Annotated in this window: 50 protein-coding genes (1 of these 50 cut by a window edge); 19 read left to right on the forward strand and 31 right to left on the reverse strand. The window is 64.8% G+C overall.

Features of this window, described 5'->3' with window-relative positions; all coding sequences use genetic code 11:
* Positions 1-368: 368 nt before the first annotated feature.
* The 7 genes from FNA67_RS16935 to FNA67_RS16965 all read right to left on the reverse strand — a co-directional run bounded on the left by FNA67_RS16935 (position 369) and on the right by FNA67_RS16965 (position 8,293).
* Positions 369-1,160 carry a sugar isomerase domain-containing protein gene (locus FNA67_RS16935; RefSeq protein WP_147657124.1) on the reverse strand — a complete coding sequence of 264 codons (792 nt, stop codon included), beginning with the start codon at positions 1,158-1,160 and terminating at the stop codon, positions 369-371.
* A gap of 23 nt (positions 1,161-1,183) precedes the next feature.
* Entirely contained in the window at positions 1,184-1,930 is a 747-nt protein-coding gene (locus tag FNA67_RS16940; protein WP_049706261.1) for a GntR family transcriptional regulator, read from the reverse strand.
* Positions 1,923-2,801 (reverse strand): ROK family protein, encoded by an 879-nt coding sequence (locus FNA67_RS16945; RefSeq protein ID WP_147657126.1) that lies wholly within the window; start codon positions 2,799-2,801, stop codon positions 1,923-1,925. The genes FNA67_RS16940 and FNA67_RS16945 overlap by 8 nt, the downstream gene beginning before the upstream one ends.
* Entirely contained in the window at positions 2,798-3,682 is an 885-nt protein-coding gene (locus FNA67_RS16950) for a carbohydrate ABC transporter permease (protein WP_147657128.1), read from the reverse strand. Before FNA67_RS16950 ends, FNA67_RS16945 begins: the two co-directional genes overlap by 4 nt.
* Positions 3,679-4,572: a carbohydrate ABC transporter permease gene (locus tag FNA67_RS16955; protein WP_147657130.1), complete on the reverse strand. Its 894-nt coding sequence runs from the start codon at positions 4,570-4,572 to the stop codon at positions 3,679-3,681. Before FNA67_RS16955 ends, FNA67_RS16950 begins: the two co-directional genes overlap by 4 nt.
* Positions 4,573-4,777: 205 nt before the next feature.
* Complete coding sequence (locus FNA67_RS16960) at positions 4,778-6,064, reverse strand: ABC transporter substrate-binding protein (protein ID WP_147657132.1); 1,287 nt, start codon at positions 6,062-6,064, stop codon at positions 4,778-4,780.
* A gap of 417 nt (positions 6,065-6,481) precedes the next feature.
* Positions 6,482-8,293, reverse strand: coding sequence for an ABC transporter ATP-binding protein (locus FNA67_RS16965; protein WP_049706266.1), 1,812 nt, complete (start codon positions 8,291-8,293; stop codon positions 6,482-6,484).
* A 515-nt stretch (positions 8,294-8,808) separates the two neighbouring features.
* Between FNA67_RS16965 and FNA67_RS16970 the strand changes: the two genes are divergently transcribed.
* From FNA67_RS16970 to FNA67_RS17025, 12 genes are all read left to right on the forward strand, one after another.
* Positions 8,809-9,753: a DMT family transporter gene (locus tag FNA67_RS16970; RefSeq protein WP_147657134.1), complete on the forward strand. Its 945-nt coding sequence runs from the start codon at positions 8,809-8,811 to the stop codon at positions 9,751-9,753.
* Positions 9,754-9,765: 12 nt separating this feature from the next.
* Entirely contained in the window at positions 9,766-10,998 is a 1,233-nt protein-coding gene (locus FNA67_RS16975; protein WP_147657136.1) for an AGE family epimerase/isomerase, read from the forward strand.
* A 238-nt stretch (positions 10,999-11,236) separates the two neighbouring features.
* On the forward strand, positions 11,237-11,380 hold the full coding sequence (locus FNA67_RS16980; RefSeq protein WP_082202210.1) for a DUF1127 domain-containing protein: 144 nt from the start codon (positions 11,237-11,239) through the stop codon (positions 11,378-11,380).
* Positions 11,381-11,517: 137 nt separating this feature from the next.
* Positions 11,518-12,831, forward strand: coding sequence for an O-antigen ligase family protein (locus tag FNA67_RS16985; RefSeq protein ID WP_147657138.1), 1,314 nt, complete (start codon positions 11,518-11,520; stop codon positions 12,829-12,831).
* A gap of 97 nt (positions 12,832-12,928) precedes the next feature.
* The gene (locus FNA67_RS16990) at positions 12,929-13,909 is read left to right on the forward strand and encodes an ABC transporter ATP-binding protein (protein ID WP_049706270.1); all 981 of its coding nucleotides are present in this window, start codon (positions 12,929-12,931) and stop codon (positions 13,907-13,909) included.
* Between the two features lie 11 nt (positions 13,910-13,920).
* Positions 13,921-14,721 (forward strand): ABC transporter permease, encoded by an 801-nt coding sequence (locus tag FNA67_RS16995; protein ID WP_049706271.1) that lies wholly within the window; start codon positions 13,921-13,923, stop codon positions 14,719-14,721.
* 3 nt (positions 14,722-14,724) lie between these two features.
* A complete protein-coding gene (locus tag FNA67_RS17000) occupies positions 14,725-15,597 on the forward strand; it encodes a substrate-binding periplasmic protein (RefSeq protein ID WP_147657140.1) in 873 nt (290 codons plus the stop codon).
* The gene (locus FNA67_RS17005) at positions 15,594-16,211 is read left to right on the forward strand and encodes a zinc metalloprotease (protein ID WP_147657142.1); all 618 of its coding nucleotides are present in this window, start codon (positions 15,594-15,596) and stop codon (positions 16,209-16,211) included. Before FNA67_RS17000 ends, FNA67_RS17005 begins: the two co-directional genes overlap by 4 nt.
* Positions 16,212-16,361: 150 nt before the next feature.
* Positions 16,362-16,931, forward strand: coding sequence for a c-type cytochrome (locus FNA67_RS17010; protein ID WP_170267348.1), 570 nt, complete (start codon positions 16,362-16,364; stop codon positions 16,929-16,931).
* Between the two features lie 82 nt (positions 16,932-17,013).
* Positions 17,014-18,801, forward strand: a complete 1,788-nt coding sequence (locus tag FNA67_RS17015) for a pyrroloquinoline quinone-dependent dehydrogenase (RefSeq protein WP_244616375.1) — start codon at positions 17,014-17,016, stop codon at positions 18,799-18,801.
* Positions 18,802-18,874: 73 nt separating this feature from the next.
* On the forward strand, positions 18,875-19,705 hold the full coding sequence (locus FNA67_RS17020) for a substrate-binding periplasmic protein (protein ID WP_049706276.1): 831 nt from the start codon (positions 18,875-18,877) through the stop codon (positions 19,703-19,705).
* Positions 19,706-19,760: 55 nt separating this feature from the next.
* Complete coding sequence (locus FNA67_RS17025) at positions 19,761-20,855, forward strand: calcium:cation antiporter (protein ID WP_147657148.1); 1,095 nt, start codon at positions 19,761-19,763, stop codon at positions 20,853-20,855.
* Here the strand turns inward: FNA67_RS17025 and FNA67_RS17030 are convergent.
* A complete protein-coding gene (locus FNA67_RS17030) occupies positions 20,852-21,262 on the reverse strand; it encodes a VOC family protein (RefSeq protein ID WP_147657150.1) in 411 nt (136 codons plus the stop codon). The two genes, FNA67_RS17025 and FNA67_RS17030, sit on opposite strands and share 4 nt — an antisense overlap.
* Before the next feature lie 229 nt (positions 21,263-21,491).
* Between FNA67_RS17030 and FNA67_RS17035 the strand changes: the two genes are divergently transcribed.
* Positions 21,492-21,689, forward strand: coding sequence for a DUF2934 domain-containing protein (locus FNA67_RS17035; RefSeq protein ID WP_049706279.1), 198 nt, complete (start codon positions 21,492-21,494; stop codon positions 21,687-21,689).
* 78 nt (positions 21,690-21,767) lie between these two features.
* Positions 21,768-22,694 (forward strand): glycosyltransferase family 8 protein, encoded by a 927-nt coding sequence (locus FNA67_RS17040; RefSeq protein WP_170267349.1) that lies wholly within the window; start codon positions 21,768-21,770, stop codon positions 22,692-22,694.
* 35 nt (positions 22,695-22,729) lie between these two features.
* Here FNA67_RS17040 and FNA67_RS17045 read toward each other — a convergent pair whose 3' ends face one another.
* Both FNA67_RS17045 and FNA67_RS17050 read right to left on the reverse strand, forming a co-directional pair.
* Positions 22,730-23,497: an ABC transporter permease gene (locus tag FNA67_RS17045; RefSeq protein ID WP_049706281.1), complete on the reverse strand. Its 768-nt coding sequence runs from the start codon at positions 23,495-23,497 to the stop codon at positions 22,730-22,732.
* Between the two features lie 2 nt (positions 23,498-23,499).
* Positions 23,500-24,264: an ABC transporter ATP-binding protein gene (locus FNA67_RS17050; RefSeq protein WP_147657154.1), complete on the reverse strand. Its 765-nt coding sequence runs from the start codon at positions 24,262-24,264 to the stop codon at positions 23,500-23,502.
* Positions 24,265-24,432: 168 nt separating this feature from the next.
* Here FNA67_RS17050 and FNA67_RS17055 point away from each other — a divergent pair, with 168 nt between their 5' ends.
* Positions 24,433-25,440, forward strand: coding sequence for an ABC transporter substrate-binding protein (locus tag FNA67_RS17055; RefSeq protein ID WP_049706283.1), 1,008 nt, complete (start codon positions 24,433-24,435; stop codon positions 25,438-25,440).
* Positions 25,441-25,835: 395 nt separating this feature from the next.
* On the opposite strand, the gene FNA67_RS17060 is transcribed toward FNA67_RS17055, so the two are convergent.
* The 9 genes from FNA67_RS17060 to FNA67_RS17100 all read right to left on the reverse strand — a co-directional run bounded on the left by FNA67_RS17060 (position 25,836) and on the right by FNA67_RS17100 (position 33,218).
* Positions 25,836-26,168, reverse strand: a complete 333-nt coding sequence (locus FNA67_RS17060; protein ID WP_147657156.1) for a cupin domain-containing protein — start codon at positions 26,166-26,168, stop codon at positions 25,836-25,838.
* A 2-nt stretch (positions 26,169-26,170) separates the two neighbouring features.
* Positions 26,171-27,142, reverse strand: a complete 972-nt coding sequence (locus FNA67_RS17065; RefSeq protein ID WP_147657158.1) for an amidohydrolase family protein — start codon at positions 27,140-27,142, stop codon at positions 26,171-26,173.
* Positions 27,142-28,695 (reverse strand): FAD-dependent monooxygenase, encoded by a 1,554-nt coding sequence (locus tag FNA67_RS17070; RefSeq protein WP_147657160.1) that lies wholly within the window; start codon positions 28,693-28,695, stop codon positions 27,142-27,144. Before FNA67_RS17070 ends, FNA67_RS17065 begins: the two co-directional genes overlap by 1 nt.
* A gap of 19 nt (positions 28,696-28,714) precedes the next feature.
* Positions 28,715-29,455: an SDR family NAD(P)-dependent oxidoreductase gene (locus FNA67_RS17075; RefSeq protein WP_147657162.1), complete on the reverse strand. Its 741-nt coding sequence runs from the start codon at positions 29,453-29,455 to the stop codon at positions 28,715-28,717.
* Entirely contained in the window at positions 29,452-30,360 is a 909-nt protein-coding gene (locus FNA67_RS17080; protein WP_147657164.1) for a fumarylacetoacetate hydrolase family protein, read from the reverse strand. The genes FNA67_RS17075 and FNA67_RS17080 overlap by 4 nt, the downstream gene beginning before the upstream one ends.
* Before the next feature lie 7 nt (positions 30,361-30,367).
* Positions 30,368-30,766: a RidA family protein gene (locus FNA67_RS17085; protein WP_035034526.1), complete on the reverse strand. Its 399-nt coding sequence runs from the start codon at positions 30,764-30,766 to the stop codon at positions 30,368-30,370.
* Positions 30,767-30,777: 11 nt separating this feature from the next.
* Entirely contained in the window at positions 30,778-31,839 is a 1,062-nt protein-coding gene (locus FNA67_RS17090; protein WP_147657166.1) for an Ldh family oxidoreductase, read from the reverse strand.
* Positions 31,839-32,255, reverse strand: a complete 417-nt coding sequence (locus FNA67_RS17095) for a cupin domain-containing protein (protein ID WP_244616376.1) — start codon at positions 32,253-32,255, stop codon at positions 31,839-31,841. The genes FNA67_RS17090 and FNA67_RS17095 overlap by 1 nt, the downstream gene beginning before the upstream one ends.
* Before the next feature lie 228 nt (positions 32,256-32,483).
* Entirely contained in the window at positions 32,484-33,218 is a 735-nt protein-coding gene (locus tag FNA67_RS17100) for a GntR family transcriptional regulator (protein WP_049706290.1), read from the reverse strand.
* Between the two features lie 181 nt (positions 33,219-33,399).
* Here FNA67_RS17100 and FNA67_RS17105 point away from each other — a divergent pair, with 181 nt between their 5' ends.
* Positions 33,400-34,950, forward strand: coding sequence for an alpha/beta hydrolase (locus FNA67_RS17105; protein ID WP_147657170.1), 1,551 nt, complete (start codon positions 33,400-33,402; stop codon positions 34,948-34,950).
* Here the strand turns inward: FNA67_RS17105 and FNA67_RS17110 are convergent, their stop codons facing one another.
* The 7 genes from FNA67_RS17110 to FNA67_RS17140 all read right to left on the reverse strand — a co-directional run bounded on the left by FNA67_RS17110 (position 34,951) and on the right by FNA67_RS17140 (position 43,360).
* Positions 34,951-35,955, reverse strand: a complete 1,005-nt coding sequence (locus tag FNA67_RS17110) for an ABC transporter ATP-binding protein (protein ID WP_371874387.1) — start codon at positions 35,953-35,955, stop codon at positions 34,951-34,953.
* Positions 35,937-36,902 (reverse strand): ABC transporter ATP-binding protein, encoded by a 966-nt coding sequence (locus FNA67_RS17115; RefSeq protein WP_049706293.1) that lies wholly within the window; start codon positions 36,900-36,902, stop codon positions 35,937-35,939. Before FNA67_RS17115 ends, FNA67_RS17110 begins: the two co-directional genes overlap by 19 nt.
* On the reverse strand, positions 36,892-37,932 hold the full coding sequence (locus tag FNA67_RS17120) for an ABC transporter permease (RefSeq protein ID WP_244616377.1): 1,041 nt from the start codon (positions 37,930-37,932) through the stop codon (positions 36,892-36,894). Before FNA67_RS17120 ends, FNA67_RS17115 begins: the two co-directional genes overlap by 11 nt.
* 9 nt (positions 37,933-37,941) lie before the next feature.
* Positions 37,942-38,925 (reverse strand): ABC transporter permease, encoded by a 984-nt coding sequence (locus FNA67_RS17125; protein WP_049706294.1) that lies wholly within the window; start codon positions 38,923-38,925, stop codon positions 37,942-37,944.
* 47 nt (positions 38,926-38,972) lie between these two features.
* The gene (locus tag FNA67_RS17130; RefSeq protein WP_147657172.1) at positions 38,973-40,643 is read right to left on the reverse strand and encodes an ABC transporter substrate-binding protein; all 1,671 of its coding nucleotides are present in this window, start codon (positions 40,641-40,643) and stop codon (positions 38,973-38,975) included.
* Positions 40,644-40,723: 80 nt separating this feature from the next.
* Positions 40,724-41,758: a LacI family DNA-binding transcriptional regulator gene (locus FNA67_RS17135; RefSeq protein WP_147657174.1), complete on the reverse strand. Its 1,035-nt coding sequence runs from the start codon at positions 41,756-41,758 to the stop codon at positions 40,724-40,726.
* Positions 41,759-41,830: 72 nt separating this feature from the next.
* A complete protein-coding gene (locus FNA67_RS17140) occupies positions 41,831-43,360 on the reverse strand; it encodes an O-antigen translocase (RefSeq protein ID WP_147657176.1) in 1,530 nt (509 codons plus the stop codon).
* Positions 43,361-43,565: 205 nt separating this feature from the next.
* On the opposite strand from FNA67_RS17140, the gene FNA67_RS17145 reads away from it, so the two are divergent.
* The 3 genes from FNA67_RS17145 (at position 43,566) to hpt (ending at position 48,490) form a co-directional block, all read left to right on the forward strand.
* Positions 43,566-44,714, forward strand: a complete 1,149-nt coding sequence (locus FNA67_RS17145) for an efflux RND transporter periplasmic adaptor subunit (RefSeq protein WP_147657178.1) — start codon at positions 43,566-43,568, stop codon at positions 44,712-44,714.
* 4 nt (positions 44,715-44,718) lie between these two features.
* Positions 44,719-47,850, forward strand: a complete 3,132-nt coding sequence (locus tag FNA67_RS17150) for an efflux RND transporter permease subunit (RefSeq protein ID WP_147657180.1) — start codon at positions 44,719-44,721, stop codon at positions 47,848-47,850.
* Between the two features lie 94 nt (positions 47,851-47,944).
* Positions 47,945-48,490, forward strand: coding sequence for a hypoxanthine phosphoribosyltransferase (gene hpt, locus FNA67_RS17155; protein ID WP_049706299.1), 546 nt, complete (start codon positions 47,945-47,947; stop codon positions 48,488-48,490).
* Positions 48,491-48,497: 7 nt separating this feature from the next.
* Here hpt and FNA67_RS17160 read toward each other — a convergent pair whose 3' ends face one another.
* The 5 genes in view from FNA67_RS17160 to FNA67_RS17180 are tightly spaced (at most 39 nt apart) and all read right to left on the reverse strand, a layout consistent with a single transcriptional unit that may run on beyond the window.
* Complete coding sequence (locus tag FNA67_RS17160; RefSeq protein WP_082202215.1) at positions 48,498-49,949, reverse strand: HlyD family type I secretion periplasmic adaptor subunit; 1,452 nt, start codon at positions 49,947-49,949, stop codon at positions 48,498-48,500.
* Entirely contained in the window at positions 49,946-52,099 is a 2,154-nt protein-coding gene (locus tag FNA67_RS17165; protein WP_147657182.1) for a peptidase domain-containing ABC transporter, read from the reverse strand. Before FNA67_RS17165 ends, FNA67_RS17160 begins: the two co-directional genes overlap by 4 nt.
* A gap of 39 nt (positions 52,100-52,138) precedes the next feature.
* Positions 52,139-52,459 carry a hypothetical protein gene (locus tag FNA67_RS17170; protein ID WP_049706301.1) on the reverse strand — a complete coding sequence of 107 codons (321 nt, stop codon included), beginning with the start codon at positions 52,457-52,459 and terminating at the stop codon, positions 52,139-52,141.
* Complete coding sequence (locus tag FNA67_RS17175) at positions 52,449-53,711, reverse strand: GTP-binding protein (RefSeq protein WP_244616378.1); 1,263 nt, start codon at positions 53,709-53,711, stop codon at positions 52,449-52,451. The genes FNA67_RS17170 and FNA67_RS17175 overlap by 11 nt, the downstream gene beginning before the upstream one ends.
* 9 nt (positions 53,712-53,720) lie before the next feature.
* Positions 53,721-57,671, reverse strand: the 3' portion of a protein-coding gene (locus FNA67_RS17180) for a DUF4082 domain-containing protein (protein ID WP_147657184.1). 1,215 nt of this gene lie beyond the right edge of the window; only the last 3,951 of its 5,166 coding nucleotides appear in the window; the start codon falls outside the window, past its right edge — the gene reads right to left on this strand; it ends in the stop codon at positions 53,721-53,723.

The following is a 57,671-nucleotide window of genomic DNA, read 5'->3' on the forward strand; positions in this document are numbered from 1 at the left end:
GGGAGTGATTAACTCACTCGCGTCGTTCGTGCTAAACCGTCGCTTTCGCTCCGGTCAGTGCTTCGTTCGCCGCCGCGTTTCGCAGCGCCGCCTCAGCGATGTCGGGGTTATATGGGCGACCCGATTTGCTGTCAACGGCCATTTTGCGAAAAACGAAAAAATCCGTCATCTCGACCTGTGGAAAGTCGTTTTCGCGTTTTAGATCAAAGCGTTACTCCGTCATCACGCCGTCGTGGTGTTTTCCCACAGCCGGTTTCGTGACGATTCCGCGACGGTTTGCGGCCCTCTCTCCCGCACCTTGCCTGCAAAACAAAAGGGAGGACCGTGCGGCCCTCCCCTTCCCGTCCCCAGCGAGGCCGGTTTTGCCCCTACTCGGCGGCCATGGTCTTCTTGAAGGTGTCCAGGTGCTTGGCCTGTGCCTCGATCATGCGCTCGCGATAGACGCCATAGATGATGTCGGTATCGTGCAGCGTCACGCCCGCAATGGTCGGCGAAGCGAAGACCGGCAGCTCGATGCCGCGATCGGCCAGGTTCTGCGCCGTTTCCGCGATGAGCTCGTGCATCATGATCATGGCCAGCACCGTCGAGGAACCCGAGACCGGACGGCTCCAGCCTTTCACGTCCACGATGGCATCCTCGATGGGTGCGCCGGTATCGATGACGATATCGGCGGCATCGGCCAGGCGCTTGCCCGAAGAGTGGGTCGCCGGCTTGTCCAGGTTCGCCTTGGCGGTAATGGCAATGACGGTCATGCCGCGCTTCTTGGCATAGAGCGCCGTATCGATACCCGAGGCATTGCGGCCCGAGTGACCGAAGATGACGATGGTGTCGCCTTCATTGAGCGGCTGATGGTCGAGGAACTTCTCGGCGTACTTCTCGGTGCGCTCGAGCCAGAGCAACTCGCGCACGCCACCGGCGCCCAGCACGTTGTGCCACATCACGCGCGGGTCGGTCAGCGGATTGAAGCCAACATAGGAACCGTAACGCGGAAACGTTTCCTGGACGGGCAGCACCGAGTGGCCCGAACCGTAAAGGTGCACGAGGCCCTTGTTGGCGAGGGTATCGGCCATGGCGGCGGACGCCTTGGCGAACGCGTCCTGGTTGGCAGCGCCGGCCTGCTCGGCGAGCTTGGCCAGCTTGCTGATGTAAAGGAGGGACATGGGGAGGACCTTTCAGGGAGTGGTTAGATGTAAAGCGTTGATCGGATCTCGTAGCGGTCGGCCCGCATGGTCGAGACGGTGAATTCGAATGGCCCCTTGGCGTCGTAGGCGATGCGCTCGACGACGAAGGCGGGCGTGCCGGCGGGGAGCCGGATGAGGTCGGCGTCGATCTCGGAGACCGCCCCGACGCGATAGACTTCCTTGGCCTTGACCGGGATCACCCCATAGCGGGCGCGCAGCAGGTCATAGAGCGACTGCATTTCCCTGGCGTCTTGGGCCAGCTCGGCGAAACGACTCTGCGGCAGATGCGCGGTCTGGATGCCGATGGGTTCGCTATTGCCCAGCCGCAGGCGGCGCAGGCGCACCACCGGATCGCCGAGCGAAAGATCGAGCGCATCGGCGACGTCCTCGCTGGCGGGGACGACTTCGGCGTCGAGCAGTTGCGTGCCCACGGTCAGGCCGAGCGAGGCCATTTCCTCGGTGAAGCTGGTGAGGCCGCGCACGCCGGCGACGACCGTGGCGCTGCGCACGAAGGTGCCTCGGCCATGCTCGCGGCGAAGCAGCCCCGCTTCCTCGAGATTGCGCAGGGCGTGGCGCACGGTGATGCGCGAGATGCCGAGCAGGTCGCAGAGCTTGTCCTCGTTGGGGATCTGCGATCCGGACGCCCACTCGCCGTTTTCGATCAGCGCCCGCAGGGCCATCTCGGCCTGGTGCCAGAGCGGCTCGGCGCGGCGGCGATCGGGTTTTTGAAACATCTTCACGTCAGTCATGGCGTTGTCCCCATTCCCTGCCCATGCTGCCGGCAACAGCCGCGCCGACAAGGCCGGCGCGCGGCCCGAAATGGCCCGCACGGATTTCGATTGCCCGCAGATGCGGGGGAAGTTGCCGGCGCAAGGCCGCCAGCATCGGCGGCACGATGACGTCGGTGGATGATGCCACCCCACCCGCCAGGATCACCGCCTGCGGATCGAGCAATGCCACGGCTCCGGAAAGCGCGGTGCCGAGGGCCTGCATCGGTTTGCCCAGGGCCGCGATGGCTTCGGGCTCGCCGGCGCGGGCAGAAGCGATGAGCGCCGAGCCATCCTTGAGGCCGATCGCCTGCCCGGCGGCATCGAGGGCGCGGCCCGAAGCATGGCGCTCAAGCCAGCCGGAGCGGTCCTCGCCCGGATCGGAAAGATCGGCACTCGCCCAGCCGAAGGAGCAGGCGCCCCCGCCGCTGCCGCGAATGATGCGCCCGCCCGCCAGCACGGCCGAGCCGATGCCCGTGCCGATGGCAAGAAGAATGGCGTCCGAGAGTCCTCGGGCCGAGCCGGCGGCGACTTCGGCGAGAAGCGCGAACTGCGCGTCGTTGCCGAGGCCGATTTCGATGCCCGGGAAAAGGGTCTTGAGATCGTTGCCGTCGAGATAGCCGAGATTGGGCACCCACACGCAGGTGGTGTCGCGGGCAAGGCCGGGAATGCCGAGCCCGAGATGGGTGGCGTTGTACTCGGCGATGAGACCGCCGACCCTGGCGGTGAACTCACCGAGGCTCTGCGGCGCCGGCCACTCGCCGACCGGCTGGACGCCCTCGGGGTTGGCGGCATCGGCGATCCCCGCCCGCAGGCGGGTGCCGCCCAGATCGATAGCGATAACGCGGCTCATCCCTTCACCCCCGTGGCGACGATGGAATCCACAAAGAAGCGCTGCAGGAAGACGAAGAGGATCAGCGGCGGCAATACCGCCAGCGTTGCGCCGGCCATGACGAGGCCCGTATTCATCGCGCCGCGGTTATAGGAGAGCAGGCGCGAGAGCGAGATGACGATGGGGTACTGGTCGGTATTGCCCTGCAGCACCGTGAGCGGCCACAGATAGCTGTTCCAGTGGTAGACGAAGGCGAAGAGCGCCAGGGCCGCGATTGCCGGCATCACCGAGGGGGCGACGATCTGGAAGACGATCTTGAGCTCGGAGGCGCCATCCATGCGGGCGGCGTCGATCAGCTCGTCCGGCACGCCCTTGATGAACTGGCGCATGAGGAAGATGCCGAAGGCATTGGCGAGGTTCGGCACGATGACGCCGGCCAGGCTGGCGTTGAGCCCGAGATAGCCCACGATCCGGTAGAGCGGGATCAGCGTCACGATGGGCGGCAGGAACATGGTGGCGATCAGCACCGAGAACAGCACGTTCCGGCCCTTGAACTGATATTTGGCGAAGGCATAGCCGGCCATCAGCGAGGTCACGAGGATCGCGCCCGTCGTGAAGACCGCGATGATCGCCGAATTGATGAACGAGCGCCCGACGCTGATGACGTCGGCCACCTGGCGATAGGCATCCAGGTTCGGCGTCGCCGGGAACCAGACCGGCGGCACCGCCATGGTTTCCTGCGGGGTCTTGAGGCTGGTCAGCACCATCCACACCAGCGGGAAGGCGGCGACCACCGAAGCCAGGATGATGAGCGTGAAGATGATCGCCTTGGACAGGCTGATGCCGTTCCAGCGCGGACGCTCGTTGCTGCGCGGTTCGGTTGTGGCAAGGGTCGTGGTCATGCGCGGTCTCCCTTGCGTCCGAAGAAGGCAAAAAGGGCGACGATGGCCACGATCAGCGAGAGCATCAGCGTCACCGCCATGGCCGAGCCCAGCCCGCCCTGCGCGCGTTCGATGCCGACGCGCCGGATATGATAGGTGAGGACATTGGTGGAATTGACCGGCCCGCCCTGCGTGATGAGCGCCACCGGCTCGAACACCTGCACCGCGTTGATGATGGCGATGACCGAGGCGAAGAGCATGGTGTTGGCGAGAAGCGGCAGCGTGATGGTGCGGAACTTCTGGTCCGCCCGCGCGCCATCGATTTCGGCCGCTTCATAAAGAGAGACGGGGATCTGCGTCAGCCCTGCCACCACCAGCACGGTGAAGTAGCCGATCTGCTGCCAGACATTGAGGATGACGATCGAGAAGAGCGCCGTATTGGGCGAAGATAGCCAGGTCTGCGGCCCGATGCCGAACCAGCCCAGGATCTGGTTGAGCGGCCCCTCGGTCGGCGAATAGAGCTTCGAGAACACCAGGGCCACCGCGATCATCGGCACCATGTAGGTGGAAAACAGCACCGTGCGCAGGAACACCCCGCCCTTGACGTGCTTCTGGTGCACCAGCAGGCCCAGCCCCACCGAGAGCGGCAGGATGATGATGACCGAGAGCGCCGTGTAGATCGCGGTGTTGACCAGCGCGCCCTTGAAGTCGCGGCCGATCGAGGTGTTCGAGAAGATATCGAAGAAATTCTTGAGGCCGATGAACTGGGCCGTCTCGAAACCGGTCTGCGTCGACCAGTTCTGGAACGACAGCCAGATGGTGAGCAGCATCGGCACAAAGATGAAGACGCCGATCACAGCGACGGCCGGGCCCAGCATGACGGCCAGCGATCCTATAGTCTGTCGTTGCATCGGCTATTCCTGAAAGTCGTCGTGTAGGTGGTAGTCAGCCCACCACCCTCGATCCATCCCCGCCACCGCACTTCCCCCGCTTCAAGCCGGGGCCCACGGATTTCTCCACGCGGGTGGAGGGTTGGAATGGGCCCCGGGTCTTCGCCCGGGGAAGTTCCGTGGTTGGGGGGAGTTGGTGGCGTGGCTGTCCACGCCACCTTGAGCCTTACTGCGCGTTGCGCGTCAGGATTTCCTCGGCGTCAGCCTGCGCGTTCGCCTGGGCATCGGCGGCATTAAGCTGACCGAACTGCATGGCTTCGAGCGTCTTCTGCAGGGCTTCCGAGAATTCCTGGCCGCCGAGCACGGTCGGGAACGGCTTGGCGTCGGCGAGCGTGGCGGTGTAGCCGGCGAGGAACGGGTCGGAGAGCTTGCCCGAAAGCGCGGTCACGTCGGAATTGCGCGAGGGCAGGATACCCATCGAGATGAGGATATCGGCCATGGCCGAAGCGCCTTCCGGCCCGGATTCGGGTCCGTTGAGCCAGGTGAGGAAGTCCCAGGCGGCGGCCTGTTCTTCCGGCGAGGCCTTGGAATTGACCACGGTCATCCACGAATAGGAGATCGAGCGGGCCTTGTCGCCCGACGGCCCCACGGGAATGGGCGCGGTGGCGATATCGGCAAAGGCATCGCCCATGCCGGCCTTGAGGGCGGATTCCCACCAATTGGCCATGATGATCATGCCGGTCTTGCCCGAGACGAAATTGTCCAGGAACGGCCCGGTGGTGTTGGCGTCGGCCGTAGCCATCGCCGGATCGGAATAGCCTTCCTTGATCAGCGTCTCGTAGAGCTCGAAGGTCTGCTTGGCCTGCTCGGTATCGAGCGTCGGCTTGCCGTCGACCACGAGGTCGCCGCCATTGGAGACGAGCAGCGAAGCGAAGGGATGCAGCACGCCCGCGGCCCAGGAATTGATGAGCCCGAAACCCTGCTGGCCCTTGTCCTTGTTGGTGAGCGCCTTGGCGGCGGCCAGGAACTCGTCCCAGGTCTTGGGCGGCCCGGCGATGCCGGCTTCCTCGAAGAGCTTCTTGTTGTAGTTGAGCGCGTAGACGTCGATTTCGTTCGGCACGCCATAGAGGGTGCCCTTCTGGCTGGCCGCCGAGACGATACCGGCCGGCCAGTTGGCGGTGACGTCGGCAGCAACGGCTTCGGGAGCCGGAGCGACGAGCGCGTCCTTGGCGAGGTCCGGCAGCCAGGCGTCATAGATGCCGGCAATGGTGGCGCCACCAGCGCCGCCGCCCGAAGTGCGCAGCGTCGTCAGCAGGTCGCCGAACGGCACGGCGCGCACGGTGATCGCCACATCCGGATGCGCTTCCGAATAGGTCTTGGCGGCAGCTTCGAGCTTGGCAACGGTATCGGGCGCCCAGTGCGTCAGGAACGACACGTCGACGGCCCAGGCAGTACCCGGCGTCATCGCGACGATGGCGATGGCGGCGCAAGAAATGCTCCGGTTAAGCTTCATTGAAATTCCCTCCTTTGACCGGGGATGGGTGGCCCGGCCCTGTTTGACAGAAGGAGAGGTTATAACGTCATAATGGGAGTGGCAAGAGGTTATAACGAGTTGTGGATCGGGGTGCCGCACCCCCACCCATGTTCCCTCCCCACAAGGGGGAGGGAGACCTGCGGGCTCGATCGCGCCCCAACGCATCCCTCCCCCTTGTGGGGAGGGAACGAGGGTGGGGGTAAAGCAAGAGCCACAGTGCTCCTTGCTCCCCCTCCCAGCCTCCCCCGCAAGGGGGGAGGTGTTTCGAATCGAGTTGCTGGTGAACGACGCGTGCCAAAACCGCGATAGGCACCTCCCCCCTTGCGGGGGAGGTTGGGAGGGGGGTAGCCACACACCCCAAACAAAAAGGGGCGACCCACCGGCCGCCCCTCTCAATCACTCCGCCAGCACCAACCCCTTGGTCAGCTCCAGCGCCTGCCGTTCGAACAGCCGGCGATAGATCCCGCCCTGAAGCTGGATCAGCTGAGCGTGATCCCCCTCCTCGACGATCTTGCCCTTGTCGAACACCAGGAGGCGATCGAGCGACTTCACCGTTGAGAGCCGGTGCGCGATGACGAGCGTGGTCCGCCCCACCATCAGCCGCTCCATGGCCCGCTGGATCAGCACTTCGCTTTCCGAGTCGAGGCTCGAGGTGGCCTCATCGAGGATGAGGATCGGTGCGTCGGCGAGGAAGGCCCGGGCGATGGCGACGCGCTGCCGCTCGCCGCCCGAGAGTTTCACGCCGCGTTCACCCACCAGCGTCTCGTAGCCCTTGGGCAGAGCCATGATGAACTCGTGGGCGCTGGCGAGGCGGGCTGCCTGCTCGATCTCGGCGCGGGTGGCGCCGGGGCGGGCATAGGCGATGTTCTCGGCCAGCGAGCGGTGGAAGAGGATCGGCTCCTGCTGCACGATGGCGATCTGCTGGCGCAGCGAGGATTGCTGCACCCTCGAGATATCCTGCCCGTCGATCACGATCTTGCCGCCCGTCACGTCGTAGAGACGCTGGATGAGCTTGACGAACGTGGTCTTGCCCGAGCCCGAGTGCCCCACGAGGCCCACCTTCTCGCCCGGCGCGATCTGCACCGAGAAGTCCGAATAGAGCGGACGAGCATGCGAGCCGTAACGGAAGTCGACATGGTCGAAATCGATCCGACCTTCCTCGATGACGATCGGCTTGGCGCCGGGCTTGTCGTCGATCCCCAGCTTCTGGTGATGGATGTCGACTAGCTCCTCCATGTCGTTGATCGACTTCTGGAGGTTGCGGATGTGCATGCCCACGTCGCGCAGGTACCCCTGGAGGATGAAGAACGTCGTCAGCACGAAGGTGATGTCGCCGGCCGAAGCCACGCCCGTCTGCCAGAGCCAGAGGCCGGCAGCCAGGATCGCGCCGCGCATGGCCAGCAGCATCACGCCCTGCACCGAGCCGTTGAGGGTGCCGCGGTTCCAGGTGCGGTCGGTACGGTGGCTCCACTTGTCGACCACCTTGGAGAGACGCGATTCCTCGCGCGTCTCGGCGCCGAAGGCCTTGACCACGGTGTTGCACGAGATCGCATCGGCCAGCGCCCCACCCAGCTTGGTGTCCCAGGCATTGGAGAGCGTGGCGGCCGGGGCGACATAGCCCACCGAGAGGAAGAAGGTGAGGCCGATATAAAGGAGCGAACCCACGCCAACGATCAGGCCCATGATCGGCCAGTAAAGGCCGAGCAGGATCGTCGAGCCCACCAGCATCACCAGCGAGGGGAAGAGCGCCACCAGAATGGTGTCGTTGAGGAGATCGAGCGCCCACATGCCGCGCGTGACCTTGCGCACGGTCGAGCCGGCAAAGCTGTTGGCGTGCCAGTCGGTCGAGAAGCGCTGCAGGCGATGGAAGGAATCGGCGACGATGTCGCTCATCATCCGCAGCGTCAGCTTGATGATGCCCATGAAGGTGAGCTGGCGCAGCACCACCGAACCGAGGCCGAGCGCCATCAGCGCCCAGAACGCGGCGATGGCGGCATTCCAGGCGATCTCATCGCCCGCCGCGCCGCTGGCGACGGCATCCACGAGCTTGCCCGAATAGAGCGGGGTCAGCACGTCGGCGATGGTCGCGACCATGATGAAGCCGACGATGGACGCGATCCGCATCGGCTGCCTGGCCCAATGTTGGGCAGTAAATCCGAGCACGTTCTTGAAGGCGTGCGCACGGATGTCGAGCTTGAAACGAGCCATTGTTTTCGATCCGGACTCGCCCGCACGCGGCACGAGTATCCGGTCCCATAAAGCAGAGAAAAGGAAATACATCCGGCGGGGCGGGCTGCTTGGCGGCCCCGAACTTACGCAGCGCGGATGGTGGTGACCTTGCGTGAGCGACCTAACGGTGCTGCTTGGCCATAATCCCGAAACAAGGGAATGCTCCGGCCGGGAAAACGCGCATATCTGTCATAAGACGCCTCCCTGTGGCGTGAGCGAAGAAGAAGCTTGTAGCCGAGGGATTCGGGTTTGGGAAGAGGGAAAGAGGGGGGCCCCATGCGCGCGGCCTCCCCCTCATCCGGCGCTTCGCGACACCTTCTCACCGACGAGGCGAAGGTTGGCGCTTGCCTCTCCGTCCGTGCCCCAGCGAAACCCTCGCCCCGTCGGGGAGAGGGTGCCCGGCAGGGCGGTGAGGGGAGCCGCACACACCGCACCCCCTACCCCCACATCCCGTCGCCTGCTATCTCTCCCCTCCTCACCATCGCAGCACCACCATGTCACCTCGTCCTCACAACCTTCCGCTCGGCATTCTTGCCGGTATCGGCGCCGGCGCCTTCTGGGGCGGGGTGTTCCTGTTGCCCAAGGTATTGCCCGAGTTCTCGCCGTTCGAGCTGACGGTCGGGCGTTACCTCGTCTACGGGCTGGTGTCGCTGATGCTCCTCGCCCCGCAATGGCGGCGGATCGTCCGGGTGGTCCGGGCCGCCGACTGGGTGGCGCTCGTCCGCCTCTCCATGCTCGGCAACATCGTCTATTACGTCTTCCTGGTCGAAGCGATCCACCTGGGCGGCATCGCCATCGCCTCGCTGATCGTGGGCCTCATCCCGGTCGTCGTCACCCTTGTCGGCTCGCGCGACCACGGCGCCATCGCGCTCAAGAGCCTCGCCGGCCCGCTGCTGGTCATTGCGGTGGGCATGGTGCTCATCAACTACGATCTCTTCGCCATCGATCCGGGCGGAGCCGACCCCTGGCTCAAGCTCGTCGGCGTCATCTGCGCCGTGGTGGCGCTAGGCTGCTGGTCGGCCTATGCCGTGGGCAATGCCCGCTGGCTGGGCAAGATCCACGCCATCTCGAGCCAGGACTGGTCGCTGCTGACGGGCCTCGTCACCGGCGGCCTGGCCGTGATCCTGGCAATCCCGGTCTTTGCGCTCTCGACCGGGCACGAAGCCTCCGCCTGGATGAACTTCTGGATCGGCAACGCCGTCATCGCCATCGGCGCCTCGGTCATCGCCAACAGCCTCTGGAACGCCGCCAGCCGCTTGCTGCCGCTCACGCTTTCCGGCCAGATGATCATCTTTGAAACCCTCTTTGCGCTGCTATACGGATTCCTCTTCGAACAGCGCTTCCCCCGGCCGCTCGAAATGCTGGCGATCGCGGCCCTCATCATCGGCGTCACCTGGTCGGCCCGGCTGCACCAGAGCCACGCCGTTCAGCATCAATAAGGCGAGGAGACCATGCCCCAAAACCCGAACTGGACCGACCGGCCCTATCACCGGCACTGGCTGATCCAACAGGCCGACGCGCTGTTCGATTTCTTCCAGCAGCCCTCGATCAACCCGGCCGGGGGCTTTTACGAGCTCACCGACGACGGCAAGCCGCAGACCTGGCTCAACGGGTTGCGCCAGATCCACGTCACCACGCGCATGGTGCACTGCTTCTCGATCGGGAGCCTACTCGGCCGGCCCGGCTCGGACGAGATCGTCGACCACGGCCTCTCCTATATCTGGGAGAAGCACCGCGACGCCGAGCATGGCGGCTACATCTGGAGCCTGGACAATACCGGCCTCAAGGACACCAGCAAACAGGCCTATGGCAACGCCTTCGTGCTGCTGGCCGCCTCGAGCGCCAAGGTCGCCGGGCGCCCTATGGCCGACCAGATCCTTGCCGACATCACCGAAGTCATCAACACGCGCTTCTGGGAAGAAGCCAATGGCGCGGTGACCGAGGAATTCAACCGCGACTGGTCCCCGATCAGCAATTATCGCGGCCAGAATTCCAACATGCACCTGACCGAGGCGCTGATGGCCGCCTTCGAGGCTACGGGCGACCGCTCATACCTCGACAAGGCCGAGCGCATCGCCGACCTCATCATCAACCGCAATGCCCGCAAGCTCGGCTGGCGCGTGGCCGAGCACTTCGACTCCAACTGGGTGCTCGATGAAGGTTATCGCGGCGCCGACATGTTCCGCCCCGCCGGCACCACGCCCGGCCACTGGCTCGAATGGGCGCGCCTGTGCCTGCAGCTCTGGGTCCTGGGCGGCAAGAAGATCGATTGGCTCAGGGAAGCGGCGCAGGGCCTTTTCAAGGCATCGATCGAGCTGGGCTGGGACTCTTCGCGCGGCGGCTTCTATTACACCCTCGACTGGCAGAACCAGCCGGCGCTCAAGCAGAAGCTCTGGTGGCCGGTCAGCGAAGCCATCGGCGCCGCCACCTTCCTCAAGGCCCATGTCGGCGGGGACTATTACGAAGACTGGTACCGCCGCCTCTGGGACTTCGCCGCCAACCACCTGATCGACATCGACAACGGCGGCTGGCACCCCGAGCTCACCGAAGACCTCAAGGTCGGCTCGAGCCTCTTCGAGGGCAAGCCCGACATCTACCACGCCCTCCAGGCCTGCCTCATCCCGCTCTTCCCCGCCGAAGGCAGCCTCACCAGGTCCATTGTCGAGAGCGGCGGTCGGATCTAGCGCTGGGACCATTCGCCCCTCAACCTCTCCCCACAAAGGGGAGGGAAGCCGTGGAGCGAGATCGAGCCGGCAGGTCTCCCTCCCCCTTGTGGGGAGGGAACAGGGGTGGGGGGAAGCACGCAACCCGATCCCGGTTAACCCAACATGCGATTCTCGCATGCCTCCTCTACGCTTTGAGCCCTACCGCTTCGGTGCGGTCTGCGCCATTTAAGCAGCGTACAAGGAAGGACCGAAACAGATGAACATCCGCCAGAAACTCGCCCAGTTCGCCCAGTATCAGCAGACCGTCCGTGAGCTCTCCGCTCTCGACAACCGTCAGCTCAAGGACCTCGGCATCACCCGGGCAGACATCAAGACCATCGCTCGCGGCGCAGCGCTCTAACCAGCAGCTACCGAAACAGCGATACCGAACGAAGGCGCCCGCAAGGCGCCTTTTGTTTTTGGGGCCGGCAAACACGGTTCACGTCCGCTTAACCCTAGCCCCGCAATTCTCCCCATCGCGCCCCGCCGCAAGGCAGAATGCCCGCTGGAATCCATCCCTCGGGCAAGCCCATGTCTCTGGTCCACACAACCGACTCCGCGGCCCTCGCCGGCCGCGCCGCCGGCGCGGAATATATCCAGGCACGCGCGCGCGCCTGGTTGCCCCTCATGGTGGCCGCATGGATCTTCTCGGGCGGCATCATTCTCTTCGAGCCCTCGTTCTACGAGTTCCTGTTCCTGCCCGTGCTCGGTCTCGCCATCCTGGCGGGGATGCGCCTCTATCGCTCGACCCTGCCGCTCCTGGTGCTGACCATCGCCTTCGTGCCCTTCTCGCTGATCGCCGCCTTCCAGGTGGTCAACATCGAGATGTCCCAGGCCTTCATCTTCGCCATCGTCACCATCTTCCTGCTGCTCACCACCTATTTCGCCGCCAACTACGTGGCCGTCGACACTCACCGGCGCATGCGGGCGATCATCATCGCCTATGCCGCTATCGCGGTGATCTCGAGCGTGATCGGGGTGCTGGGCTACCTGCACCTGGTGCCCAATGGCGACCTGTTCCTGCTCTATGGCCGCGTCAAGGCCATGTTCAAGGACCCCAACGTCTTCGGCCCGTTCCTCATACTGCCGGCCATCTACGCCCTGCAGCGCATCCTCATGACCCGCGACTTGAAGCGCATGCTCGTCGCAGGCGCCATCTTCATGATCATCCTCGTCGGCGTCTTCGCCAGCTTCTCGCGCGCCGCCTGGGGCAATTTCGCCGCCGCCTCGCTCCTCTGCTTCCTCATGGTGTTCCTGCTCGAAGCCGGCGTTCGCGACAAGGTGCGCCAGATCATGCTCGCCCTGGCGGGCGGCGCCGCGCTCATCGTGCTGCTCGCCGGCATCATCAGCACCCCGGCCTTCAATTCCCTCTTCGAGACCCGCGCCAGCGTCACCCAGGACTACGACACCGGCGAAACCGGCCGTCTCGGACGCCAGGGTTACGCCTTCGATCTGGCGCTCCAGCACCCCTGGGGCCTGGGGCCGATGGAGTTCGGCACGCTCGAAATCGCCGAGGCGCCCCACAACAGCTACGTGACGGTCCTGCACCATTACGGCTGGGGCGGCGGCCTGGCCTATTACCTGCTGATCATCCTCACGCTCTGGCGCGGCTTCTGGGGCCTGCGCTTCAAGGCCAACCGCCTGCTGCTGATCCCGCTGCTGGCGACCTATGTCCCCCTCGTGGTCGAGGCGGCCATCATCGACATCGACCACTGGCGCCACTATTTCCTCATTGTCGGGCTCATCTGGGGCGTCACCACCTTCAACGCCGCCGACCAGCCGCGGCGCGACCGCGAGGCGGCCCTCATCTAGCCGCTGCCCTTGCACGGCGCAAAAACTGCTGATCCAATATGGCCCTGGAAGCGTTGTACTTTCCCACGCTGCTTTTGGACCGGCCCAGGATCTCGCAATGCCAGGCTCGCCGATCATCGAACTGCGCAATCTCGGCAAGCACTACGGCAACACCGTCGCGCTCGACGACATCAACCTGGATATCCTCGACAACGAAGCCTTCGCCCTGCTCGGGCCGAACGGAGCGGGCAAGACCACCCTGCTTCATATCCTCTGCTCGATCCTCACCCCGGATTCGGGCACCGCCACCATCGCCGGGTTCGACGTCGTCCGGCAGCCGCTGCGCGCCCGCAAGAATCTCGGCGTCGTCTTCCAGGAGCCGAGCCTGGACGACCGACTGACCGTCTACGAAAACCTCGATTTCCACTGCCTGATCTACCAGGTGCCCGCCCGCGAGCGGAAACGGCGCATCGCCGAAGTGCTCGAACTGGTCGAGCTTTCCGACTGGCGCGACAAGCTCGTCCGTACCCTCTCTTCGGGCATGAAGCGGCGCCTCGAGATCGCGCGCGCCCTCGTCCACGATTCCCGCATCGTCTTCCTCGACGAACCCACCGTCGGGCTCGACGTGCAGTCGCGCGCCCGCATCTGGGGCTACCTCGATGAACTGCGCAAACGCCGCCAGCTCACCCTCGTGGTCACCACCCACTACATCGAGGAAGTGGAGAATTGCGACCGGGTCTGCATCATCGACCAGGGCCGCATCATGGCCATCGGCACCCCGGCGGGTCTCAAGAGCGACTATGGCCACCAATCCCTGCGCGTGGTCCCCATCGACGCCGATGCCCTGGGCGAGATCCGCGCCGCCTATCCCGAGGCGGGCCAGCAGGACGACGAACTCGTCATGCCCGTTCCCGATGATCGCTTCGCCGGCGCGTTCCTGGCGCGCTACGGCAACCGGGTGAAGGAATTCGTCCTCGATACGCCAAGCCTCGAACAGGTGTTCCTGGCGCTGACCGGCCGCGCCCTGCGCGACAAGGAGGCCTCGGGCCGCGAGCGCACCTATGCCTTCGGCCGCCGCGGCGGTGAACACACCCGATAAAGGAGATCGCCTTGCATCTGCTCGGAGGGGTCTATGCCATCTGGCTGCGCGAGGTGAAGCGCGCCCTGCGCGATCGCGGCCAGCTCATCGGCGGCATCAGCCGCCCCCTGCTCTGGGTGCTCATCATGGGCATAGGCCTCAACCCCTATTTCCGCGGCGAGATCTACGGCGAAGTCCGCTTCGTCGTGCCCTATACCTACCTCCAGTTCATCTTCCCTGCCGTCATCGTCCTCAACATCATGTACACCTCCGTGCAATCGGCGGTGTCGGTGATCTGGGATCGCGAATTCGGTTTCCTGCGCGAAGTGCTGGTCTCGCCCATGCCGCGCAGCCTCATCCTCTTCGGCAAGATCCTGGGCGGCACCACCGTTGCCGTGCTCCACGGCTGCCTCGTCCTCATCCTCGCGCGCTTCGCCGACGTCACCTTCGGCCTCGACCAGTTGCTCAAGGGCCTGGGCCTGATGGCGCTCCTCGCCTTCGGGCTCACCTCGCTCGGGGTCATCATCGCCAATCGCGTGCGCAGCTTTGAGGGCTTCGGCGTCTTTTCGAACGCCATCATCCTGCCCCTCTACTTCACCTCGAGCTCGATCTTCCCGCTCGATCCGGCGCTCTCGCGCGCCCAGATGACGGTGATCTATCCCGAGTGGCTCATCGTGCTGGTTACCTGGAACCCCATCACTTACGCGGTCGATGCCCTGCGTGGCGTCTTCCTCAACTTCAACCAGTTCGACCCCATGCTCGGGCCCACCATCATCCTCGCCATGGCCGTTGGGTTCTTCCTCATCGCCCTCTGGGAATTCCAGAGGAACTGACCCGTGTCCGGACCCGACGACATCGACCGACCGACGGGCCTCCAGCGCGTTTTTGGCTCGCGCCTCTGGCGCGACCTGTTGATCGTCGCCGTCATCGTCGCGCCGCTGAGCCTGGTCTACCTGTTGCCGACCGACACTTCGCTCGCCGAGGTCCAGCGTCGCGGCGTCCTGACCGCCTGCGTGCCCACGTCCTATCCGCCCCTCGTCATGGAAGGGAACGACCCGGGCTTCGATATCCGCATGCTCGAGGAAATAGCCAGGCGGCTCGGCGTTGCCCTGCAGCTCAACGTCAACCCCGCCATCGGGCAGGACTTCAACCCGCGCAACTGGCGCGTCAACCGCGCCCAGTGCGAAATCCTGGGCGGCGGCGTGGTCGTCTCCGCCCAGACGCGCTCGTTCCTCGAGACGATCAGCACCGACGTCCAGACCGGCTGGGCCCTGGTTTCCCGCAATGGTCCGGACCTGCCCAGAGGCGCCAGGGTCGGCATCTTCCCGGGCACCGGGGGGCTCGACCGCGTCGCCCTCTCCGCCCTCATGCGCCAGAACGGCATTGCCGTTTCCCTGCTGCCCTCCGCCGCCGCCCTCGAGGCCGCCATCGCCTCGGGCGCGGTCGACGCGGGAATCACCGAGAGCCTGGGCGCGCGCGGCATCGCCAGGACCCATCCCGACTGGACCGTCGCCTGGCTCCCGGCGCCCTCGGCGCGCTACGCCCTCGGCTACGGCTTGTGGAAAGGCGATCTCATGCTCAAGCGGCGCCTCGCCGCCATATTGGGCGACCTCGAGCGGGAGGGCTTCGTAAGCGACCTCGAGACGCAATATGGCATCCTGCCCATCGAGACGACCGCAGCGCTGGGCGGGGAGGCCAAGGCCCCATGAACTTTCTCAACGACCTCTCGCTGTCCCAGATCGTGACGCGCCTTGCCGGCTACCTGATCGTGGTCACCATTCACGGGCTGACCGTTGCCGGCCTCGCCACGTTCCTTGGCGACCGCGACCCCGCCCAGGCGGGGCGGCTCACCATCAATCCCATCCCGCACGTCTCCTTTCCGGGCCTCATCGCGGCGATCCTCTTCCAGCCGAGCTGGATGCGCCCGCTGGCGCTCGAACCCGGCGTCATGCGCGGCGGGCGGCTGGCGCTCGTCCTCGTCTACGCGGTCGGCCTCGCCGTGATCCTTGCCGTCGTCCCCCTGCTGATGCCGCTGCGGGTCTGGCTCTCGACGCTTCTTACCGGCACCGCGGCCGTCTCGGTGCTCGGCGTCATCGACGCCGCCCAGCGGCTCGGCATCTGGTTCGTGCTGCTCAACGCCCTGCCGCTTCCCGCCCTCACCGGCTCGCTGCTGCTTCAGGCCGCCTATCCCGCCAGCATCGACCGCATCCGCCGGGCGGAGCTGCCGGCCATGCTGATTTTCCTCGTGGTTCTGGGAACCGGTTGGTTCGAGAACGCGTTAAGCCCACTGCAACTGGGCTTGGGTCGTCTGCTGATGAACTGAGCGCGTTGCCATAGTGGCGGGCCCATGAATGGGTTTGAGGGGCCTAGTGTTCTCTGCTCCACCAGAGTTCCAGTCCAATATCTGCGGGTACGAGCCTTTCCATCGCGGCGCCGAGTGCGGGGCCGTTCCACCATGGTGTAGGAGGAAATCTTGCCACTCCCCAACAGACTGATCGCAGGCCTGGCGGCGCTGATTGCCGGAACGGCCCTGCAAGGAAGCGCCATCGCAGCCGATGGCCATTTCACGGCCGAGCAGGCGGCGCGCGGCCAGACCCAGTACAACTCCAATTGCGGTTCCTGCCATGGCATGCAGCTGGAAGGCGGCGTGGGACCGACGCTCAAGGGCGTCGACTTCCTGGGCAACTGGGGCACCGCCGGCGGCATCTACGACTACTTCTCGGTCGCCATGCCTCCGACCGCCCCCGGCAAGCTCGGGGAAGACGTCTATGTCGATATCCTCGCCTACATCCTGAGCGTCAACGGCCTGGCCGCCGGCAGCGAGGAGATGACCGCCGACGCCTCGGTGATGAACGCCATCAACCTGACTGAAGCGGCGGCAGCCAACGCCGGTGCAGCGTCCGCTCAGACCGCCACGACCGCCGAAGTCCAGTTCGAGGGTCCGGTTCCACAGGCCTTCACCTTCGGCAAGTCGCTGCCCACCAAGCAGCCCGACGGGTCCGTCCAGGACGTCGTTTCCGGCAGCGCCGCTGCCAATCCGTGACCGTTTCGCCGGCGGATAACCGCCGGCTCGATCGACGGCCTGTTTCGGACCGCCGTGGCTAAATCATACCGGGAGATCCCTGATGACACTGCGTCTAACCACCTTATTGGCGTTCACCGCACTGTCCGCGATGAGCCTGCCTGCCTATGCGCAGGACGCCGCTACGCCAGCCGCCCCCGCAGCACGCTCCTACAAGCCCGTCACCAACGACATGATCCTCAACCCACCCCCCGAGGAGTGGATCAGTTGGCGACGCACCGTCGACAACCAGGGCTATAGCCCGCTCGACCTGATCAACAAGGATACGGTCAAGAACCTCGAACTTGCCTGGGCCTGGCCGATGGCGGCCGACGGTCAGCAGGAATCGGCTCCCCTTGTCCATGACGGCATGATGTTCCTCTCCACCAACCAGAACATCATCCAGGCGCTCGACGCCAAGACCGGCGACCTCATCTGGGAATACCGCCACGTCCTGCCCCAGCTTCCCTCCTCCTGGGGCTATCAGCTCAACCAGGCGCGGCGCCAGAAGAACTCCATCGCCCTTTACGACGACAAGGTGATCGTGGCGACCGCCGACGCCAAGCTCGTCGCCCTCGACGCGGCGACCGGCAAGGTCGACTGGGAGACCCAGGCTTTCGATACCAGCAAGGGCTATAGCTATACCGTCGGGCCGCTGATCGTGAATGACAAGGTCATCTCGGCCATTTCGGGCTGCTCGATCGCCGGCACCGCCGGCGGCTGCTTCATCGCCGCCCATGACGCCAAGACCGGCAAGGAACTCTGGCGCTTCAACACGATCGATGACCCCAAGAACCCCGAGCAGGAAGCCTCCTGGGGCGACGTGCCGCCGGAAAACCGCTGGGGCGGCACGCCCTGGACCACCGGCTCCTATGATCCGCGCACCAACACCACCTTCTGGGGTATCGGCATGCCCGGCCCCTATTCCCAGCTGATCCGCGGCTCGGGCGAGGGTGCGGTGCTCTACACCAACAACACCGTGGCCCTCGATGCCGATACCGGCGAGCGCAAGTGGAACTTCTCGCACCTGCCGGCCGACAACTGGGACCTGGACAGCCCCTTCGAGCGCATCCTGGTCGATGAAGGCGAGGGCGACGCCGCCAAGCACCTTCTGGTCACGGTCCCCGGCAAGGACGGCATCGCCTTCGCGCTCGATCGCGATACTGGCAAGTATCTCTGGTCGCGCGAAACGGTCTACCAGAACGTGGTCAAGAGCATCGACGCCGAAGGCAAGGTCACCCTCAACAGCGACCTCGTCCCCACGGCGGTCAACCAGGAAGTGTTCGTGTGCACGTCCGTCTCGGGTGGCAAGCTCTGGATGGCCGGGGCCTACAGCCCGCGCACCCAGACCTATTACGTGCCGCTCGCTGAAGCCTGCAACACCGTGACCCCGACCGTGACCGAGTTCACCGCAGGTAACGCGGTGGGCGCCACCAAGTTCGGGCCGCGCGTGCTGCCGCCCAACATCACCGATGGCGGCGTGGTGGAGGCCATCAACGTGGCCGACGGCTCCCAGAAGTGGCGTCTCAACCAGCGCCCGACCTTCACCTCCTCGCTTCTGGCGACCGGTGGCGGGCTCGTCTTCGGCGGCGACGCCGGCCGCTTCCTGATGGCCATGGACGAGGAAACCGGAGACGTCCTCTGGAAGACCCGTCTCAACGCCCCGATCGGCGGCTATCCGATGACCTACGAGATCGACGGCGAACAATATCTCGCCGTGCCGACGGGCTTCTCCGCCCAGGCCGGCAGCTCGGCCTCGATGTTCCCGGAAATCCCGGTGCCGAGCGGTTCGGGCAACTCACTGTTCGTGTTCAAGCTGCGTTCGGACAACGCCAAGACCGCGAGCAACTGAGCCCTGGCTCATGCCGATTGGAAGCGGGGGGCGATGCCCCCCGCTTCAGTCTGATCCGACCGGAAGGCGCCCCATGTTCAAATCCCTGTTCCTCGCCGCACTCATGACCCTCGGCACGGTCACCGGCGCCCTCGCGCAGGGCGGCGGCCTGCCTCAGGAACTGCAGCACAACACCCGGCGCATGCAGGGTGACCAGATCACCTTCTGCCTTGACGAACAGAGCGTGGGCGCGCCCTTCGATCACCGCGTGGGGGAAGCCATTGCCTCCGCGCTCCTCCTCAAGGCCAAGTTCACCCGCGCCCCGTCCGGCTTCGGGCTCGACGCCCAGGGCTATCTCGACGAACTCCAGATCGTGATGGCCAACGAATGCGACGTGCTGCTCGGCATCTCGCTCCAGCCCAACTTCCCCTACCCCGAATGGGCCTCGCCCACGCGGGCCTACGCCCAGGTGCCCTTCGTGCTGGCCGTGACCGACCCGAGCTACAACAGCCTCGCCGACATCCCCAAGACCAGGAAGCTTGGCACGGCGCTGGGCAGCATCGGGGAATACGCCTTCATCACCTACAACCAGCAATTGCCCGAGGCCGATCGCTGGAAGCGCCTGCCCTACGCGGACGCCAAGCTGATGGTCAAACGCCTCAAGGATGGCACGCTGGGCGGCATAATCCTCTGGGGGCCCTCGCTGAGCCGCGCCGTTGGCGGCGACCCGGCCAAGGCCGGGCTGCGCGTCATCGACACCTCCCCGGTCGCCCAGTCCTTCGTGCTGGTGGGCGCCCTCGTCTCCAGCCGCGACACTTTCCTGCGCTCCCAGATCGACGATGCGATCGCCTCGCTCATTTCCGATGGTTCCATGCAGGCCATGCTCGACGAATTCGGCTATCAGGGCAAACCTGGCCCACAATGACGCATTGCCGATAGTCTCGCGCCATCGCATGATTCTCACCTGAACCGGAGTCGACATGGCCAAGGCGTTTTCGCTGACCGATCTACGCCAGGAATGGCCTTCCCTTGCCGCTGCCGTCGTCGGACTGGTGGCATTCACCTTCGAGCACCAGCTTCTTGAAGCCGGTCATTTCGTCTCGCTGCTCGTCGCCGCCGTGCTCATCGTCACCATCGTGATGGCCTCGGTGCGCGTCGCCCACCATGCCGAGGTCCTCGCCGCCAAGGTCGGCGACCCCTACGGCACTATGATCCTGACGCTCTCGGCCGTGGCCGTCGAGGTGCTGGTCCTGGGCATCCTCATGCTCAACGTCGCTTCGCCCACGCTGGTGCGCGACACCATCTATTCGGCCGTGATGCTCGATATGAACGGCATCCTCGGCCTTGCCGCCCTCATCGGCGGGGCGCGTTTCGGCGAACAGCCCTACAACGACGATTCCGGGCGCACCTATGTGGTGATGATCCTCACCGCCATGGCCATTTCCATGATCGTCCCCGAGTTCATCCCGGACGAGAAGTGGCACTATTATTCCATCTTCACCATCTTCGCGATGGGCGCCCTCTACGTCCTCTTCCTGCGCCAGCAGGTGGGGGTGCATTCCTATTTCTTCAGCTACAGCTACCCCAAGTCGCGTGGCGGCGAGAGCGAGCATGGCGACAGTCCGACCGCGCCTTCGGTCGCACTGCTGATCGGCGGCGTCGTCCTGATCGGCCTCCTCGCCGAGGTGATGTCGGGCTTCTTCAACCGGGGGCTCGAGGGTTCGGGCGCTCCGCCGGCCCTGGCCGCCGTCGTCGTCGCCTCCATCTCGGCAGCCCCTGAAATCCTCACGGCCCTGCGCGCCGCTCTCGCCAACCGCATGCAGGCCGTGATCAACATCGCACTGGGCGCGTCCCTCTCCACCGTCATCCTCACCGTGCCGGTCATGGAAGCCATCGCGCTCTTTTCCGGCCAGCCTTTCGTCATGGCCATGACCCCGGTCCAGACCACCATGGTGCTGGTGACACTCATCGTGGCCGCCATCAATCTCTCCGACGGGGAGACCAACGCCATCGAAGGCATGACGCACTTCGTGCTTTTCGCCACCTTCGTGATGCTGACCTTCCTGGGCCTTTAGGCGATCGTTTCGACCGGGGGCCGCTGGTTGACGGCGGCGGGCGTTGCCAGTTCGATGACCACGCCATTGGGATCGCGGATGACCGCGTGGGCGAGATAGGCATCGCCCCGCGGTTCCTCGACGATCTCGACGCCTTCGTCAAAGGCTGCCTGCACGGCCGCCGAAACGTTGTCGACCAGCAGTGTCAGATAGGCGCCTTCGGCGATGCCCCGGGCGGCACGCGGCACGAACTCGCTCACTTCGTCGATGAGCCCGAGCTCGAAATGCGTATCGCCGGGCAGGGTCAGCACCCGTAGCCATGTATGGGTTTCGACCTCGATCATGCCGGCGATGCGCTGGTAGAAGCGCACGCTCTCCTCGACGTCCTTGGCCAGAATGTTGAACCTGATGCGATGGGTGATCGTCATTGCGCTCCTCCTCGAATGGGCAATGGTCGCAAAGCGCGGCGCGGGCGGGTCAGAGGCTCGTCTGCCTATTCGTTGGCCAGGACAGGAAACCGGCAAAATTGTCCTGTTCCTCTTCTCCGCCGCGGCCGGTTGACGCGCGCCGCCTTCCTAGACAACCGCCAGCTGTCGGTGATGGTTCCTGGAACCAGAGGCCCGGCACTTTGGTTGTTCGCGCGACGTGGAGACGACGATGGCAAACGACAAGGACAGTGACGAATCCGTCTGGCATGACGCCGCATTCGAGCAGGCGGTGCGCGACACCGCATACTTTCTATGGGAACAGGACGGTCGCCCGGCCGGCCGGGAGAAGGAATATTGGTTCCGGGCCATGGAGCAGCACCTGCGCGCTCGCCAGAACGAGAAGGAACTACGCGACGGCATGGAATAGCGCCGCCTGCCGCCCAAGGGTTGGCAATCGTCCCGCTTGCCCGTAATGGTTCGCGGGACTTCCGGCTCAGAGAATTCCATGCCCCAGGACACGACGCGCAACGACGCCATTCACGTCGCTCTCACTTTTGACGACAAATATTGGGCACCAGCCTATGCAACGATGCGATCCATCGCCATCGTTAGTCAGCGACGCGCAAGCATCGTCTTTCACCTGCTTCATTTTGGCCTCTCGGACGACCACCGCAAAGATCTCGAGTACATTACCGATGAATTTGGCTCAAAGATCGTTTTCTACGATCTTCTAAAAAATCAAGACATTCTGGATCGAATAGCGCAGCTTCCAACTGTTAAGTACAAACATCTGCACGCTATCGTCTATATTCGACTTTTCCTCGACAAGATCATCGACCAAGAGGCAAAGAGGCTCATATACCTGGACTGCGATATGATGGTCCGGGAACCCATTGAGCAGCTGGCGTACATGGATCTGGAAGGTCATCCTATTGCGGCCGCCGTAGATCCGTATCGTACTGGATTTCAAACAGGGCGGGATTTCCTGCCCAAGTCGTACTTCGACACGACAGACTATTACTTCAATGCTGGACTGATGGTGATCGACCGGGATGCATTCGCCGCGACGGATGTCGTGCCGACCGTTCTGCGCAAAGTCACTGAAGCCGAGTTCCAGGGGCTCTATTACGATCAGGACATGCTGAACATCGCTTTCAGAAACAACTGGAAGCAACTTAGCCCGATGTGGAACCTGCAAAATCCTTCGTGGCCTCATGAGGCCCTGGATCCGCATTTGATCCACTACACGGGGACTAACAAACCCTGGTATCTTTTTTCGCGTACGGCCTTCAAGCGCAACTATCGCCACATAATGCGAAACGAGTATTTCTACCGCTTCCTGCGCGAACGGTTGGTGCGCCGATACGCTTTCCTCAAACCGTTCATCAGCACCAGGCGCCCCGAGACTGAGCCTCCTGCGCGCTGGTCTTGAGAGAGGGAGCGAGCACGCTCGCTCCCCCAGTGCTCCTAATGGCCGGCGGGCTTGGGTGGTAGCCAGCGCGAGAGCATCAGCTCGATCACTTCGATGACCGCATAAACGCCCAGGCCCAGGAACGAGAGGGCGAAGAGGGCGGCGAAGGCCAGGGGCGTGTTGAGCTGGGACGTCGCCGAGAGCAGCAGATACCCCAGCCCGCTCGATGAGCCCATGAATTCCCCGATCACCGCGCCGATGACGGCGAGCGTGATCGCGACCTTGGCGCCGGTCAGCACGAACGGCAGCGCCGCCGGGAACTGCACCTTGTAGAACACCTGCCAGTGCGAGGCCTTCAGGCTCCGCGCCAGCTCGATCAGCTCGCGCGGGGTCGAGCGCAGGCCCGCCGCCGTATCGATGATGATGGGGAAGAACGCCACCAGCCACACGATGGCCAGCTTGGATTCCAGCCCCGTGCCCAGCCACACCAGCACGATCGGCGCCAGCGCCACCTTGGGCACCGACTGCAGGGCGACCAGCAGCGGGTAGAACATGAGGTTGAGCGCGCGCGAATTGGCGATGGCAACCGCAAGCGGAATGCCCACGACCAATGCCAGGAGGAAGCCCAGCACGGTTTCCTGGAGCGTCACCCAGCCTTCCTTGAGCAGAAGCGGGAACCATTGCACGAAAGCCATGAGCACGGCTTCGGGCGCCGGCAGCACGGCCGGCGACACCTTGAGCAGGTGCACGGCACCCGACCAGATGGCGATGAGGATGACGACGCCGGCCAGCGGATAGGCGATGCGCGAAATAGTGTCGGTCATGGTCAGTGCGCTCCCAGAAGCCCGAGCGCTTCGCTGGCGCGGCGTTCGGCTTCCGTGAATTCGGGGGTGAAGCGGGTGGCCTGGCTGCGCGGTCCGGGCAGCGCCACGTTGAATTCGAGATGGACCCGCGCCGGCCGGCGGGAGAACACCACGACCTTGTCGGAAAGATAGATCGCCTCGGAAATCGAGTGGGTGACGAAGAGCACCGAGGCTTTGGTCTCGTCCTTCACCTTGAGCAGGAGGTCGTTCATCTCGAGGCGGGTGAATTCGTCGAGCGCCCCGAACGGCTCGTCCATGAGCAGGAGCCTGGGCTTGTGGATCAGGGCGCGGCAGAGCGAGACGCGCTGCTGCATGCCGCCCGACAGTTCATGCGGGCGCGAATTGGCGAATGAGGAGAGCCCGGTGAGCGCCAGCAGCTCGTCGGCGCGCTTGGCAGCGGCGGCATCCTTGCGCTTGAGGATTTCCATGGGGAAGAGCACGTTTTCGCGCACCGTCCGCCAGGGCATCAGGCTCGGCTGCTGGAAGACGAACCCGTAGTCGGAATAGGGCCCGGTCACTTCCTGGCCCGCCACCGTGACCGAACCGGAGGTCTTTGAGATCAGTCCGGAGACGATTTTGAGCAAGGTCGTCTTGCCGCACCCGCTCGGCCCGAGCAGGGCCACGAACTCGCCTTCCCCGAAGGAAAGGTTGGCTTCGTCCAGAGCGACGACTTCGCGGCCGCCGCCGCTGAAGACCTTCCGGACGTTTGAAATTTCAACAAAGGCCATCATACCCCTTTCGATCTGAACCGCGGCAAACTGCCCGCGAAAGGGGCGAACTCGTGTGCCAGATCAGCTTGCATGTCTCCTGAAATATCTTATGATGTTCTTATGGTCAACAAGACCTCAGAGACCTTTCCACCCGGCTCGCACCCGTGAGGAAAAAGGGAGAAACACATGCTGCGCAAATTCGTAGGGGTGCTTGCGGCACTCTCCGGCCTGGCGGCCACGCCGGTCCTCGCCGACAACACCAAAGTTACTTTCATGCTCGACTTCATCAGCCTGGGTCGCCACGCGCCCTGGTATGTCGCGCTGGACAAGGGTTATTTCGCCGAGGAAGGCCTGGATGTCGAAATCCTGCCGTCCAAGGGCACTGCTGACGCCATTCGCGGCGTGGTGACGGGTCTGGCCCCGATCGGTCTCATCGACGTGCCGAGCCTGGTCGCTTCGGGCGCCGCCGGCGGCGACGTCAAGATCGTGGCCGGCGCCTATGTCGAGGCACCTTACTGCGTCTACTCGCTCAATCCCGGCGCCAATGTGACGCAGCCCTCCCAGCTCGAAGGGCTCAAGTTCGGCTCGTCCTCGGCCTCGTTCCTGCCCCAGATCTGGCGCGCCATCATGAACATGAACGGCCTTGACGCCTCCAAGCTCGAGATCGTCAACGTCGACGCTTCGGCCCGCGTGCCCATGCTCGCCGCCGGCCAGATCGAAGGCGTCGACCAGTTCCTGATGTCCGGCCCCGCCATCAAGCGCGCCGCTCCCGACAAGGAGCCGGTGTGCCTCTTCGCCCCTGACCTCGGCCTCGACATCTACTCGAACTCGATCGGCGTGAACAAAACCTTCCTCGAGTCCAACCCCGACGCCGTCAAGGGCTTCGTCCGCGCCGCCATGAAGGGCTGGCAGTACACGATGGCCCACCGCGACGAGGCTCGCGACATCATGGTCAAGGCCGTGCCCTCGCTCGACCCCGGCATCGTCCGCGAGGAAATCGACCTCCTCGAAAAGATCGCCATCAACGACGACGTCAAGGCCAACGGCTTCGGCCACATCCTCCCCGAGAAGATGGCCGCCACGTTCGATTTCATGAACAACAACGTCGAGATCTACGGCGACAAGCTCAAGGCCGAAGACACCTACGTCCCGGGCTTCCTCCCCGAACCGGGCATCCTGCCGGAAGCCAACTAAGCGCTTCCAGCCGTCACATGAACGCCGCCCTTCGGGGCGGCGTTTTTGTTTGGGGGGCAGCGTCTTTGGCACCCCCCTCCCTGCCTCCCCCGCAAGGGGGGAGGTGTTTCGATCCAGTGGCTGGTGAACAAAGCATTCCCCAACCCCGATGAGCACCTCCCCCCTTGCGGGGGAGGTTGGGAGGGGGCGGAGACACAAACCAGGTTAAGCCGGCAGGTCTCCCTCCCCCCTGTGGGGAGGGAACAAGGGTGGGGGTAACCCCATGCCCGATGTTTGCTGCTTCCCCCACCCTCAATCCCTCCCCACAAGGGGGAGGGAAGCCGACCGGCGCTCCCCCAAAACAAAAATGCCGCCCCCTTTCGGGGACGGCACATCTCCTCCGCGGCGTTCCCGCCTCAGGCGGGTTTCACCACGCTCTTGAACTCGACCAGGATGTTGGCGTAGCGCGCCGTCCCGACATTCTCCAGTTCGTGCGGCATGCCCGGCTCGCGCCAGAGCGCTTCGCCCGGCTTTTCCGCCGTCGGCTTCACGCGCCCGTCGGCGAACCGCATGACGTTGTCGCCATCTGTCAGCGGTACGACGAGGTAGGGCAGGTCGTGCTGGTGCCAGGCCTGGATCTCGCCCGGCTGCAGCTCCAGCTTCCACACGCGGATTGTCTCGTTCTCGAAGACGACTTCGTCACCGATCGTACCGAGCCTGGTGCCTTCCGGCATTCCCGTTTCGGACATGCTCACTCCTTGGAATTGAGGCGCGCCTTGAGCGCTGCCGGGTTGGTCTGGAAATAGTTCTGTCGGCGCTCCGGCGCGTAGTCGGCAAGCTGGGTATGCGGCTCGACCAGCCCCATGGGGAAGGGCCAGTCCGAGCCGAACACCACGTGCCCGCCCCCGAACGTCGCCTCGGCATGGATAGCCGCGGCTTCGCTGTGACAGATGCAATCGACATAGATGCCGGGGATGACCTTGGACGGCGCCGCCCTGGAGACATCCACCCCCGGCCGCGCCGTGTCGAATCCGCGCTCGAACCGCCCCGCCACCATCGGCAGCAGGCCCCCGCCATGGGCGAAGCACGGCACGATGTTGGGATGGCGCTCGAGGACGCCGGCAAAGATCAGGTGACCGAGCGCCACCGCGCTTTCATAGGGATTGCCCAGGAGGTTGGTGAGGTAGAACGACTTGAGCCGCCCGTCCCCGCATTCCCCCGGATGGAAGAAGACGAAGGCCCCCGCCGCGTCGAGCGCGGCCCAGAGCGGCTCGAACTCGGCCATGCCCAGCGTGCGCTCGTCCCCCGTGCCGGCCGGCATGGCAAAGAGCGTGTGCCCCTCGCTCGTGCAATCGCGGGCAATGGCGGCGGCCACGTCGGGAGCCTCGGTCGGCAGATGGATGAGCACGCTCATCTTACCCGGATAGCGCTCGGCGATCTCGAGCAGGCCCTCGTTCACATAGTCGGCCCACGCCCGTGCCTCAGCGCCCCGCAGGTGCTGGCGATAGAGCGGAGGCGGCGCCGAGATGAAGGCATGCTCCACCCGGTTGTCATCCATCCATTTGGCGAACGCCTCGGGCTTGAAGATCGGCTTCATGCCCACCTTGTGCCCGTCGATAATCATGGCCTCGCCATCCCAGCTCACGCCCTCGATGGCCGCGAGCCGGTCTTCCACCACGGGGATCAGATGCGCATGAACGTCCAGCAGAATACCTTCGGTCATCACTTCCGCCCGATAATGGTCTTGTAGAGGCCTTCGATGTCGGCGCTGGCCATGGGCAGGATCGCCGCCACATGGTCGTCCGGGCGCAGCAGCACCACGACGTCTTCGCCCAGGCCCAGCTTGTCGCGGACCTTGTTGCCGATATCGAGCAGCGCACGGTCGCGCAGCCCCGAATCCAGCGGCGCGTCCCAGCGCGAAACCACGTAGCTCCGGAGCCCCGGCAGCGTGTCGGCCGGAATATCGGGGCGACGGCGCACGTCGGTGAAATAGAGCGCCGCAAAGCTGTCGTCGCACAGGTCGTGGAGATATTTCCGCCCGCCCTGCCCGTCGAACACCGGTATGTCGGCGATGCGGTCGCCGACGCGCAGCGCCGTGCGCTCGGTCTTGACGATCGACCAGTCCCCGGCGCCCTCGGCATCGACCTTCACGCCCAGCAGCGAGCGGGTCATGGCGTTGGCCCAGTCGGTGCCCGACATGGCCTTGGCCTCGCCGGTCTCTCCGCCCATGAGCTTGCGCGCCGCTTCCGCCATTTCGCCCGAGCCGTGCGCGGCCAGCGGCTGCTGCTCGCGCTCGTAGCCGTTGAGCAGGCTGTCATCGGCCCAGCCGCGCAGCACCCATGCCAGGCGCCACGGCAGGTTGATGGCGTCGAGCACGCCGGTATTGAGTCCCAGCGCCCACATCGGGGTGATGAGGTGTGCGGCATCGCCCATCAGGAACACGCGGTCGTTGCGCCACTTGGAAGCGATGCGGTGATGGACGCGATAGATGACGGTATTGAGCACTTCGAGCGAGGTCACGTCGCCCACGAAGTGGCGCACCTTGGCCTCCAGCTCCTCGCGCGTGGCCTCCTCGGCCCCCGGCGCCAGCGGGAACAGGAACCGCCAGCAATGCGGCTGGCGCACCAGGATCATCCACTCGGCCGGATCGGCGAAATAGGCCAGGTACGGGTAGTCGCGCGGATTGGCCTTGTCGAGGTCGACCTTGATGTCGACCAGCATGTAGCGCACGTCGAGCGACACGCCCTCGACCTCGATCCCGAGCTGCGTGCGCACCGTCGAGCGGCCGCCGTCGCAGGCGAGAAGATAAGAGCCCTCGACTTCCTCGATGCCCTCGGGCGTCTCGAAGCGGGCGACGACGCCATCTTCGTTCTGGGTGAAGTCGATCAGCTTGTGCTTTAGGTTGACCCAGCCTTCCGGCAGGTCTTCCAGCCCCTCGGCCAGGATCGGCTCCAGGTGGTGCTGGGGAATGTTGAGGACGAACGGAAACCGCGTCTCGTCAAAGAGGTTCTCGGTCATGACCGAAGCGCGACGCTTGTTGGTGGCGCGCTCGATCTCGCCGATCTCGTCCAGGCGCAGGGCCTTGGAGAGCACTGCCTTGTCCACGCCATAGCGGCGGAAGGCTTCCACCGTGCGCGTCAGGATCGTACCGGCCTTGGTGTCGGACGAGAAGGCATTGTCTTCCTCGAACGAGCGGAATTCGATGCCGTAGAATTTGAGCGCCAGCGCGGTCATCAGACCCACCGGACCCGCCCCGACAACCAGAACTGGCTTCATGGCTTTCCTCTAGAGAGTTTTATTCTTCATCACGGGTGTAGGCCATGTCGCGGCTCAGGACTGACGCGCTCATCGTCGCGGCGTCCGAGAGCAGGAACATCAGCGGCCCCACCACGTCCTCGGGAGAACCGACGCCAAGCGTGTTCTTCCAGCTGTCGCCTTCCGCGCCCGGATTGGCGTTGCGGTATTGCGGGGTGTCGATGACGCCCGGCCAGATCACGTTGACCTTGACCCGGTGCTCGGCCACTTCCTTGCCGGCGCTCTTGAGGAAGGCGATCAGCCCCGCCTTGGTCGCCGCATAGGCCGAGGCCTTGGCCCAGCCCTGATGGGCGAGACCGGAAGAGAACGCCACGATCGACCCGCGCCGCCGCTTGATCATGCCGCCGATGGCCGCCTGGTAGCACCAGACCACGCCATTGAGGTTGACCGCGATGACCTTCTCCCATTCGGAAGGGTCCATTTCGTGGATCTGCGTGCGCGGCTGGATGGCTGCGCCGCAGACGAGCCCATCGATCGAGCCGAACTCGGCTTCGATGCCGGCAAACGTCGCCGAAACTGCCGCGCGGTCCGAAACGTCGAGCTTGCGGGTGGCAATGGCGGGCGCTTCTGCCCGAAGGCTCGCCATCGCGTCTTCATTCATGTCGCAGACCACGACCTGCGCGCCGGCCCTGGAGGCCGTCAGCGCCAGCGCGCGTCCGATGCCGTTGGCCCCGCCGGTAATGACGATCACATCGCCAGTGGCATCGAACGTTGCTTTCATTTGGTCTCGCTCATCGAAGGAATGTCGGTCGTGCCGTGGAGATCGGCCTCGACCACGCGGTTGCGCAACTGCCCCAGGCCCGTGGCCGAAACCACCATCTCGTCGCCCGGCTTCAAAAAGATCGCCGGCTCGCGCGCATTGCCGATGCCCGAAGGCGTGCCGGTGATGATGACATCGCCGGGCTCCAGCGTCATCCCGAACGACAGTTCGGCCACGAGCTCGGCAATCGGGAACGCCATCTGCTTGAGCTTGGCGCTCTGCATGGTCTCCCCGTTAAGCGTCAGCTCCAGCGTGATCTCGGGCACGTCCAGTTCGTCGCCGGTGACGAGGAATGGCCCGAGCGGCATCGTCTTGTCGATGCTCTTGCCCTTGAGCCACTGCCCGCCATGGCGACGCTGCAGGTCGCGCTGCGACACGTCGTTGGCCAGCGTGTAGCCAAACACATAGTCCAGCGCCTCGGCCTTGGAGACCGAACGGCAGCGTTTGCCGATGACGATGGCGACTTCCGCCTCGTAGTCCCACTTGGCCGAGATATGCGGGTCCAGCCCGATCTCGTCGCAGGGGCCGATCACCGTGTTCGGGCCCTTGGTGAAGAACGTCGGAGCCTTGGGCTTGTCGACGTCCTGCCCCTCGCGCTTGCCGCGGCTTTCCTCGAAATGGTCCCAATAGTTCCAGCCGGTGCACAGGATATCGCGGCCGAAGCGCTGGATCGGCGCCATCAGCTTGGCGTCGGCCAGGGGGATGGTATCGAGCGGCGCGGCTTCGACCAGCCGCTCGATTTCGGCCTTGCCCCGCCCGATGAGGGTGACCATGTCACCCTCCTGGGCCGGCAGCAGCCGGATCAGTTCGCCTTCGATCACGCCGACACGCGGCGCACCCGAGTCATTGACGGTAGCAAGACGCATTTTCTATTTAGCCGTTCGGAAGGACAGCGATGGCGCTGATTTCGATGAGGTATTCGTGGCTGACCATCTTGGCGACCTCGACCATGGTCGAAGCCGGCACCGGAGCCTTGAAGTACTCGGCGCGCACCTTGTGGATGATCGGGAAGTGCTCGATGTTGCGCACATAGACGTCCACGCGCACGATGTCCTCGAGCCCGCCGCCGGCAGCCTCTGCGGCCGCCTTGAGGTTCTCGCAGACCTGACGGGTCTGGGCTTCCACATCGCCGATGCCGGCAATGGTGCCATCGGCCTTGCGGGCCGTCATACCCGAGATGAAGACCAGCTTGCCCTTCGCCTCGATGGTGGTCGCCTGCGAGAAGTGACCATTCGGCTTCGCGAGCTTGTCGCTGGTGATCTGCTCTTTCATTTTTTCCTCTTTCAGAAATAACTCTGGACGTCGACGCCCAGGGATGCACCCGTTTCGACCAGGCTTTTCCAGGCGGCGGGTGAAACTTTGGCGCGACCATTGGCGCCAGTGCGGGCGGCATAGGCGAGCTCGCCCGGCGCGAACACGCGTTCGACACCCGGCGCGCGGCGCGAAGCCGAAACACGATCGAGTTCTGACTTGGCCCGGCCCTCGAACTGCCCCTCGGGCGCGAAGTGCCCCACGTCGATGGCGATGAAGAGGTTCGAGCAGCGATAGGGCGTGGCCATGTTGCCGTAAAGGCCGTTGACCTCGGCCCCGATATTGCCTCCCGAAAGCCCGCCGGTCAGCAGGTCGACCATGAAGGCGAGACCGAAGCCCTTGGGGCCGGCGGCCGGCAGCAGCATGCCGTCGATGGCCTTCTGCGGATCGGTGGTCGGCGCGCCGTCCTTGTCGGCAGCCCAGCCCTCGGGGATGGACTGCCCCGCAGCGGCGGCATTGCGGATCTTGCCCATGGCCACGGCGGAAAGCGCCATGTCCACTTCCGGCCGATATTCGCCGGCGCTCGGCACGGCGATGGCCAGGGGATTGTTCCCCGTCAGCGGCTGCGCGCCGCCGGTGGCCGGCATCAGCGGGCGCGTATTGGACATCACGATGCCAACGGCGCCTGCATCGGCCATCATGCGCGCATAGCGCCCGGCGGTGCCGAAATGAAAGGCATTCCGCACCGCGACGGTTGCCATGCCGAACTTCTTTGCGCGCTCAATGGCGATGGCCACGGCCTGGCGGGCCGTCAGCTGGCCCAGGACGTCGCCGGCATCGATCACGACCGCCGCGTCATTGTCCGAAACCACCTGCCCCTGCGAGCCCTTGGCCACCGAGCCGGCCTTGAGGCGCTCGACATACATCGGCACCAGCATCACGCCATGGGAGGCGACGCCCTCGATATCGGCGGCCACCAGGTCCTCGGCAACGATCGCAGCGGCATCGGCCTCGACGCCGCAGCCTTCGAAGATCGCGGCGACGGCCCTGGCCAGCGCCTCGGCCGAAACCGCCTCGTTGGGAGCGGCGGTCATCAGCGGGCATCCTCGTCATTGTCGTACCAATCCGGGCGCACCGGGTAGTGCGGGCCGTCATAGATCTCGACGACGACGGTATCTTCATGCGCAAGGGTCGGCCCGTGCACATTGCCCTTGGGGTTGCAGTAGAACGAGCCGGCTTTGAGCGTTACGCCGGTCTTGGTGTATTCGTAATGGCCCGAAAGGCAGAACATCATCTGGTTGGACGCATGCAGGTGCGGCGTCGGAATGCTGGCGCCCTTCTCGAACTTGATCAGCGCCACCGAAGCGCCGGTCGCCTCGTCGCGCCACAACATCTTCTCATGCACGCCCTTGAGCGACTTTGCCCGCCAGGGCATGTCGTTCGACTGGATCAGAATTTCCTCGAGGGAGGGCATGCCCGGGGGCGTCACTGGAAGTCCGTCGTTGGCCACGAGTCACCTAAATATCAACTTTCGCTTTAGATGATATTTCACGTGATGCGAAAAGCCAAGGGCTAAGTGGCGCCGGTGTGGAAACCCGCGTCACGAATGCGTCGCGCCTGGCGCAAGCAAGCCTCGCGCCAATGCCCGCCGCCGCGCAGGCTAGCCCATACTTGCTTCAAATTTTATCGATTGGAGGTCACCGACATTCAGTCAAAGCTTTGAAAGATAAGCGAAAAACTACTCCGCCGGGAACCGGCCGGGTGTCGGCGTCGACCTTTGCAGTTTTTCGAGCCTGTCGCGCAGCGCCCGGATATGGGCGAGCATATAGGCCCCCGCCTCTTCCTCCTTGCCCGCCACCACCGCGTCCGCGATATAGGCATGCTGCCTGTTGGTCGCCGCCACGTCGATGGTTTGCCAGAGGTTGAGATACCAGAACCGCGTCGAGCGCTCGTGCAGCATGCGCGAGAAGTCGCCCATCATCGGGTTGCCCGACAGGGCGGCGATCTCGCGATGGAACCAGCGGTCATTGCTGGTGAAGGCCGCGATGTCGGGCGGCTCGACATTGGCGTCGGTCGCCGTGGCGATCGCCTTGAGCCTGCTCAGTTCGTCCTCGTCGATCTCCCCGGCCGCGACGCGCCGCGCTGCCGAACGCGCCAGTTCGGGTTCCACCGTCAGGCGCGAATCCAGGATCTTGAGGATTTCTGCCAGGCTGTCCGGCTGCACGATGATGCCCTTGCGCGGCAACACCTCGACCAGCCCCTCCAGATGCAGGCGCTGCAGCGCCTGATGCACGGGCGTGCGCCCGAGATCGAGCTGCGCGCAGATCGCCGCCTCGTTGAGATATTGCCCGGGAAGGAAGTGCAGCGTGATCACCTTCTCCTTGATCCGCTCGTAGGCCTGTTCGACCAGTGATTGCTTCTCCCCCGCCGGTGCTCCGGTCTTGGTCTTCTTGGTCTTGGAAGTCTCCGCCATTACGGCTCCTGTCCCGGGTGGGCTGCTCTCGACAAAGCACATATGGCTACTGAAATATCTGAATTCCACGCCCGTTACCAGCATAACGGCTTCCCGCCCGCTTAGCCCCGGTTTCAACAGCGTTATTCCTAGTTCGCATTTCCCATGCCTATACTCGGCCGCGTCATCAGGGAGTCCAGCCATGACCAGCGCCCCCGCCGAGCCTGCTCCGCCTCCGCGTTACATGCTCTGGACCCTGGGAGCCGGCCTCGCCTTCGCCCTGGCGGGCCTCGTCGTCACCCCGCTCGTCGGCCTGCAGGTCAGCGACATCTTCGGGGTCAACGAAGGCGAGATAACCTGGGCGACGCTCTTTGCCGGCGTCTTCCTGACCGGTTGCCTGGTCTGGTGGCGCCTGATGTCGCGCCCGCAGATGTTCACGGCCTGGCGCGGCGCCGTCGCCGGCACCTATGTCGCGGTCTTCTCCTACCCTGTCGTCATCGCCCTGTCGGAGATCTTCCAGCGCAACTGGGAGGAAGGCTCGGACCCCGGCACCTTCATCGACCGCATCCAGCACGTCCTGCTGATCTCCGGCCTCACCATCCTCACCACCGGCTTTGCCGCCATCATCGCGCTCTCGGTCGTGGGCGCCGCACTCGGCTGGGCCGAGGGCCGCCAGTTCCCCGATGCCGTCGAGCGGGCACGTCACGCCCCGCGCCATCGCCGCGGCTTCTTCCGCACGCTCCTGCGCGTCACCGGCACGGTCGCCGTGGTCCTGCTGATCGTTCTCGCCGGCACCTTTTCAATCTCCTCGATCTGGCCGCTCGATACCGCCCCTCTCACCTTCGATCCCGCCAGGAGCCATCCGGCGGCAAGCTACGAGGAGGCGATCGCCGCCTTCGAGCAGGTCAAGGCGCGCGAAGCCCAGCTCGACCTCCACCCCCGCTGCCACTCGACGCTTCTCACCCACGGCCAGAAGGTCAAGCGCGTCGTCATCTTCTACCACGGGCTCACCAACTGCCCGGCCCAGGCCGATGTCCTGGGCGCCCAGCTCTTCGACCTGGGCTACAACGTCCTCATCCCGCGCCTCCCCGGCCACGGCATGGCCGATCCGCTGACCCTCGCCCTTGCCGACATGACCGCCGAGCAGCTCGTCGAAACCACCATGGAATCGGTCGACATCGCCCAGGGACTGGGCGACGAGGTGGTCGTAACCGGGCTTTCGGCCGGCGGCGTCATGTCGGCCTGGGCCTCCCAGTATCGGGCCGATGCCGGCAACACCATTTCGGTTGCCCCCTTCTTCAGCCCGCATGTGATCCCGACCTGGGCCGCCCACTCGGCCGCGAGCCTCCTGCTCGCCCTGCCCAACATCATGGTGTGGTGGAACCCGCTCGAGCCCTTCCCTTCCCAGACCATGGATTACGCCTATCCGCGCTACGCCACCCACGCCCTCGGCCAGATCATGCGGCTCGGCCAGGCCATCGACGAGAGCGCCCAGAGCACTGCCCCCAAGGCCCAGGGCCTGGCCATGCTCATCAACGATGCGGACCTGGCCGTCAGCAACGCCTTCGCCAACCGGATCACCGAAGCGTGGCGCGCCAAGGGTCGCGAGGTCGAGGTCGAGAACCTGCCCGCCGACAGGCGCCTGCCCCACGACATCATCGACCCGCGCCAGGAAGAGCAGGATATCGCCTTCGTCTATCCCATCTTCATCGACATGATCAGCGGCACCGAGCCGCCTCCATCGAGCCCCTAGCTAGAGGTTGTGACACCGCACCACGTGCCCGGCCCCCAACTCGGTCGGCTCCGGCATGGCCTCGCGGCAGATCCCGGTCGCGCGCGGACACCGCGCCACGAACGGGCAGCCTCGGCTCTCCGGCGTCCACATCGGGATATCGGTCGCCCGCCGGCTGGCTCTCGGCACGATCTTGCGCTCCGGGTTCGGCACCGCTTCGATGAGCAGCTGCGTATAGGGATGGGCCGGCGTCGAGGTGATGACCTCGCTCGGCCCCTGCTCGACCAGGTGCCCGGCATAGAGCACCGCCGTCTCCTCGGCGAAATAGCGCGCCGTGGCGATGTCGTGGGTGATGTAGAGCGCGGCCAGGTTACGCTGGGTCTTGAGGTCCTCGAGCAGGTTGAGGATGCCCAGCCGCACCGAGACGTCGAGCATCGATGTCGGCTCGTCCGCCAGCAGCACTGCCGGCTCGACCGAGAGCGCCCGGGCGATGGCGACGCGCTGCCGCTGCCCGCCCGAAAGTTCGTGCGGACGCCGCACCGCGAAATCGGCGGGCGGCGTCAGGCCGACGCGGGCCAGCAGCGCCTCGATCTCCTCGCCGATCGCCTTGCCCCGCAGGTCCGGCCGGTGCAGCCGCAACGGGCGTTCGAGGTGATAGCCGATCGTCTGGGTCGGATTGAGCGAGCCGAACGGATCCTGGAAGATCATCTGCACGTCAGCGCGATAGGCATCGAGCGCACGCCCCTCGAAGCCATCGATGTCGTTGCCCTTGAAGGTCACCTGCCCTTTGGCCGGCTTGTAGACCCGGGCCAGGATACGCGCGCACGTGCTCTTGCCGGACCCCGATTCCCCCACCAGCGCCAGCGCCCTGCCGGCCCGCAGGCTGAACGAGACGCCCGAGAGCGCCCGCAGAACATGGCGGTTGACCAGCGCGCCGCCCAGCACGAACTCCATGTCGACATCGCGCATCTCGACCAGCACCTCACCGTCCGCCTGTGGAGCCATCGTCATTTCAGCAAGTGACATGCGGCCTCGCTCTCCCGCTCGGGATAGATCTTGAGTTCGGGCGGTACCAGCGAACAGACGGGCATTGCCTGCGCGCAACGCGGCGCGAACCGGCAACCCTGCGGCATGGCCCGCGGCGCCGGCGGCGTCCCCGCGATGCCCTCGAGCCGTTGGCGCGGTCCGGTGAGTGGCGGGAACGAATTCCCCAGCGCCCGGGTATAGGGATGCTGGGGCGAGTTGAGGATCGCGGCGCTGGGCGCCACCTCCACCAGTTCCCCGGCATACATGATGCCGATGCGGTCGCAGAACTCGATCATCAGGCCCAGGTCATGGGTGATGAACAGCACCGAGAAGCCCAGCCGCGACTTGAGCTCGACGATCTGCTCGATGATGTCGCGCTGCACGACCACGTCGAGCGCCGTCGTCGGCTCGTCCATGATGATGAGACGCGGGTTGAGGCAGAGCGCGATCGCAATGCAGATGCGCTGCCGCATCCCGCCCGAGAACTGGTGCGGATAATCATCGAGCCGTCGCGGCGGAATGCCGACGAGTTCGAACATTTCCACCGCCCGCGCCCGCACCTCTTCGGCACTGGCCTTGGGGTTGTGCGTCCAGATCGTATCGCAGATCTGCTCGGAGACCGGGATCACCGGGTTGAGCGCGTTCATGGCGCTCTGGAAGACGAAGCTGACTTCGCGCCAGCGATACTTGCGCAGACGCTCCTTTTCGAACCCGAGCACCTCCTCGCCCTTGAAGCGGATCGAGCCGCCCGTCACCAGCCCCGGCAGGCGCGTCAGCCGCGCCAGCGCGAAGGCCACCGTGCTCTTGCCGCACCCGCTCTCGCCCGCCAGCCCGAAGGCCTCGCCCTCGCGGATCTCGAAGTCTATGCCGTTGACGGCCCGGGCAACGGAATCCTCCCCGACATAGTCGACCGTGAGGTTGCGCACTTCCATCAGGTTAGAAGACATCCACGGACCTCCCCCGGCGCTTGAGGAACCTGCGGATGCGCCCGCCCAGGCGCGCTGCGCGCAGCTGCGGACTGGTAATCTCGTCGACCGCGAAGTTGACCAGCACCAGCGCAGCGCCCGTAATCATGATGGCGAAGGCCGGCGGCCACACCTCCCACCAGGCGCCCGTCTGCAGCGCCTGGGCGCGCTGGGCCCAATAGAGCATCGTCCCCCAGGTGACCGAACTGGGCGAGCCCAGCCCGATGAACTCGAGCCCGGCTTCGGCAAGGATCGCATAGATGGTCGCCAGCACGAACCCGCCCACCACGAACGAGGACATGTTGGGCAGGATCTCGCGCAGCACGATGCGCCACTTGCGTTCGCCCATCAGTTCGGCCGCCAGCACGAACTCCCGGTTCTTGATGGCCAGGGTCTGGGTGCGGATGGTGCGCGCACTCCAGCCCCAGCCCGTAAAGGCAAGCACAAGCCCGATCACGGTCGGGCTCGCCTCCTCTACGAACGAGGCGAAGACGATGATGAGCGGCAGGGCTGGAAGCACGAGGGACACGTTGACGAAGAAGGTGAGAATCTCGTCCGTCCGCCCGCTGAAATAGCCGGCCGAAATGCCGATTGCGACGCCGATCAGCGTGGCGCTGAGCCCGGCCACGAACCCCACCGTCAGGCTCGTCCGTCCCCCTTCGAGCAGCTGGCTGAAGATGTCCTTGCCCTGTCGCGAGGTGCCAAGGAAGTGCTCAACGCCCGGCTGCACATGCGGCTTGCCGGCACGGCGATAGGGATCGTAGGGCGAAAGCACCGGCGCCAGAGCCGCCGCCAGCACGAAGACGGCGAGGATGAGGAGCCCGGCCACCCCCTTCTTGTTGGTGAAGAACGTCTGCCAGGCCGTCGGCAGGCGTCCCAGCAGACGCGATCGGGGCCTCACCCCGAGTTCGGCCATCAGCTCGTCCGGCGAAGGCGCCGGCGCGGCGCCGGGCCGCGGAACGCGTTGGCCGGTTGCGGAAGTGGCTGGGGAGTCGTGCGTGATCTCGGTCATGGGCGCTCCCTAGTGCCGGCTCCCGGCCCTCAGGCGCGGGTCGAAGATGACGTTGAGGATGTCGGAGGCCAGGTTGGCGATCAGGACGCTGGCCGTAAGCAGGATGAGTTGCGCCTGGATGAAGCTGTAGTCGCGCGTCTGGATGGCATTGAGCGTGAACTTGCCCAGCCCCGGATAGTTGAAGACGATCTCGGCGATGAAGGCGCCGCCAAAGATGTAGCCGATCGAGAGCGCCAGAGAGGTGATCTGCGGCAGGATGGCGTTGCGGGCCGCATAGCGATAGCGGATGCGCCGGTCCGAAAGCCCCTTGGCCTTGGCCAGCACCACGAAGTCCTCGTTGACCAGGTTGATCATGGTGTTGCGCATGCCCAGGTGCCAGGCCCCGAAGCTGACCAGCACGATGGAAGTCACCGGCAGCACCGCATGCCAGGCGATGCTGGTGGCCGATGGCAGGTCCCAGCCCGGCGTCAGGCCGATGTCATGGGCGCGCCCCAGCGGGAAGATCGTCCATTCCATGGTGAACCCGTACCAGAGCAGCAGCGCTACCACGGCGGGGGTGAAGGCGTTCATCATCACGTTGATCGGGGTGAAGAAGCTGTCGAAGAACCCGCCACGGTTCCAGGCGGCATAAATCCCCATGCTGATCCCGATCACGAAGGAAAGGGTTGTGGCCACCCCGACCAGGAACAGCGTCCAGCCCGCCGCATAGAAGAGCAGGCTCGCGGTCGGCTCGGGGAAATTGACCGTCGAGACGCCGAAATCGAAATGCGCCAGCTTCCAGAGGTAGCCCAGGTACTGGTCGAGCAGCGACCCTTCCAGCCCGTAGGCCTTCTTGAGCGCCTCCATCTGGTCGGGTCGCAGCTTCCCGCGCAGGGCCAGGAAAATTCGCGTCGTCGGGTCGCCCGGCATCAGCCGGGGAATGAAGAAGTTGAGGGTGATGGCCACGAAGAACGCCGCCAGATAGAACCCCAACCGCCGTAACAGAAAGCGCATCGCCGTCTCCAGGGATGGGGCGGACGCGAACGCCCGCCCCGGGGAGGTTACTTCTGGACCGGTTCCAGGCTGAGCAGCACCTTGACCCGCTCATGGATGCCCGCCGGGTTGTTCGGCCGCGCCCAGGCATTGTCCTTGTCCGGCCAGCCGGTGAAGTTGCGCGTAGAATACTCGTACCAGGCCGGGTTCGAGAACAGCGTGATCACCGGCAGGTTCTCGGCCACCTGCTTCATCACATCGGTGATCTTGGCCTTCTGCACGGCTTCGTCCGCGGTGGCGCTCACGTCGGCCAGGTCCGCCTCGATGCCCGGAATGCGCATCTGGTGCATCGCCTGCTCGTTGAGCTGGCCCGGCACCATCGAGCGCGGATTGAACATCGAGTAATAGGTGAACCAGGGCGTCGAGGAGAGGTTGGTCCACATGATGTAGACGTCGAAATTGCCCGTCGGGATATTGTCGAACCAGGCGCCTTCCTCGGGCGTCTCCATCTGCGCGTTGATGCCCACGTCCTGCAGATTTTCCGAGATCGTCTGGAGCGTATTCACCCAGTCGTCCCAGCCGGCGGGAACGGCCATCTTGAAGTCGATCGGCGTCCCGTCTGGATTGTCGCGCCAGCCATCGCCGTCCTTGTCGAGGAACCCGGCATCGTCGAGGATCTTCTTGGCCCCGTCCGGGTTGTATTCCATCAGGTACTTGTAGGGCTCGAGCACCTTCTCATCGATCCAGTTGGCATAGAACATGCCCTCCCCGATGGGATATTGCGCCGGGGTCGTTAGCCCGAAGGTCGCGATCTCGACCAGCGTATCGCGGTCGATGGCCATGCTCATGGCCTTGCGGAAATCGAGATTGTTGAACGGCGCCTTGGTGGTGTTGAGCTGCAGGTTCGTGCCGGCATCGGGCGGCAGCCAATAGTGGTTGTCCGGACTCTTGGAGGTGTAGGTGATGTCGGGATCGGTGATGCCGTCCGTCGCCCAGTCGAGGTCGCCATTGGTGATCGCGGCGATCACCTGCAGGTTGTCCGAGAGCTGCGGATACTCGATGCAGTCGATCTTGACCTTGTCGGCGTCGCGATAGAGCGGATTGCGGCAGAGCTTGAACGAATTGCGCGAAAAATCGCGCACTTCGGTGAAGGGCCCGGTCGCCACCACCTTGGGGTTGGCATAGTTCATCGGATCGGCGACATCCTTCCAGATGTGCTCGGGCAGCGGGAAGACCGGGCCGATGTTGAGATGCGCCAGCGAATCCGGCCGCTGCAATTCGAACCGGACGGTGTTGTCGTCCACCTTCACCACATCGGTGATGATCCCGGAATTCTTGTCGGCATCGTAGATATCGAAGCCGACCGGAAAGTCGCGGTGCGCCTTGGCGTAGTTGTAGGTGAAGACCACGTCATCGGCCGAGAACGGCTCGCCGTCCGACCACTTCTCGCCTTCGCGCAGATGGTAGGTCACGCTCTTGAGGTCCGGGGCCACCTCGAACGAGGTTGCCAGGCCCGGAAAGTCGTTCTCCGGGTGCCAGACATTGTAGATCCAGAGCGGTTCATAGGCGAAGTCCTGGACATAGGCATGCGGACCGGCCAGGTTGTAAGGATTGTAGTTCTCGATCATCGCGTCCGTGTGGACGGGCGCCAGGCGTATGATCACCTCGGCCTGCGCACTCGAAACCATGACGCAACCCGACATCAGGCTCGCCACCAGCAACAGCTTTGTCGCTCTCATCTTTCACTCCCAGTGTGAGATCGATCCCATCAAATGCATGCAATCGCGCGGTCACGATTCCCTTCCTTCCCGCGCCGAAACTACCCCGCGAACTCCTTTCTGCCCGGCGGCGAAACAAGCGCCCCGACGCTGTCGCGCCGGATGAGCGGCGCCTCGATGGTGATTTCCGCCTGCTCGGGCACCTGCCCGGCAAGGATCTTGATCAACAGTTGCGCTGCCACCCGACCGGCCTCGTCCACGGGCTGGCGCACAGTCGTCAGGCTTGGCGTGAGATGGCGGGCATGGAAATTGTCATCGAACCCCATGAGCGAAATGTCCTCGGGGACACGCTTGCCGGCGCTCTTGAGCGCCAGCAGCGCCCCCGCTGCCACGTCGTCGTCGCCCGCGAAGATGGCGGTCACCGGAAAGCCGGAGGCCAGGAGGCGTTCCGTGCCCGCTACCCCGAACCGCTCCTCGAAATCGCCATGCTCGACATAGATGTCGTCGATCGTCAGGCCCTTCTCTTGCAGGGCCGCCCTGATCCCGCGCAGGCGGTCGCGCGTATCGCGATACATCAGGCCACCGGAGAGATAGGCAATGTGCCGGTGCCCCTGGGCCAGAAGCAGCCGCATCGCCTCGAGCGCCCCGGTGAAATTATCGATCCGTACCGCGGCCCGCGCCACCGGATATTCGTCCCCGCCAATAGTGACGACCGGGGTGCGCGATGTGCGAATGATGTCGGCCACATCCTCGCGGATCGGGTTTTCGAGATAGAGCAGTAGCCCGTCGCAGGACCGGTCGATCAATTCGATGATCGCCCGCGATTCCTCGGCTTGGTCTGCGTATCCGGAAGCGATGAGCACGCTCTTGCCTGCTGCCCGCGCCGCCTTTTGCATGCCGCCGACCATCTGGGCGTAAAAGGGGCTCGCCACGTCCACCACGACGCCCCCGATCATGTTCGACCGGTTCGAGCGCAGGCCGCGCGCCATGGTATTGGGCCGATACCCCAGTTCGGCGATCGCGGCTTCGATCAGCTTGCGCTTGGCCTCCGAGACATAGCCATTGTCCGCGATGACCCGTGAAACGGTCGACCGCGATACGCCGGCACGCCTGGAGACATCGTTGATCGTAACCATCCGCCCGCTTCCCTGTGGGATCGATCTCAGGCATGAGAATGCAGATGTGCGCCCCTGTCAACAGGCTTCCGTTCAGCGCTTCTCGAGTCGGGCTATGAGGGGCCGGAGGGGCTTGGGAACAACCTCGGGCGCCAAGAGCAGCACTTCGCGCAGCGAGTAGAGGCCGGTGGCTCCGGCCAGGATCACGCCCAGGGCGGTCGCCGGCCAGAAGTCGAGGAGGAAGCTTCCGCCGAGCGCCAGGGCCGTGGCAGCCAGGTAGACCAGCGTCAGCAGGCCGTTTCCATGGCTCCAGCGGAACCCGCTCAGCGACCTGGCCACGAGGTAGATGATGCCCGTGTGCCAGACATAAAGGCCTACAAAGGCAAGGCCGGCTCCATCGACCCCGATCCACGGTACCAGCACTGCCGCCAGCCCCACCTGCACAGCGGCGGCGGCGAGTTCGGTCCAGAAGAAGGGACGCTCAGCGCCCTTGGCAAGCACGATGAAACCCATCGGCCAGGCCACGACGCGCAACATCATCCCGAGGCAGATCCAGCGCAGCAAGGCCTGCGCTTCCACGAACGCGGACGAATAGAAGATCAATAGGACGAGGGGCGCCAGCGAGATGGTCGCGATGACCCCCGGCCCCGCCAGCAGCAGGCTGACCCGCGCCTGCTCGTTGACCAGCCGGTTGACCTCGGCGTTGTTGCTCGCCACCTCCGTGACGCGCGGATAGAAATCCGTTCCCATCGCCTGAAGCACGAACCCGGCATAAAGCGCGGCGATCCCCCAGGCGGACTGGTAGAGTCCGGCGGCGTGAACCCCGTCTGCATGCAGCACGATGATGCGGATCAGGTAGGCCGAACCTGTCGTCAGCAAGGCACTGGTCATGAAGACGAAGCCGAGGCGGAAGAGCGGCCGCGCCTGGTCGCGAATGGCTTCTCGTCGCGGTACCGGGGCGATGCTGACCCGGCGCGAGAACAGCACGGCGGTCACGAAGGTCGCGGCAAGTCCCAGCATCAGGCCCGGCGCGATGCCCTTCTCGCCGAGCCAGGCGATGAAAGCGACCGTCGCGATTGCGCCGGTGAGCGTCGAGGCGATATTGGCCAGCGCCAGGTCGCGCGTCCGCCGCAACCCTTGCAGGATCGTGATCTGCGCCGTCCCTACGACCCGGAACAGCACCCCGATGCCGAGGACAGCTATCGCCATGGCTTGAAGATCCGTCCCGAAGGTGAGCCAGGAGACTGGCACGCTCAAGGCGATCAAGACGAGAGCGCCCGTTACGGCAAGCGCCGCCGAGAGCCATTTGACCGCGACCACGGTCATGCCAATTCGCCGACTGTCTCCCGACCCATTGGCCTCCGATATCTGGCGCACCCCGCTGGAGGCCACGCCCATCGAGGCGACCGATCCGCCCAGGTCGATAATGAGATTGTAGATGCCCATCAACCCGACGCCTGCCGGACCAAGCAGCAGCGCCACCACTTTCATGCGCACGATGGAGATGAGCGTCACCGCCAGGTAGGACGCCCCGATCACCGCCGTCGAGCGCAGGATCTGGCCGTAGCTCTTGCTTTCCTGCTTGCGATGGGGCGGCGCTTCGGCCGCGACGCTGTCGGTCATGTCGTACCTGGATTGGGCGTGAGCCCAAGCGTCCCACCCCCTGCCGCGCGCGGCCATAGACCGAACGTTCTAGCGCTCCGGTCCGACGTTTTTCGGCTCTCATCTCTAGCGCGCGGATTTCTATCGACAATTTCAGTTCCCCGTGTTGACCTATGGGGATTGGTGCCAGGTACGTGACGATCAACCTCGAGAGGAATCGATCCCGATGAGTGCGACCAACGAGGCTTCCTCTCCTCCGCCCGCCAAGCGCCGCTGGCCATGGATCGTCCTGATCCTCGTCATCCTGGCATTGGCCCTGGCTCTCTATTTCCGCCTCAAGGACAGGGCCCAGCCGGTAGCCCCTGCCCAGACCGAGCGGATGCTCGAGCTCAACAAGGTCGAGATCACAACGCTCGTTCCGCAACTGCTCGAGCAGACCGTCAAGGTCACCGGCACACTCGCGCCCGAACGGCGCGCCGACATCACCCCGCAGGTTTCCGGTAAGCTCCAGACCGTCAATGTGCGCACCGGTGATGCCGTACTTGCCGGCCAGGTGATCGCCCAGATCGACATCCGCGACCTGCGCCTGACGCTCAACCAGCAGGTCGCCAATTCGGAGGCGACCAAGGCGCAGCTTAGCCTGGCCCGCTCCCAGCTCGAGAACACCCAGGCACTCTTTGAGCGCGGCACGGCATCCAAGGCCAGCCTCGATTCGGCCCAGGCGAACGTGGACGCCCTCTCGGCCCAGGTGGATGCCCTGCAGGCGCAGGTCGACACCGCCCAGCGCGCCATCCAGAACGCCAGCATAACCGCTCCGTTTGCCGGCGTGATCGCCAGCCGCTCGGCCGAGCCCGGTCAGTCGGTGACGCCGGGCTCACCCCTCGTCACCCTGGTCGATCTGTCGGTCATGGAGGTGCAGGCCACCGCCCCGCTCAGCGACAGCGCCAGCCTTAAGGAAGGCCAGCGGGCCACCCTCACCGTCGAAGGCATTGCCGACAAGTCCTTCTCGGCCAGCGTCGATCGCATTAGCCCGGTCGCCATCGAGAACACGCGCTCGATCCCGGTCTTCCTCACGCTCGAAAACCCCGACGGCATATTCCGCGGGGGCATGTTCACCACCGGATCCGTCGTGGTCGATGAAGCCCAGGATGCCCTGGCGGTACCCTCCTCCGCCCTGCGCGAGGACAAGCAGGGCGAATATGTCCTCACCGTCGTCGACGCCAAGCTCGTGCGCCAGCCCATCGAGAAGGGGCGGCAATGGTCCACCGGCAATCTCGTCCAGATTCTGACGGGCCTCAATCCGGGCGACGTCGTCGTGACCGGTCGCCTGCCCGAACTCGAGCCGGGCACTGCAGTCACCATCGTGGGGAACTGACGCCATGTTCCTCACCCGCATCAGCGTCAATCATCCGGTATTCGCCGCCATGATCATGGTGGCGCTAGTCGTCTTCGGCATCTACTCCTACCAGCGCCTGCCGATCGAACAATTGCCTGATATCGACCTGCCGGTCGTGGCCGTTCTCACCACTTATGCGGGGGCATCGCCCGATGCGGTGGAGAACGACATCACCAAACCGATCGAGGACGCGGTCAACACCGTGAGCGGCATCGACACCATCCAGTCGCGCTCCTACCCGGGCCAATCGGTGGTCATCATCATCTTCAAGCTCGAGGTTTCCTCCTCGGTCGCCGCCCAGGACGTGCGCGACAAGATCGCCGCCATCGAAGCGGCACTGCCCGACAGCGCCGACAATCCCCAGGTCCTCCGGTTCGACCCGTCCGAGTTGCCTGTCCTCTCCATCGCCGTGAGTTCGGACACCCGCGCCGCGCGCGACCTGACCACGCTCACCGAAGACACGATCGTACGCCGCCTCTCGATCATCCCCGGGGTCGGGCGCGCCACTGTCGTCGGCGGCGTGCCGCGCCAGCTCAACATCCTCATCGATGCCGACAGGCTGCGCGCCTTCGACGTCGGCGTCGGCGAAATCCTCGCCGCGCTCCAGCAGGACAATCGCAATGTCCCGGCTGGCTCGATCACCGATCCGCTTCAGGTGCGCTCCATCCAGGTGGAAGGGACCATCGAGGAGGAGGACGATTTCCTCAAGATCATCGTCGCGCGACGTGGCGGCCAACCCGTACGGCTGGGCGATGTGGCGACCATCGAAGATGGACAGGCAGACACCTCGAGCCTCGCCCTGCTCGATGGCCAGCGCGCTCTTGCCGTCGATATCGTCAAGGTCCAGGGCGCCAATACGGTCGGGGTGGCGCGCGACATCCGCCAGGCGCTCGATGACCTCCAGAAGAACGAGTTGCCGCCCGACGTCACCATCCGTGTGGTGCGCGACAATGCCGTGGCGGTCGAGGAATCCTTCCACTCGGTGCAATCGACGATCCTCGAAGGTGCCATCCTCGCCGTCATCATCGTCTTCCTTTTCCTCAACTCCTGGCGCTCTACCGTCATTACCGGGCTTACCCTGCCCATTTCGATCATCGGCACGCTGACCGCCCTCTATTTCCTCGGCTTCACCCTCAACATGATGACGCTGATGGCGCTTTCGCTCTCGGTGGGCCTGCTCATCGACGATGCTATCGTCGTGCGCGAGAACATCACGCGGCACCTGCACATGGGCAAGACGCACCGGCAGGCGGCGCTCGACGGCACCAACGAAATCGGGCTGGCGGTTCTCGCCACCACCCTGTCGATCGTCGCCGTCTTCCTGCCGGTGGCCTTCATGGAGGGCATTCTCGGACGCTTCTTCCTCCAGTTCGGCGTCACCGTCTCGGTCGCGGTGCTGATCTCGCTCTTCGTCAGCTTCACGCTCGACCCCATGCTCTCCAGCGTCTGGTACGATCCAGCATCCCACCCCAACGCCAGGCGCGGCCCCGTCGGGCGCGCCGTCGAACGTTTCGATCGCGGCTTCATGTGGATAGCGGATCGCTACCGCAGCATCCTCAAATGGTGTCTGAGGCACCGCATCGTGACGCTGCTGGCCGCGGGCGCCATTTTCATCGCCTCGCTCTTCCTGGTGCCGCTGGTTGGCGTGGAGTTCGTACCGCCGGCCGACAACTCCGAGTTCCAGGTCGATATCGAAACCCCGGTGGGGTCCTCGATCGACTACACCGCCACCAAGGCCAACCAGGTCACCGCCGCATTGCGCGAGTTTCCCGAAGTCATCCGCACCTACACCACCGTCAATGCCGGCAACTCGACCGGGGACAATCGTGCCAGCATCCTGGTTTCCATGGTTCCGCCCGAACAACGCCATCGCACCCCGACCCAGATGACCGAGCCGGTGCGCCAGCGCCTGGCCTTCATCCCCGGCGTGCAGGCCGTGGTCGGCGCGGCGAGCGGCCTGGGCGGGGTCTCCAAGCCCATCCAGATCAACATCTACGGCGACGACCTGGCCGTTCTCGGCCGTCTTTCCGACACCGTCATGGCCCGCGTGAAGGACATACCGGGCCTGGCGGATGTCGAATCCAATCTCCAGGCCGCCCAGCCGGTCCTGGGGATCCGCGTCAATCGCGAGGCGGCCAGCGACCTAGGCGTTACCCTCCAGCAGATCAGTCAGACCCTGCGCCCGCTGCTATCGGGCGAGAAGGTCAGCGACTGGACATCCCCGGACGGCAGGTCTTTCGACGTCGTGGTGCGCCTGCCCGAGGGCGCGCGCGACAGTGTCGAGGCCCTCGCGGGCCTCCCCATCATGCAGACTGGCGCAACCAGCAGCACTGCCCTCGTGCGCCTCGACCAGGTCGCGGAAATCGTCCAGTCCGTCGGCCCCAGCGAGATTCTGCGCGAGGATTTGTCCCGCCAGGCCAGCGTTACCGCCAACATATCTGACCGCCCGCTGGGCGAAGTCAGCAGCGACGTCGCCAAGGCCATCGCCGGTATCCAGGTGCCCACGGGCTACCGCATCTCGATGGGCGGCGACGTGCAGCAACTGGGCGACACTGCAGCGGCCGCCGGCTCGGCGCTGCTGCTCGCGGTCATCTTCATCTACCTGGTCCTTGCGTCCCAGTTCGGCAGCTTCATCCAGCCGCTCGCCATCATGATGTCGCTGCCTCTCGCCATCATCGGCGTGCTGATCGGCCTGCTCGTCGGCGGCACCACCCTCAACATGTTCTCAGCCATCGGCTTCATCATGCTGATGGGCCTGGTGGTCAAGAACGCCATCCTGCTGGTGGACAACGCCAACCAGCATCACGCCGCCGGCATGCCGCTCGTGGAGTCCCTCATCGAGGCCGGCAGCACCCGCTTCCGCCCCATCATCATGACCACGCTCGCCATGATCTTCGGCATGATGCCGCTGGCGCTCGGTCTCCACGCCGGCAGTTCGCAGACCGCTGCCATGGCCCATGCCGTCATCGGCGGCCTCATCAGCTCGACCCTGCTCACGCTTGTGGTCGTGCCGGTGATCCTCACCTATCTCGATCGGCTGGGGCAGCTCTTCCTGCGGATCGTGCCCAAGGCGCCCGACGACCAGAAGGCGGCGGCGGACGCAGCGCTCAACTAGTGGCTGCGACCAAAAACCTGCGCCGGGCAGTCTTCCGCTTCGCCTCACGAATCCTTATAGCAATCGCGTCGCATTTTCGGGGGCCTCGAGCCACATGACTGCCAAGAACTACGTGATCGACGAACTGATCTCGGCCAAGGCCATCGCAGCCCGCGTGGAGGCCCTGGCCCGCGAAATTTCCGAGTTCTACAGCGACACCGAAAAGCTCGTCGTCGTCGGCCTGCTGCGCGGCTCGTTCATCTTCATTGCCGACCTGGTGCGTGAACTCGACCTGCCGGTGGAGGTCGATTTCCTGGAAGTCTCCAGCTACGGTAACTCCACCGAATCCAGCCGCGAAGTGCGCATCCTCAAGGACCTGCGCGGCGAGATCGAACATCGCGACGTGCTGCTGGTCGAAGACATCGTGGACACCGGCTACACCCTCAGCCACGTCCTCGACATCCTCAACACGCGCCACCCCAAGCGCATCGAGGTCTGTGCCCTGCTCGACAAGCCTTCACGCCGCGAAGTGGACGTCAAGGCACGCTGGATCGGCTTTGAAATCCCCGACAAGTTCGTGGTCGGCTACGGCATCGACTACGCCCAGCGCAACCGCAACCTGCCCCATATCGGCGCGGTGCGGTTCATCGATCAGGACTGATTCTCCCTCACGGCTCGCGAATGCTGTCGTCGAGGCCGCGCAGCAGCGGGTAGAGGAAGTACGAGATCACCGTGCGCGTCCCAACCTTGATTTCGGCGGTAACCGTCATGCCCGGCAACAGGTGCATCGGACCTTCCTTGGTGTCCAGGCTCGCCGCATCGAGCGGGACCCGCGCCTTGAAATAGGGCAGCGCCGCCGCTCCCTGCGCGCCCGAGGCGGCATCGGGTGTGAACGCGTCCCGGCTCATCGTACGGATCGTGCCGGTGGCGGTGCCGAACTTCTGGAACGGGTAGGCATCGAGCTTGATGCGCGCCTCGTCGTTGACCGCCACCTGGCCGATGTCGCGGGCATTGACCGAAACCTCGGCCTCGAGCGGCACGTCGACCGGCACCAGCGTCACGACCGGCTCGGCCTCGCGCACCACCGACCCGATGGATTTGGCCGCCATTTCGAGCACCACCGCGTCGGCCGGAGCCGTCAGCGTCACCATGTTGCGCCGCAGCTCCATCTTCTTGAGCTCCTGGGCGGCCTCGTCGCGCTTGCCGCGGAAGTCGACAAGCTGCTCCATGGTCGTGCGGCGATAGTCCTGAATGAAAGCCTGGCGGTCCGCCTCGAGCTTGGCCACGGCGTGCTCGGCCTCCGCTCCGCTGCCGGCGATCTGCGCCCGCGTTGCATCGACATCGAGCCGCGCATTGCGCGAGTTGAGGAGGTCGAGCAGCGAACCATTCTGCTTGTCGTAGAGGGCCTGCCGGGTCGACTCGATCTGCGCCAGCGTTTCGGATTGGTTGGCGAGGACAGCGGCCTGCGTCTGGCTGGAATCGATTGCCGCCTTCTGCACCGCGATCTGCTGGTCGAAATTCTGCAACTGCGCCTGGTAATAGGCTTGCCGCTGCCCGAAGAGCTCGACCTGCAACTGCTCCTCTGCGGACGGCCCGGCGAGCTTGGCATAGTCGGCCCCGTCGAGCTCAGCCTGCGTCCGCGCCACCTGGGCGTCGAGCACGGCCAGGCGCGAGCGCTGCTGGTCCACGTCGGACTGTGTGAAGGTCGGATCGAATGTCACCAGCGTCTGGCCCGCCTTGACCACATCGCCCGCCTTGACGTCGATGGTGCGGATGATCGAGGTCTCGATCGGTTGCACCACGATCGTCGGCTGCGTGGTCACGAGCTTGCCCGGCGCCACCACGATCTCGTCGATCGAGGACACCGACGCCCAGACCACAGTGGCGATGAGGAACGCGGTGATGGTGTAGAGCGTCATTCGCGCCACGCGTGGCGGCACCCGCTCCTCCAGTTCCACCGCATCGCTCTGGAACTCGGAGATGACATGGATCGGCTTGCTGACTTCGCCTGCTGGCGGCACGGCCTTCGGCTTGCCACGCTTACGCGGGGCGGCCTTCTCGGCCTCCGGCTGTGAAGTTTCTTCGGCCTTGGCGGTTGCCTGGTTCACCTTGGGGCTCATGCGACCTGCCTCGTCTGCTGGTTCCACAGGTGCCGGTAGGTGACGCAGCGTGTGAGCAACTGTTCGTGCCGGCCGACATCGGCCACCCGGCCGCGTTCGATCACGAGGATCGCGTCGGCATCGGTGAGCGTGGACAGCCGGTGAGAGACGATGATGACCGTGCGACCCTTCGAGATCAGGTCGAGGTTACGCCGGATGATGGCCTCGCTCTCCGGATCGAGGGCGCTGGTGGCCTCATCGAAGATCAGCAGGCGCGGGTCGGTTATCAGCGCACGCGCGATCGCCAGTCGCTGCTTTTGCCCGCCTGAGAGGTTGGTGGCATTTTCCTCGAGCATGGTGTCATAGCCACGCGGCAAGCGCTCGATGAACTCCTCGGCGCCCGCCATCCGAGCGGCCTCAGCCACTTCCTCGAATGTCGCGTCGGGGCGTGCTGCCGCGATGTTCTCGCGCACCGTGCCGTGGAACAGGAAATTGTCCTGCAGCACCACCCCGATACTGCTGCGCAGATGCACAAGGTCGAGCTCGCGGCTGTCGAACCCATCCATGCGCACCAGCCCCTGCTGCACCTGGTAGAGCCCCTGGATGAGGCGCGTGACCGTAGTCTTGCCCGACCCGCTCTTGCCCACGATGCCGAACACGGTGCCGGCGGGAATGGAGAAGGAGACGTTGTCCAGCGCCGGCGCGCCGTCGGCGCTGTAGCGGAACGAGACATCCTCGAACTCGATGCGCCCGGTCAGCGTCGGGCGCAGCCCGCGCCCACGGCCGAACTGCTCGGGCTGCCGGTTCATCACCTCGCCCAGCATACGCACGGAAAGCGCCACCTCCTGGTATTCGTGCACCATGGTGACGATCTGAACGAGCGGGCCGGAGACGCGGCCGGCGAGCATGTTGAAGGCCACCAGCGCGCCGATGGTCATCGCCCCGTTGAAGACGTCGAGCGCTCCCAGCCCGATGATGGCGACGCTCATGAGCTTTTCGACCAGCGAGGTCAGCGCCTGGGCAGCGGTGGAAATCTTGTCGACCTGGAACCGCACGGAGATCGCCTGGGCCGAATAGTCGTCCCAGACCTTGCGCTGCCGCGGCTCGAGCGCCAGCGATTTGACCGTGCGCATGCCGTGCACCGTTTCGACCAGCAGCGCCTGCCGGTCACCCTCGGCCTTGTAGAGGTCCTTGAGGCGGCGACGGAAGGGCCCGATGAGCAACAGCACGATCACCCCGACGAGAAGCGCAAAACCCACCACGACAAGTGTCAGCTTGACGCTGTAGAGCAGCAGCACCGGCAGGAAGACGAAGAGCGACAGGCCATCGAGCAATGTCAGGAACAGCCGCCCCGTCAGGAATTCCCGGATGCGCCCGGTCTGCTGCATGTGCTTGACCAGCACGCCGGCCGAAGCCTGTTCGAAGAGCGCGATCGGCAGGTTGAGCAGATGCCCGAAGGTGCGGGTGGCGACCCTTATGTCGATGCGATTGGTGGCGTAGAGCAGCAGGTAGCGCCGCAGGTAGGTGAAGATCGCATCGAACACCAACGCCGCAGCGATGCCGATGGTGAGCACCACCAGGGTCGCGTAGCTCTCGTGGATCAGGACCTTGTCGATGACAAGCTGGAAAAAGATCGGCGTGGCCAGCCCCAGCGCGTAGAGCACGATTGCCGCCATCGCCACGTCGCCGAAGAGCCGGCGCTGCTTGAAGATCTCGGGCAGGAACCAGCGCAGGCCGAAGGGTTGATCGGGATCGCCCAGTTTGAACGTGCGCTTGAGGAAGATGACCTCCCCGCTCCAGCGGCTGGTGAACTGCTCCTTGCTGACCAGCAGCGGTTCGGGGCGCTTGGCTAGCGGATCGAGCACCCGGATTGCGTCCGGTTCGGCCCCCTCCACCACATCGCCCGGCCCGGCGATGATCACCCAGTTGCCGTTATTGAGCAGCGCCAGCGCCGGATAGGCGTCGCGCAGCTTGATCAGTTCGCGCCATCCCATTCTCGCCGAGCGCGCCCTCAGCCCGCCTTCCTTGGCCATGCGAAGGATCTGTCGGCTGCTGACGGCCTGGTCGCCCAGCGCGTAGTCGTGGATCAGCCGCTCGGGGGCCATGTCGACCCCGTGATGGCGGGCGACGAAAGCGAGGCAATGGACGCCGGTATGGGAGGTATCACTCATGACTGACCACAAGACTTACGCGGGGGGAAGGACGACCCGTCAGTTGAAGTTGGGCGAAGCGTTCGGAGCCGGAGGCGCCGCAGCTACCTCGGGCGCGACCGGCGCCTCTGCGGTCTGGCCGGGCGCGTCGTTGACGCGCCGGATGGCCCCCGCTTCCACTAGCCCCGCCTGCGCCTTGTGCATCAGGTCCACCGCGTTGGCGAAGGCGTCCACGGGCATGACAATGCGCTGCCGGAACACGGCGCGCGGGTTGCCCTTTTCATCCTTTTCGGTCGGGGAAAGGCTCACCAGGTTGATCCTGACGATCGAGCCGGTCACCGTGATTTCGCCGATACCATCGGCATAGAGTTCATCGTGCATGGTTTGCTCCTCGATGGGATTGGCTGTGGATGTGGGCGAGGGCGTTGGGCTGCTGCCAGGCCGGCAAAGGATCGGCGAGCCCACGCCAGTTGTCCGGTTCGAACTGTCCCTGGGCGCCGACGAGGCACGCATCGAGCGATGCCGTGATCGCCGCGCGATCGAGTCCGGTCCCGATGAACACCAGCTCCTGCCGGCGATCGCCCCATTGCTCGGTCCAGTAGCGGTCGAGCAGCGTGCGGAACTGCGGATAGGGCGGCCACTGGTGCTTGGGTACCGCCGCCCACCAATAGCCCTTGGCCTCGCACCGGCTCTGCGCGCCCGCAATCGAGAGCACACCGGCCCAGTCCGGGCGCGTCGCCACCCAGAAATGGCCCTTGGCGCGAATGACGCCCGGCCAGCCGCGCTTGACCAGCGCCAGAAAGCGTTCCGGGTGGAAGGGCGCTCGGGCGCGATAGACGAAACTGCCGATACCGTATTCCTCGGTCTCGGGCACATGCCCTTCTGGGTTGTAGAGTTCCTTGTGCCAGAGAGGATGGGTGGCGGCCTTCGCCTCGCTGAAGAGCCCGGTATCGAGCACCTCGCCCATCTCCACGTCACCGAAATCGGTCTCGATGACGCGCGCGTCCGGGTTGAGTGCCCGCACGATGCGTCGCACCTCGTCGAGCCGTTGCGTCGGCACGCTCGAAATCTTGTTGATGACCACCACGTCCGCGAATTCGATCTGCTCGACCAGAAGGTCGATGATCGTGCGCTCGTCATCCGCGGCGCGCACCTCGCCGCGATCCTTGAGCAGGTCGCTTCCCGAATAGTCGGCCAGAAGGTTGGCGGCATCCACCACCGTGACCATGGTGTCCAACCGCGCGAAATCGGCCAGCGCCGAGCCCATCATGTCCCGGAACGAGAAGGTGGCAGCGATGGGAAGCGGCTCGGCAATGCCAGTCGCCTCGATCAGCAGGTAGTCGAACCGCCCCTCGCTGGCCAGCCGCCTTACCTCCCCGAGCAGATCTTCGCGCAGGGTGCAGCAGATGCAGCCATTGGTGAGTTCGACAAGCGTCTCCTCGGTCCGCGACAGGTCCGCCCCGCCATCGCGGACTAAGTCGGCGTCGATATTGACCTGGCTCATGTCGTTGACGATGACCGCGACCCGTCGGCCTTCCCGGTTCATCAACACGTGGTTGAGCAGCGTCGTCTTGCCCGCGCCGAGAAAGCCGGTGAGCACGGTAACGGGCAGCTTTCCAGCCGGTTTCGCCAAGGTCTGCATCTAGGCGGCCAGCGGCTGGAACAGGACGTCGACGTAATAATTGGTCTTGTTGTAGGTCGATGTCGGGAAGATATCGCCGGTGCCGTAGGCGTATAGCCCGTTGATGTCGGACGCTGCCGTCAGGTGCCCGTTGGTGATGTCGGCGGTGAAGAAATTACCCGTCGCGCCATAGGCTCCGTTCGAACCATAGGACACCACGTAGTCGGTATTGGCCGTGATCGACACCGGCTGCGTGAGGGTAACGGTCTGCCACCCGCTCGCGCTTTCATCCGTGGTCGTACCGCTGGCCAGGAGCGTTCCGGTCGAGGTCCACAGGTTCGCCGTGTGCGTGGTGTTGTCGTTGGCAGCCTTGTAGAACCGGATTCCGGTGATGTTGCCCGCCACGTCTGCCTGGAACTGCATGCCCAATTGCAGCGGGATGCCGTCCGAGTAGGTCTGGGCCGGCGCGTCGCTGGCCGAGAAGAGGCTCTGTTCCACCGGCGCTGCGACCTGCAGCGACACTTCGGCCGACGAGAGCCCGCCATGACCATCCGAAATGGCGTAGGTGAAGGTCGCCGCGCCCGAGTAGCCCACATTGGGCGTGAAGGTCACAACGTTGTTGACCGCGTCGAAGGTGACCGAGCCGTTCGAAGCCCCGCTCACCCCGGTAATGGTCAGCGGATCGTTGTCCGCGTCAGTATCGTTGGCCAGCAGCGTCGAGGCCGAAATTGCCAGCGGCGTGCCTGCGGCAGTTGTCAGGCCGCTGTCGGCATTGGCCACTGGATTGTGGTTCGTGCTGCCCTGGGTATAGACGACGTCCACCCAGTAATTGGCGCTGTTATAGGTCTGGGTCGGGAACAGCGTGCCGGTCCCGTAGCCATAGATGCCGTTGCCGCCGCTGCTGGCACTCGACAGCGCGGTCAGGGGTCCGCTGGTGTGATCGTTGGTGAAGTAGTTGCCGTCCGCCGCGTAGTAGCCGTTCGAGTGGAACGAGGCCACGTAGGTGACGCCGGCCGTGACGGAGATCGGGGCGTTGAACGTAACGACCTGCCAGCCGCTCGCCGTCTCGTTGGTGAACGTGGCCGTTGCCAGCAAAGTGCCGGTCGAGGTCCACAGCGACCCGGTATGCGTGCCCAGGTCTTGGGCGCTCTTGTAGTACTTGATGCCCGTGATCGTGCCGTCCGCCGAGACGGTGAACTTGACACCCAGTTCGACCGAATTGGGGTCGTAGACCGAGCCGTTCACCGGCTGGTCCGAGGAGCCGAAGAGCGAATAGGTCGTCGAACTCGAAGTAACCGCCACTGAAACGGCGCCCGTCGCCGACCCACCCTGGCCGTCCGAAAGCGTGTAGCTGAACCCGCCCGCGCCCGAGAAACCGGCATTGGGGGTGTAGGTAATCGTGCCATTGACGGCATCCAGGCTCACCGTGCCGTTATTGGCTGCCGAGACGGCCGTGATGGTGAGCGCATCGCCATCGGCGTCGCTGTCATTGGCCAGCAGCGAGGCCACGGCAATGGTGATCGGCGTGCCCATTGGCGTCGAATAGCCGGTATCGGCACCGGCTACAGGGTTATGGTTGCCGCCGCCCAGGCTGTCAAAGGTCACGTCGACCCAGTAATTGGTGGCCCCGAAGGAATCGCTCGGGAAGACGCTTGTGGACCCGTAGGCATAGACCCCGTTTCCGCCCGCCGCCGTGCTCGAAGGCGCCATCACCGGGCCGTTGACGACATTGGTGGCGAAGTAGTTCCCGTCGGCCATGTAGAAACCGTTCGAGTGGTAGCTCGCCACATAAGTGACATTCGCGCTGACCGAAATGGCGTTGGCGAAAGTCACGGTCTGCCAGCCGCTTTCGGTTTCGTTGGTGAAGGTCGCCGTCGCCAGCAACACGCCAGTCGAAGTCCAGAGCGAACCCGTATGGGTGCCGGTGTCCTGGGCGCTCTTGTAGTAGCGCAGGCCGGTGATGGTACCGTCCGCAGCCACCGTGAACTTGACACCCAGTTCCACGCCCGCGGAATCGTTCTGGGGCGTACCCGTGGGGGCCGTTTCGAGCGAGAAGAGGCTGGCGCCCACGACGCCCTGCAGCACCTCCACGGTGACGTTGCCGTTGGCCGTGCCGCCGCGTCCATCCGTAATCGAATAGGAGAACGAAGCCGTTCCCGAAAAGCCGCTATCGGGCGTGAAGGAAACGATCTTGGTCGTAGCATTGAATGACACGACGCCATGGACGGCATTGCTGACCGAGAGAATGCGCAAGGCATCGCCATCGGGGTCGGTGTCGTTCCCGAGCAATTGGGCAGCCCGATACTCTGCCGTCGCGTTCCACCCCGCACGCACCGTGTCATCGAACGCCGTCGGCGCGTTGTTGGTGGTGCTGGGCGTGAAGACCACGTCGACCCAGTAGTTCGAATTGCTGCTCAGGGACGGGAAGAGGTAGGCGTCGCTGCCATAGGCGAACGCACCCGCGCCGGCCGAGGCGCTGAGCACCCCACTATCGTAGGACGCGTTGAAATAGCCTTCGTCGGCCGAGTAGTAGCCGCTGGTGTGGTAGGAGGCGACATACTGCTGGCCCGCCTGCACCGTGATCGGGTTCGAAAAGGTCAGGGTTTGCCAGCCGGTGAGCGTTTCATCCGTGAACGTTCCCGTCGCAAGCAGCGTGCCGGAGCTCGTCCACAGGCTGCCCGTATGTGTACCGCCATTGAGCGGGCCCTTGTAAAAGCGGATGGCGCTGATCGTGCCGGCCGTTTCGGCCGTGAACTTGACACCCAGCTCCACCGAATCCCGCTCGTACTCGACCAGTTGCGCGGGGGCATCGGCATAGGTCCAGAGGCTCGAGGTCGAGGGCAGCGTCACCTGGATGCTGACATTGGCCGAGCCGGCCCCGATATTGAGGCTGTCATCGGTGGCTCTGGCGGTGATCTGGTAGGTGCCGCTCGCCTGGGCGATCCAGACATAGCTCCAGTTCGTCGTGCCCGTGGCCTTGTGCCAGGTGATGCCGCCATCGACCGACACCTCGATGCCCGCCACCCGTCCGCCGCCGAGATCCTGTGCGGTGCCGGTGATGGTGAAGCGCTGGCCTTCCGTAAAGGCGGCTCCCGCCGTGGGATTGGTCAACGCCGCAACCGGCGCCAGCGTGTCTGTCGATTGCGTAGCCAGCACCAGGCTCGCGTCGAGCGTCGTCGGCTGCACGCCCATGTCGGCGAAGAGGTTGACCATGGCCTGCTGCACATTTGGGTCCACCGGGACGCCTTCGAGGTCGTGCTGCGCGTTGAGGCCCCACGACCACATCACCGAGCCCGCGCTGAACACCAGCGCCCCGCTCTCCTGGTCGCGATACATGGTCAGGCTGTGCGTGGCCGTGCCGCTGCCCACCGTATTGCCGTAGTCGAGCAGGTAGGTGTCCACGGAGATGGTGGAGAGCGAGAGGTTGATCAGGCCCGCCGGGCGGAAGCCATTATCGACATCCGAGTTCCACTCATAGCCCAGCAACCCGTTGACGAGCTCAGCCGTATCCCCCGGCTGCGTGTCGGAAATGGCCGTGTTGCGCCAGAAGCGGAGCTGGGTCATGTCATAGGGAATGGTCATCGTGTCCGAACGCCACGAATCCACGGTGAACATCGTGCCCAGGAGCGAATTCTCGGGCTCCTGGCCCGGATCGGCGAAGCGCGGATCGCGCCAGGTGCCGGTGGCGCTGTCGGCCGGGTTGATCTGGGTATTGGCCCAGGTGTCCTTGTAGCAAACCATCGTGCGGTAGGGCGTGCCGTTGCCGTCGATGCTGTCGGTCCACTGCACCTTCCAGTAGCAGTCATTGCCGCCCAGGAACGCAAGGTTGACGCCCGCGTCGCGCGCCGCCGTCACATTCTCGCGCTGCTCGGCGGACCAATACTCGTCGTGGCCCACCGAGAGATAGACGTCGTGGTTGAGCAGCAGACTGCCCGAACGCGCCGCATCGACGCCCGAGATGTAGGTAACGTC

Source organism: Youhaiella tibetensis, from assembly GCF_008000755.1.
Classification (GTDB): Bacteria; Pseudomonadota; Alphaproteobacteria; order Rhizobiales; family Devosiaceae; genus Paradevosia; species Paradevosia tibetensis.

Bases quoted from the DNA above. Each gene is read 5' to 3' on its own strand.
- FNA67_RS16935 (WP_147657124.1), bottom strand. From the start codon at position 1,160: ATGTCCCTCCTTTACATCAGCAAGCTGGCCAAGCTCGCCGAGCAGGCC.
- FNA67_RS16940 (WP_049706261.1), bottom strand. From the start codon at position 1,930: ATGACTGACGTGAAGATGTTTCAAAAACCCGATCGCCGCCGCGCCGAG.
- FNA67_RS16945 (WP_147657126.1), bottom strand. From the start codon at position 2,801: ATGAGCCGCGTTATCGCTATCGATCTGGGCGGCACCCGCCTGCGGGCG.
- FNA67_RS16950 (WP_147657128.1), bottom strand. From the start codon at position 3,682: ATGACCACGACCCTTGCCACAACCGAACCGCGCAGCAACGAGCGTCCG.
- FNA67_RS16955 (WP_147657130.1), bottom strand. From the start codon at position 4,572: ATGCAACGACAGACTATAGGATCGCTGGCCGTCATGCTGGGCCCGGCC.
- FNA67_RS16960 (WP_147657132.1), bottom strand. From the start codon at position 6,064: ATGAAGCTTAACCGGAGCATTTCTTGCGCCGCCATCGCCATCGTCGCG.
- FNA67_RS16965 (WP_049706266.1), bottom strand. From the start codon at position 8,293: ATGGCTCGTTTCAAGCTCGACATCCGTGCGCACGCCTTCAAGAACGTG.
- FNA67_RS16970 (WP_147657134.1), top strand. From the start codon at position 8,809: ATGTCACCTCGTCCTCACAACCTTCCGCTCGGCATTCTTGCCGGTATC.
- FNA67_RS16975 (WP_147657136.1), top strand. From the start codon at position 9,766: ATGCCCCAAAACCCGAACTGGACCGACCGGCCCTATCACCGGCACTGG.
- FNA67_RS16980 (WP_082202210.1), top strand. From the start codon at position 11,237: ATGAACATCCGCCAGAAACTCGCCCAGTTCGCCCAGTATCAGCAGACC.
- FNA67_RS16985 (WP_147657138.1), top strand. From the start codon at position 11,518: ATGCCCGCTGGAATCCATCCCTCGGGCAAGCCCATGTCTCTGGTCCAC.
- FNA67_RS16990 (WP_049706270.1), top strand. From the start codon at position 12,929: ATGCCAGGCTCGCCGATCATCGAACTGCGCAATCTCGGCAAGCACTAC.
- FNA67_RS17005 (WP_147657142.1), top strand. From the start codon at position 15,594: ATGAACTTTCTCAACGACCTCTCGCTGTCCCAGATCGTGACGCGCCTT.
- FNA67_RS17015 (WP_244616375.1), top strand. From the start codon at position 17,014: ATGACACTGCGTCTAACCACCTTATTGGCGTTCACCGCACTGTCCGCG.
- FNA67_RS17020 (WP_049706276.1), top strand. From the start codon at position 18,875: ATGTTCAAATCCCTGTTCCTCGCCGCACTCATGACCCTCGGCACGGTC.
- FNA67_RS17025 (WP_147657148.1), top strand. From the start codon at position 19,761: ATGGCCAAGGCGTTTTCGCTGACCGATCTACGCCAGGAATGGCCTTCC.
- FNA67_RS17030 (WP_147657150.1), bottom strand. From the start codon at position 21,262: ATGACGATCACCCATCGCATCAGGTTCAACATTCTGGCCAAGGACGTC.
- FNA67_RS17035 (WP_049706279.1), top strand. From the start codon at position 21,492: ATGGCAAACGACAAGGACAGTGACGAATCCGTCTGGCATGACGCCGCA.
- FNA67_RS17040 (WP_170267349.1), top strand. From the start codon at position 21,768: ATGCCCCAGGACACGACGCGCAACGACGCCATTCACGTCGCTCTCACT.
- FNA67_RS17045 (WP_049706281.1), bottom strand. From the start codon at position 23,497: ATGACCGACACTATTTCGCGCATCGCCTATCCGCTGGCCGGCGTCGTC.
- FNA67_RS17050 (WP_147657154.1), bottom strand. From the start codon at position 24,264: ATGGCCTTTGTTGAAATTTCAAACGTCCGGAAGGTCTTCAGCGGCGGC.
- FNA67_RS17055 (WP_049706283.1), top strand. From the start codon at position 24,433: ATGCTGCGCAAATTCGTAGGGGTGCTTGCGGCACTCTCCGGCCTGGCG.
- FNA67_RS17060 (WP_147657156.1), bottom strand. From the start codon at position 26,168: ATGTCCGAAACGGGAATGCCGGAAGGCACCAGGCTCGGTACGATCGGT.
- FNA67_RS17065 (WP_147657158.1), bottom strand. From the start codon at position 27,142: ATGACCGAAGGTATTCTGCTGGACGTTCATGCGCATCTGATCCCCGTG.
- FNA67_RS17070 (WP_147657160.1), bottom strand. From the start codon at position 28,695: ATGAAGCCAGTTCTGGTTGTCGGGGCGGGTCCGGTGGGTCTGATGACC.
- FNA67_RS17075 (WP_147657162.1), bottom strand. From the start codon at position 29,455: ATGAAAGCAACGTTCGATGCCACTGGCGATGTGATCGTCATTACCGGC.
- FNA67_RS17080 (WP_147657164.1), bottom strand. From the start codon at position 30,360: ATGCGTCTTGCTACCGTCAATGACTCGGGTGCGCCGCGTGTCGGCGTG.
- FNA67_RS17085 (WP_035034526.1), bottom strand. From the start codon at position 30,766: ATGAAAGAGCAGATCACCAGCGACAAGCTCGCGAAGCCGAATGGTCAC.
- FNA67_RS17090 (WP_147657166.1), bottom strand. From the start codon at position 31,839: ATGACCGCCGCTCCCAACGAGGCGGTTTCGGCCGAGGCGCTGGCCAGG.
- FNA67_RS17100 (WP_049706290.1), bottom strand. From the start codon at position 33,218: ATGGCGGAGACTTCCAAGACCAAGAAGACCAAGACCGGAGCACCGGCG.
- FNA67_RS17105 (WP_147657170.1), top strand. From the start codon at position 33,400: ATGACCAGCGCCCCCGCCGAGCCTGCTCCGCCTCCGCGTTACATGCTC.
- FNA67_RS17110 (WP_371874387.1), bottom strand. From the start codon at position 35,955: ATGTCACTTGCTGAAATGACGATGGCTCCACAGGCGGACGGTGAGGTG.
- FNA67_RS17115 (WP_049706293.1), bottom strand. From the start codon at position 36,902: ATGTCTTCTAACCTGATGGAAGTGCGCAACCTCACGGTCGACTATGTC.
- FNA67_RS17120 (WP_244616377.1), bottom strand. From the start codon at position 37,932: ATGACCGAGATCACGCACGACTCCCCAGCCACTTCCGCAACCGGCCAA.
- FNA67_RS17125 (WP_049706294.1), bottom strand. From the start codon at position 38,925: ATGCGCTTTCTGTTACGGCGGTTGGGGTTCTATCTGGCGGCGTTCTTC.
- FNA67_RS17130 (WP_147657172.1), bottom strand. From the start codon at position 40,643: ATGAGAGCGACAAAGCTGTTGCTGGTGGCGAGCCTGATGTCGGGTTGC.
- FNA67_RS17135 (WP_147657174.1), bottom strand. From the start codon at position 41,758: ATGGTTACGATCAACGATGTCTCCAGGCGTGCCGGCGTATCGCGGTCG.
- FNA67_RS17140 (WP_147657176.1), bottom strand. From the start codon at position 43,360: ATGACCGACAGCGTCGCGGCCGAAGCGCCGCCCCATCGCAAGCAGGAA.
- FNA67_RS17145 (WP_147657178.1), top strand. From the start codon at position 43,566: ATGAGTGCGACCAACGAGGCTTCCTCTCCTCCGCCCGCCAAGCGCCGC.
- FNA67_RS17150 (WP_147657180.1), top strand. From the start codon at position 44,719: ATGTTCCTCACCCGCATCAGCGTCAATCATCCGGTATTCGCCGCCATG.
- hpt (WP_049706299.1), top strand. From the start codon at position 47,945: ATGACTGCCAAGAACTACGTGATCGACGAACTGATCTCGGCCAAGGCC.
- FNA67_RS17160 (WP_082202215.1), bottom strand. From the start codon at position 49,949: ATGAGCCCCAAGGTGAACCAGGCAACCGCCAAGGCCGAAGAAACTTCA.
- FNA67_RS17165 (WP_147657182.1), bottom strand. From the start codon at position 52,099: ATGAGTGATACCTCCCATACCGGCGTCCATTGCCTCGCTTTCGTCGCC.
- FNA67_RS17170 (WP_049706301.1), bottom strand. From the start codon at position 52,459: ATGCACGATGAACTCTATGCCGATGGTATCGGCGAAATCACGGTGACC.